The organism is Vibrio hibernica (assembly GCF_015223435.1).
Lineage (GTDB): Bacteria > Pseudomonadota > Gammaproteobacteria > Enterobacterales > Vibrionaceae > Vibrio > Vibrio hibernica.
This window is the reverse complement of the sequence record NZ_VHKO01000006.1, coordinates 1-57,671: the sequence shown is the minus strand read 5'-3', so window position 1 is coordinate 57,671 and position 57,671 is coordinate 1. Positions and strand designations below refer to the sequence as shown.

The 57,671-nt window shown below is 40.6% G+C and carries 57 protein-coding genes and 1 pseudogene (1 of these 58 running past the window's edge); 16 read left to right on the top strand and 42 right to left on the bottom strand.

Annotated features, from left to right (window positions below; translation table 11 throughout):
- The 9 genes from bamA to rpsB form a co-directional block, all read right to left on the bottom strand.
- Positions 1-640, bottom strand: the 5' portion of a protein-coding gene (bamA, locus tag FH976_RS04430) for an outer membrane protein assembly factor BamA (protein ID WP_194089766.1). 1,775 nt of this gene lie to the left of the window's left edge; only the first 640 of its 2,415 coding nucleotides appear in the window; its start codon is at positions 638-640; its stop codon lies off the left edge, out of view.
- A gap of 55 nt (positions 641-695) precedes the next feature.
- Positions 696-2,054, bottom strand: a complete 1,359-nt coding sequence (gene rseP, locus FH976_RS04425) for a sigma E protease regulator RseP (protein ID WP_194089710.1) — start codon at positions 2,052-2,054, stop codon at positions 696-698.
- On the bottom strand, positions 2,051-3,256 hold the full coding sequence (gene ispC, locus FH976_RS04420; protein ID WP_194089709.1) for a 1-deoxy-D-xylulose-5-phosphate reductoisomerase: 1,206 nt from the start codon (positions 3,254-3,256) through the stop codon (positions 2,051-2,053). Before ispC ends, rseP begins: the two co-directional genes overlap by 4 nt.
- Before the next feature lie 42 nt (positions 3,257-3,298).
- Positions 3,299-4,144: a phosphatidate cytidylyltransferase gene (locus tag FH976_RS04415; RefSeq protein ID WP_194089708.1), complete on the bottom strand. Its 846-nt coding sequence runs from the start codon at positions 4,142-4,144 to the stop codon at positions 3,299-3,301.
- A gap of 23 nt (positions 4,145-4,167) precedes the next feature.
- Positions 4,168-4,923, bottom strand: coding sequence for an isoprenyl transferase (locus FH976_RS04410; RefSeq protein ID WP_194089707.1), 756 nt, complete (start codon positions 4,921-4,923; stop codon positions 4,168-4,170).
- Between the two features lie 90 nt (positions 4,924-5,013).
- Positions 5,014-5,571, bottom strand: a complete 558-nt coding sequence (gene frr / locus FH976_RS04405) for a ribosome recycling factor (protein WP_194089706.1) — start codon at positions 5,569-5,571, stop codon at positions 5,014-5,016.
- A 66-nt stretch (positions 5,572-5,637) separates the two neighbouring features.
- Positions 5,638-6,372 carry a UMP kinase gene (gene pyrH / locus FH976_RS04400; protein WP_190330367.1) on the bottom strand — a complete coding sequence of 245 codons (735 nt, stop codon included), beginning with the start codon at positions 6,370-6,372 and terminating at the stop codon, positions 5,638-5,640.
- Between the two features lie 175 nt (positions 6,373-6,547).
- Positions 6,548-7,393, bottom strand: coding sequence for a translation elongation factor Ts (tsf, locus tag FH976_RS04395; protein WP_194089705.1), 846 nt, complete (start codon positions 7,391-7,393; stop codon positions 6,548-6,550).
- A 147-nt stretch (positions 7,394-7,540) separates the two neighbouring features.
- Positions 7,541-8,269 (bottom strand): 30S ribosomal protein S2, encoded by a 729-nt coding sequence (gene rpsB, locus FH976_RS04390; protein ID WP_194089704.1) that lies wholly within the window; start codon positions 8,267-8,269, stop codon positions 7,541-7,543.
- Between the two features lie 357 nt (positions 8,270-8,626).
- Between rpsB and map the strand changes: the two genes are divergently transcribed.
- The 3 genes from map to FH976_RS04375 all read left to right on the top strand — a co-directional run bounded on the left by map (position 8,627) and on the right by FH976_RS04375 (position 12,732).
- The gene (map, locus tag FH976_RS04385; protein WP_194089703.1) at positions 8,627-9,505 is read left to right on the top strand and encodes a type I methionyl aminopeptidase; all 879 of its coding nucleotides are present in this window, start codon (positions 8,627-8,629) and stop codon (positions 9,503-9,505) included.
- A 144-nt stretch (positions 9,506-9,649) separates the two neighbouring features.
- Positions 9,650-12,271 (top strand): bifunctional uridylyltransferase/uridylyl-removing protein GlnD, encoded by a 2,622-nt coding sequence (glnD, locus tag FH976_RS04380; protein WP_194089702.1) that lies wholly within the window; start codon positions 9,650-9,652, stop codon positions 12,269-12,271.
- Between the two features lie 77 nt (positions 12,272-12,348).
- A complete protein-coding gene (locus FH976_RS04375; protein ID WP_194089701.1) occupies positions 12,349-12,732 on the top strand; it encodes a DUF3461 family protein in 384 nt (127 codons plus the stop codon).
- A gap of 215 nt (positions 12,733-12,947) precedes the next feature.
- Here the strand turns inward: FH976_RS04375 and truC are convergent, their stop codons facing one another.
- Positions 12,948-13,802: a tRNA pseudouridine(65) synthase TruC gene (gene truC / locus FH976_RS04370; protein WP_194089700.1), complete on the bottom strand. Its 855-nt coding sequence runs from the start codon at positions 13,800-13,802 to the stop codon at positions 12,948-12,950.
- 8 nt (positions 13,803-13,810) lie between these two features.
- Positions 13,811-14,125: a YqcC family protein gene (locus tag FH976_RS04365; protein WP_194089699.1), complete on the bottom strand. Its 315-nt coding sequence runs from the start codon at positions 14,123-14,125 to the stop codon at positions 13,811-13,813.
- An 87-nt stretch (positions 14,126-14,212) separates the two neighbouring features.
- Here FH976_RS04365 and FH976_RS04360 point away from each other — a divergent pair, with 87 nt between their 5' ends.
- The 4 genes from FH976_RS04360 to FH976_RS04345 all read left to right on the top strand — a co-directional run bounded on the left by FH976_RS04360 (position 14,213) and on the right by FH976_RS04345 (position 16,460).
- Entirely contained in the window at positions 14,213-15,271 is a 1,059-nt protein-coding gene (locus FH976_RS04360; protein ID WP_194089698.1) for a DUF3549 family protein, read from the top strand.
- A gap of 64 nt (positions 15,272-15,335) precedes the next feature.
- Positions 15,336-15,644 (top strand): DUF3301 domain-containing protein, encoded by a 309-nt coding sequence (locus tag FH976_RS04355; RefSeq protein WP_194089697.1) that lies wholly within the window; start codon positions 15,336-15,338, stop codon positions 15,642-15,644.
- A gap of 44 nt (positions 15,645-15,688) precedes the next feature.
- A complete protein-coding gene (locus FH976_RS04350; RefSeq protein WP_194089696.1) occupies positions 15,689-16,012 on the top strand; it encodes a hypothetical protein in 324 nt (107 codons plus the stop codon).
- A 1-nt stretch (position 16,013) separates the two neighbouring features.
- Positions 16,014-16,460, top strand: coding sequence for a YaiI/YqxD family protein (locus FH976_RS04345; protein WP_194089695.1), 447 nt, complete (start codon positions 16,014-16,016; stop codon positions 16,458-16,460).
- Positions 16,461-16,540: 80 nt separating this feature from the next.
- Here FH976_RS04345 and FH976_RS04340 read toward each other — a convergent pair whose 3' ends face one another.
- Together FH976_RS04340 and syd are read right to left on the bottom strand one after the other, a co-directional pair.
- Positions 16,541-17,329: a Zn-ribbon-containing protein gene (locus tag FH976_RS04340; RefSeq protein WP_194089694.1), complete on the bottom strand. Its 789-nt coding sequence runs from the start codon at positions 17,327-17,329 to the stop codon at positions 16,541-16,543.
- Positions 17,330-17,338: 9 nt separating this feature from the next.
- Positions 17,339-17,887, bottom strand: a complete 549-nt coding sequence (gene syd / locus FH976_RS04335; protein ID WP_194089693.1) for a SecY-interacting protein — start codon at positions 17,885-17,887, stop codon at positions 17,339-17,341.
- Between the two features lie 87 nt (positions 17,888-17,974).
- Here syd and queF point away from each other — a divergent pair, with 87 nt between their 5' ends.
- The 4 genes from queF (at position 17,975) to xni (ending at position 23,720) form a co-directional block, all read left to right on the top strand.
- Positions 17,975-18,871 carry an NADPH-dependent 7-cyano-7-deazaguanine reductase QueF gene (queF, locus tag FH976_RS04330; RefSeq protein ID WP_194089692.1) on the top strand — a complete coding sequence of 299 codons (897 nt, stop codon included), beginning with the start codon at positions 17,975-17,977 and terminating at the stop codon, positions 18,869-18,871.
- 99 nt (positions 18,872-18,970) lie between these two features.
- Entirely contained in the window at positions 18,971-21,268 is a 2,298-nt protein-coding gene (locus FH976_RS04325) for a tetratricopeptide repeat protein (RefSeq protein ID WP_228767339.1), read from the top strand.
- Positions 21,269-21,490: 222 nt separating this feature from the next.
- The gene (gene ppnN / locus FH976_RS04320) at positions 21,491-22,846 is read left to right on the top strand and encodes a nucleotide 5'-monophosphate nucleosidase PpnN (protein WP_194089690.1); all 1,356 of its coding nucleotides are present in this window, start codon (positions 21,491-21,493) and stop codon (positions 22,844-22,846) included.
- A gap of 100 nt (positions 22,847-22,946) precedes the next feature.
- Complete coding sequence (gene xni / locus FH976_RS04315; RefSeq protein ID WP_194089689.1) at positions 22,947-23,720, top strand: flap endonuclease Xni; 774 nt, start codon at positions 22,947-22,949, stop codon at positions 23,718-23,720.
- Positions 23,721-23,821: 101 nt separating this feature from the next.
- Here xni and rlmM read toward each other — a convergent pair whose 3' ends face one another.
- From rlmM to thiI, 8 genes are all read right to left on the bottom strand, one after another.
- Entirely contained in the window at positions 23,822-24,913 is a 1,092-nt protein-coding gene (rlmM, locus tag FH976_RS04310) for a 23S rRNA (cytidine(2498)-2'-O)-methyltransferase RlmM (protein WP_194089688.1), read from the bottom strand.
- The gene (locus FH976_RS04305; protein WP_194089765.1) at positions 24,910-25,374 is read right to left on the bottom strand and encodes a DUF423 domain-containing protein; all 465 of its coding nucleotides are present in this window, start codon (positions 25,372-25,374) and stop codon (positions 24,910-24,912) included. The genes rlmM and FH976_RS04305 overlap by 4 nt, the downstream gene beginning before the upstream one ends.
- 11 nt (positions 25,375-25,385) lie before the next feature.
- Positions 25,386-26,018, bottom strand: coding sequence for an alpha/beta fold hydrolase (locus FH976_RS04300; protein WP_194089687.1), 633 nt, complete (start codon positions 26,016-26,018; stop codon positions 25,386-25,388).
- Positions 26,019-26,022: 4 nt separating this feature from the next.
- On the bottom strand, positions 26,023-26,937 hold the full coding sequence (locus FH976_RS04295; RefSeq protein ID WP_194089686.1) for a transcriptional regulator GcvA: 915 nt from the start codon (positions 26,935-26,937) through the stop codon (positions 26,023-26,025).
- A gap of 342 nt (positions 26,938-27,279) precedes the next feature.
- Positions 27,280-28,578 (bottom strand): cytochrome c, encoded by a 1,299-nt coding sequence (locus FH976_RS04290; RefSeq protein ID WP_194089685.1) that lies wholly within the window; start codon positions 28,576-28,578, stop codon positions 27,280-27,282.
- Between the two features lie 11 nt (positions 28,579-28,589).
- The gene (locus tag FH976_RS04285) at positions 28,590-30,362 is read right to left on the bottom strand and encodes a GMC family oxidoreductase (protein WP_194089684.1); all 1,773 of its coding nucleotides are present in this window, start codon (positions 30,360-30,362) and stop codon (positions 28,590-28,592) included.
- Positions 30,363-30,364: 2 nt separating this feature from the next.
- Positions 30,365-31,075 (bottom strand): gluconate 2-dehydrogenase subunit 3 family protein, encoded by a 711-nt coding sequence (locus FH976_RS04280; RefSeq protein WP_194089683.1) that lies wholly within the window; start codon positions 31,073-31,075, stop codon positions 30,365-30,367.
- Between the two features lie 180 nt (positions 31,076-31,255).
- The gene (gene thiI / locus FH976_RS04275) at positions 31,256-32,704 is read right to left on the bottom strand and encodes a tRNA uracil 4-sulfurtransferase ThiI (RefSeq protein ID WP_194089682.1); all 1,449 of its coding nucleotides are present in this window, start codon (positions 32,702-32,704) and stop codon (positions 31,256-31,258) included.
- Positions 32,705-33,231: 527 nt separating this feature from the next.
- On the opposite strand from thiI, the gene xseB reads away from it, so the two are divergent.
- From xseB to dxs, 3 genes are read left to right on the top strand one after another with little or no spacing between them, the layout of a single operon-like run.
- Positions 33,232-33,477: an exodeoxyribonuclease VII small subunit gene (gene xseB, locus FH976_RS04270; protein ID WP_190330390.1), complete on the top strand. Its 246-nt coding sequence runs from the start codon at positions 33,232-33,234 to the stop codon at positions 33,475-33,477.
- Position 33,478: 1 nt separating this feature from the next.
- The gene (gene ispA / locus FH976_RS04265) at positions 33,479-34,363 is read left to right on the top strand and encodes a (2E,6E)-farnesyl diphosphate synthase (RefSeq protein ID WP_194089681.1); all 885 of its coding nucleotides are present in this window, start codon (positions 33,479-33,481) and stop codon (positions 34,361-34,363) included.
- A gap of 36 nt (positions 34,364-34,399) precedes the next feature.
- Positions 34,400-36,292: a 1-deoxy-D-xylulose-5-phosphate synthase gene (gene dxs, locus FH976_RS04260; RefSeq protein WP_194089680.1), complete on the top strand. Its 1,893-nt coding sequence runs from the start codon at positions 34,400-34,402 to the stop codon at positions 36,290-36,292.
- Between the two features lie 82 nt (positions 36,293-36,374).
- Here the strand turns inward: dxs and FH976_RS04255 are convergent, their stop codons facing one another.
- The 9 genes from FH976_RS04255 to nrdR all read right to left on the bottom strand — a co-directional run bounded on the left by FH976_RS04255 (position 36,375) and on the right by nrdR (position 43,054).
- Complete coding sequence (locus FH976_RS04255; protein ID WP_194089679.1) at positions 36,375-36,722, bottom strand: putative quinol monooxygenase; 348 nt, start codon at positions 36,720-36,722, stop codon at positions 36,375-36,377.
- Between the two features lie 15 nt (positions 36,723-36,737).
- Positions 36,738-37,250: a phosphatidylglycerophosphatase A gene (pgpA, locus tag FH976_RS04250; RefSeq protein ID WP_194089678.1), complete on the bottom strand. Its 513-nt coding sequence runs from the start codon at positions 37,248-37,250 to the stop codon at positions 36,738-36,740.
- Between the two features lie 31 nt (positions 37,251-37,281).
- Positions 37,282-38,316, bottom strand: coding sequence for a thiamine-phosphate kinase (gene thiL, locus FH976_RS04245; RefSeq protein ID WP_194089677.1), 1,035 nt, complete (start codon positions 38,314-38,316; stop codon positions 37,282-37,284).
- Between the two features lie 121 nt (positions 38,317-38,437).
- Positions 38,438-38,905 (bottom strand): transcription antitermination factor NusB, encoded by a 468-nt coding sequence (gene nusB / locus FH976_RS04240; protein WP_190330397.1) that lies wholly within the window; start codon positions 38,903-38,905, stop codon positions 38,438-38,440.
- 21 nt (positions 38,906-38,926) lie between these two features.
- On the bottom strand, positions 38,927-39,394 hold the full coding sequence (gene ribH, locus FH976_RS04235) for a 6,7-dimethyl-8-ribityllumazine synthase (protein WP_194089676.1): 468 nt from the start codon (positions 39,392-39,394) through the stop codon (positions 38,927-38,929).
- Positions 39,395-39,527: 133 nt separating this feature from the next.
- Positions 39,528-40,640: a bifunctional 3,4-dihydroxy-2-butanone-4-phosphate synthase/GTP cyclohydrolase II gene (gene ribBA, locus FH976_RS04230; RefSeq protein WP_194089675.1), complete on the bottom strand. Its 1,113-nt coding sequence runs from the start codon at positions 40,638-40,640 to the stop codon at positions 39,528-39,530.
- A 62-nt stretch (positions 40,641-40,702) separates the two neighbouring features.
- Complete coding sequence (locus FH976_RS04225; RefSeq protein ID WP_194089674.1) at positions 40,703-41,362, bottom strand: riboflavin synthase; 660 nt, start codon at positions 41,360-41,362, stop codon at positions 40,703-40,705.
- Positions 41,363-41,374: 12 nt separating this feature from the next.
- Entirely contained in the window at positions 41,375-42,532 is a 1,158-nt protein-coding gene (ribD, locus tag FH976_RS04220; RefSeq protein ID WP_194089673.1) for a bifunctional diaminohydroxyphosphoribosylaminopyrimidine deaminase/5-amino-6-(5-phosphoribosylamino)uracil reductase RibD, read from the bottom strand.
- Positions 42,533-42,604: 72 nt separating this feature from the next.
- The gene (gene nrdR, locus FH976_RS04215; RefSeq protein ID WP_190330402.1) at positions 42,605-43,054 is read right to left on the bottom strand and encodes a transcriptional regulator NrdR; all 450 of its coding nucleotides are present in this window, start codon (positions 43,052-43,054) and stop codon (positions 42,605-42,607) included.
- Positions 43,055-43,263: 209 nt separating this feature from the next.
- Between nrdR and FH976_RS04210 the strand changes: the two genes are divergently transcribed.
- Complete coding sequence (locus FH976_RS04210; RefSeq protein WP_194089672.1) at positions 43,264-43,593, top strand: hypothetical protein; 330 nt, start codon at positions 43,264-43,266, stop codon at positions 43,591-43,593.
- Between the two features lie 147 nt (positions 43,594-43,740).
- Here the strand turns inward: FH976_RS04210 and glyA are convergent, their stop codons facing one another.
- From glyA to hflX, 8 genes and pseudogenes are all read right to left on the bottom strand, one after another.
- Positions 43,741-44,991 (bottom strand): serine hydroxymethyltransferase, encoded by a 1,251-nt coding sequence (gene glyA, locus FH976_RS04205; protein ID WP_190330404.1) that lies wholly within the window; start codon positions 44,989-44,991, stop codon positions 43,741-43,743.
- A 477-nt stretch (positions 44,992-45,468) separates the two neighbouring features.
- Positions 45,469-45,873 (bottom strand): MliC family protein, encoded by a 405-nt coding sequence (locus tag FH976_RS04200; protein ID WP_194089671.1) that lies wholly within the window; start codon positions 45,871-45,873, stop codon positions 45,469-45,471.
- 41 nt (positions 45,874-45,914) lie between these two features.
- A complete protein-coding gene (locus tag FH976_RS04195; RefSeq protein WP_194089670.1) occupies positions 45,915-46,928 on the bottom strand; it encodes an ABC transporter ATP-binding protein in 1,014 nt (337 codons plus the stop codon).
- 193 nt (positions 46,929-47,121) lie between these two features.
- Positions 47,122-48,068: pseudogene (locus tag FH976_RS04190) on the bottom strand (ABC transporter ATP-binding protein); the annotation flags it as partial.
- Positions 48,065-49,921 (bottom strand): extracellular solute-binding protein, encoded by a 1,857-nt coding sequence (locus tag FH976_RS04185; protein ID WP_194089669.1) that lies wholly within the window; start codon positions 49,919-49,921, stop codon positions 48,065-48,067. The gene FH976_RS04185 and the pseudogene FH976_RS04190, both read right to left, overlap by 4 nt.
- Positions 49,922-49,955: 34 nt before the next feature.
- Positions 49,956-51,011 (bottom strand): ABC transporter permease, encoded by a 1,056-nt coding sequence (locus tag FH976_RS04180; protein WP_194089668.1) that lies wholly within the window; start codon positions 51,009-51,011, stop codon positions 49,956-49,958.
- A 14-nt stretch (positions 51,012-51,025) separates the two neighbouring features.
- A complete protein-coding gene (locus FH976_RS04175) occupies positions 51,026-52,054 on the bottom strand; it encodes an ABC transporter permease subunit (protein WP_194089667.1) in 1,029 nt (342 codons plus the stop codon).
- A gap of 248 nt (positions 52,055-52,302) precedes the next feature.
- Positions 52,303-53,646 carry a GTPase HflX gene (hflX, locus tag FH976_RS04170; protein WP_194089666.1) on the bottom strand — a complete coding sequence of 448 codons (1,344 nt, stop codon included), beginning with the start codon at positions 53,644-53,646 and terminating at the stop codon, positions 52,303-52,305.
- A gap of 379 nt (positions 53,647-54,025) precedes the next feature.
- Between hflX and FH976_RS04165 the strand changes: the two genes are divergently transcribed.
- Positions 54,026-55,255, top strand: coding sequence for an aromatic amino acid transporter (locus FH976_RS04165; RefSeq protein WP_194089665.1), 1,230 nt, complete (start codon positions 54,026-54,028; stop codon positions 55,253-55,255).
- Positions 55,256-55,365: 110 nt separating this feature from the next.
- Here FH976_RS04165 and gmhB read toward each other — a convergent pair whose 3' ends face one another.
- The 4 genes from gmhB to FH976_RS04145 form a co-directional block, all read right to left on the bottom strand.
- Positions 55,366-55,923, bottom strand: a complete 558-nt coding sequence (gene gmhB, locus FH976_RS04160; RefSeq protein WP_194089664.1) for a D-glycero-beta-D-manno-heptose 1,7-bisphosphate 7-phosphatase — start codon at positions 55,921-55,923, stop codon at positions 55,366-55,368.
- Between the two features lie 153 nt (positions 55,924-56,076).
- Positions 56,077-56,712, bottom strand: a complete 636-nt coding sequence (locus FH976_RS04155; RefSeq protein WP_194089663.1) for a Crp/Fnr family transcriptional regulator — start codon at positions 56,710-56,712, stop codon at positions 56,077-56,079.
- Positions 56,713-56,848: 136 nt separating this feature from the next.
- Positions 56,849-57,181 carry an amidohydrolase family protein gene (locus tag FH976_RS04150; protein ID WP_194089662.1) on the bottom strand — a complete coding sequence of 111 codons (333 nt, stop codon included), beginning with the start codon at positions 57,179-57,181 and terminating at the stop codon, positions 56,849-56,851.
- Between the two features lie 4 nt (positions 57,182-57,185).
- The gene (locus FH976_RS04145; protein WP_228767338.1) at positions 57,186-57,503 is read right to left on the bottom strand and encodes a Na+ dependent nucleoside transporter N-terminal domain-containing protein; all 318 of its coding nucleotides are present in this window, start codon (positions 57,501-57,503) and stop codon (positions 57,186-57,188) included.
- Between the last annotated feature and the right edge of the window lie 168 nt (positions 57,504-57,671).

Sequence of the window (57,671 nt, the reverse complement as noted above, 5' to 3'; positions counted from 1 at the left end):
GATATTTTTCGTCTGCTAAAAAGTTCCACCACGGCACATCAGCATTAAGATCGAAACGTGATAAAAGTTGGCTATCGGTAAACACCTTATTACCAATGAAATTAATTTGCTGAATTTTGGCTGAAACCCCTTCTGTAAAGACAAACTTCAAATCGGAACGATTACGCGGTAAAGGGGTCACGACGGCCTTTACTGTCGCGTTATATTTACCCACGCTATAGTAAAAATCTTCTAAACCTTTTTCAATTGAGCTTAATTTAGTTCGATCTAACGCTTCGCCGACACGAATGCCAGATGCATCAAGATTCTGCTGTAGTTGCTCATCCTTAATGGCTTTATTACCGGAGAAAGACACTTCCGCAATCGTTGGTCTCTCTTTCACTTTAAGTAATAAGACCGAGCCATCACGATAGACTTTAACATCCTCAAAATTACCCGAAGAATAAAGCGCATTAATAATTGCAGACGCATCTTGTGCATCCACAGTGTCACCGACTCGGACTGGCATTTTTAATAGCACAGCACCAAGCGCAACGCGCTGTAAACCTTCAATTTTAATGTCAGAGACTACAAAAGAGTCCGCATGAGCCACTGATGATATTATCAGTAAGGCCATAATCCAAATGCGTTTGATCGCCATAAACTTGTTCATAAATCCTTTATATATCGATGCCTTGTTAAAACCACTACTGGCACTACAGGCGAGCAACGTCATTAAAAATCGCTATTAACATTAAAGAAAAAATAGCGGCACTACCAATGCGATAACCGATCTCTTGCACCTTTTCAGGGACAGGACGGCGAATAATAGCTTCTATTGCAAAAAATAAAAGATGTCCACCATCCAATACAGGAAGCGGCATCAAGTTGATAATACCCAAATTAACACTAATAAGGGCTAAAAAACCTAAAAAGTAAACTAAACCATAATCAGCAGTAGTTCCAGCGCCTTTAGCAATCGTAATTGGTCCGCTTAAATTATTAATGCCGACATCACCAGTAAACAACTTCTTCACCATCGTAAGAGTTAACCCAACGATTTGTCCGGTTTTATCGATGGCTTTAGGTATAGATGCAAACACACCATACTTTTGTTCAATTCGATACTCTTCTGGCCAAGCTTCCATCGAAGGCGCAATACCTGCAAACCCTATTTTAGTTCCATCTGCTAAGACCTTCATCGCAGGGACTAAAACTAAAGCTTGCTCCGCCCCTTCTCTTTCCACATGTAGAGAAAGTGACTTTTCCGGACTCGATTTCACTGCATCAACAAAGTCTTGCCACTGCACGACAGGCTTACCATCAATTGACAATAATTTGTCGCCAACTTTAAATCCTGCTTTCTCTGCTGCACTATTTTCACTGACATTAGAGATAACCATGGTCAACGCTGGTCGATAAGGCTTAAAGCCTAATGTTTGCATGACAGAATCAGTTTCAGGATCAAATGACCAATCTTGAGTGTCTAAAGTAATCTTTCTTTCAAGGCCAACATCTTCTGGCGAACTTACAGTAAGAGTTATCTGCTTATCACCAATATGAGAAATCAATGCCATATGCGCAGATTCCCAATCAGAGGTTTGGATATCAGATACTGATTTTAGTTCCATACCTGACGTCATTCCTGCGTTTGCAGCAATAGAACTTGGCGCTACATCACCAATCACAGGCTTTACAGCTGGAACTCCAATCATAAAAACTAGCCAATAGGCAAAGATCGCAAAAAGAAAATTAAAAGCAGGGCCTGCGGCAACAATGGCACTACGTCGCCATAAACTCTTATAATTAAAAGCCATGTGCTTCTGATCTTCAGGGACATTATCAACTCGAGAATCGAGCATTTTGACAAAACCGCCTAACGGGATCATTGAGATGGAATACTCGACTCCATCTTTCGCTTTACGACTCCAAAGAGACTTACCGAATCCAATCGAAAACTTTTGAACCTTGACACCACACCGGCGAGCAACCCAAAAATGACCAAATTCATGTACTGCTACTAAAATACTAAGTGCAACGATAAACGATGCTAAATTCCATATTATGCCAGTCATAATGATCGCTCTGTTAATAATTCATTGGCGTATTGGCGAGCCATATTATCGAGCTCCAGTAAGTTCTCCAAACTCTGCGCACCAAGAGTTGATAAACCACACACTTTCGACATCACAGCCTCATTAATGATGGCAATATCGGTAAATTTAAGCTGATGCTTTAAAAAAGCATCAACTGAAATTTCATTGGCTGCGTTAATCGCAGTCGTCGCATTTTGCCCAGTATAACAAGCATCAATAGCAAGCTGTAAACATGGGTATCTTGACATATCAGGCTCAAGAAAAGTCAGTTCATTCAATTGCGTAAAATTAATAGGGCTAACACCGGAGGGAATTCGCTCAGGGTATGACATTGATAATGCAATCGGGGTTCTCATATCAGGCTCCCCCATTTGGGCAATAACAGATCCATCATTATATTGCACCATAGAATGAATAACGGACTGAGGATGAATCAAGACCTTAAGCTGCTCTTGCTTGGCATTGAATAACCATTTGGCTTCGATAAACTCCAAGCCTTTATTCATCATAGTGGCAGAATCAACTGAGATTTTCGGGCCCATAGACCAATTAGGATGAGCTATCGCCATCTCAGGTGTGACTTGGCTTAACGATGAAACGTCACTATAGCGAAACGGGCCGCCTGAGCCTGTTAACAAGATAGAATGAACGCCTCCAGCATCAAGATCACAATGTCCTAAGTTAGTTTGGATAGTTTGAGAAAGACATTGAAAGATAGCGTTATGCTCACTATCTACGGGCAAGATTTGTGCTCCATACTGTTTCGCCGCATCAATAAAAAATTGCCCCGACATAACGAGAGCTTCTTTGTTAGCCAGTAAAATTCGCTTACCTGCTTTTACCGCTGCCATAGTTGGTAATAGCCCAGAAGCCCCAACAATGGCCGCCATCACCATATCAACAGACCCAGCAGAGGCGACTTCACACAGCCCCTCTAATCCCGACAAAACCTTGGTCGAAACATGTGAGCCTTTTAGTTGCTTTTCTAATAACAATGCTGCTGAGTCATCAGACATAACCGCATACTCAGGTTGCCATTGCAGACACAGCTGATGCATTTTTTCAACGTTGGAACATGCAGTTAATGCAAACACAGAGAAATCAGTTGAGTTATGCTCAATGACAGATAGAGTACTCGCCCCGATAGAACCCGTTGCACCTAAAATCGTTATCTTTTGCATAAAATAAAACCATTAAAAGAGAAAGATGATGTAACACCGATATTATTGGCAAAGAAAATATAGTAGAGCAAAAACAGGGAATGCAGCCATTAGGCTATCAATCCTATCAAGAACCCCGCCATGCCCAGGAATAATATTGCTGCTATCTTTAATATCTGACACACGCTTAAACATGCTTTCGACAAGATCGCCTAATACTGAGATCACGACTGTAACGAAGGTAATAACGAACATAGTTATTAGATTAGCAAACTGGATATCAAATAATTTTGTCACCACCCAACCAACCAACATAGCGAATACCAATCCGCCAAATAAACCTTCTAATGTTTTATTTGGACTCACTTTTGGTGCCATTTTATGTTTACCAAATGCTTTTCCAGTAAAATAGGCTCCGGTATCTGCTGCCCACACTAATAAGCATACATACATGACTAACTTAGCGCCATGCAGTGGATGCTCTGCATATCCTTCCGAGCGGAGTATAAACACACTCCATAGGAATGGCAGAATCGATAAAATACCAAACAAATGACGTAGAGAAAGGCTCTTACTCCATATCCAAGCACTTTTGGGATAAGTCAACGCCAACAAGCTAGCAAATACCCACCATAAACTACCAACACTCAAAATCGCGAGATGTATGTTTGAAACTTGGGATAAGCTATCAACATCAACTGGAATAAATACAAGACTGGCAAGCAAAACAATAACTGCAGGAAATAAATTTTTCACTCGAGAGGTAAGACTAATAAACTGAGTCCATTCCCAAAATCCAATACATGCGACGGCAGTTAAAGCGGCAATAAACAAAGGAATCGGTAATTGAAAAATCCCCCACACCACCAAAGGAGCTAAAATCAATGCCGTAATAATTCGTTGTTTCAAACTTCCATCCTTATGCTTTATCTCTATTTATGATTCATTAATGATTGCAGCTGTTCACTCGTGCAACCAAATCGTCTCTCACGATTAATAAACCAAGAAATTGCTTCTAGTAACGCTTGTTCATTAAATTCTGGCCAGTAAAGATCAGTAAAGTACAATTCAGCATAAGCCATCTGCCATAACATAAAGTTACTGATTCGGCATTCACCACTCGTCCGGATCATAAGATCAACATCAGGTAAATCAGACATGCATAAATATTGAGAAATTGATTCTTCCGTTATCTCTTCAGAGGTAAACTGCTTTTTTTCAATAGATATCGCTAATTGCTTAACAGCTTGAGTAATATCCCACTTACCTCCATAATTTGCAGCCACATTGACCACTAACCCTGTATTACTTTGAGTGAGATATTCCGCTTCTGCTATTTTTTTTTGTAGGGAGGTACTAAAACGAGATTTATCCCCAACAATTTTAAGTTTCAAATTATTTTTATGCAGTTTTTTGATTTCTCTAGTCAGCACCATCATGAACAAGTCCATCAATAAACCGACTTCTTCTTCGGGTCGCTTCCAATTCTCACTACTAAAGGCAAATAAAGTAACGGCTTTAATTCCCAAACGAGAAGCCGCACTTATCGTCTCCCGCACAGCTTTTACCGCAACACGATGCCCATACAAGCGAGGCTTACCTTGTTGTTTTGCCCAACGGCCATTACCATCCATGATAATCGCAATATGTTGAGGTAAAAGTTCCGATGAGAGTTGAATGTCTGACATTATTTACAGTCTTTTTATTAGGCCAAAATAAAAAACGCCATACTGATAGACTAATTAAATCAGCACAGCGTTTCCCAGTTTGAGCGGAAATTAAACTTCCATTAACTCTTTTTCTTTCACAGCTAAGAGATCATCAATATTTTTGATCGCTACATCGGTGATTTTTTGAATCTCATCTTGTGCCTTGTGATCTTCATCTTCTGAAATTTCTTTATCTTTCAGTAATGATTTAAAGTCGCCATTAGCGTCACGACGAATATTACGTATGGCTACACGACCACCTTCCGCTTCAGCACGAACGATTTTCACTAAATCTTTACGACGCTCTTCCGTTAATGCAGGAAGTGGTACACGAATAACCGTACCAGCAGACATTGGATTTAAGCCAAGATCTGATTTCATGATTGCCTTTTCTACCGCTTGAGTCAGTTCTCGATCAAAAACAGTAATTGCCAATGTACGAGCATCTTCTGCAATGATATTTGCTACTTGATTAAGCGGAGTTGGTGCTCCGTAATACTCTACTGAAATATTTTGTAAAATACTTGGATGCGCTCGACCAGTACGGATCTTTGATAGATTACTTTTAAGAGCTTCAACACTCTTATGCATGCGCTCTTGAGCGTCTTTTTGAATTTCGTTAATCACGGTATCACCTTAATTATTGATATTTTAACAGGGCAAGAAAGCCATTCTACTTGCCCTTTCTGTGCTTTATTCCGATAGATCGCTGATCAATGTCCCTTCTTGTTCACCCATTACGACGCGGCGTAGCGCACCAGGTTTATTCATATTGAACACACGAATTGGCATTTTATGATCACGAGCCAAAGTAAAGGCAGCTAAATCCATTACTTTTAATTCTTTTTCTAATACGCTGTTGTAACTGAGTTTATCACATAAAATCGCATCTGGGTTAGCGACAGGATCGGCAGTATAAACACCATCCACTTTGGTTGCTTTTAAAACAACATCCGCTTCAATTTCAATCCCACGCAAGCATGCTGCTGAGTCAGTAGTAAAAAATGGATTTCCCGTACCCGCAGAGAAAATCACAACGCGACCTTGACGCAATTGGCTAATTGCATCAGCCCAATTGTAATCATCACACACACCTTTAAGAGGAATCGCCGACATAACACGAGCGTTCACATAAGCGCGATGAAGTGCATCACGCATTGCTAAGCCATTCATTACAGTGGCAAGCATACCCATGTGATCACCAACCACACGATTCATCCCAGCTTCTGCAAGGCCCGCTCCACGGAATAAGTTACCACCACCGATAACGACACCAACTTGAACACCGAGTTCAACTAATTCTTTCACTTCTTGAGCCATACGATCTAAAACCGTAGGATCAATACCAAAACCCTCTGCTCCCTGTAAGGCTTCACCACTCAGTTTTAACAAAATACGTTGATATGCAGGCTTAGGATTCGTTGTCATGGAGTTTACCTTTCAAAAGTGTTATTTGATTAACTGTTATGAATAAATATGGCGTAAATTAACCTCCCCAAAAGGCTATCATAATATTTATTCATAACAATTAACGAATTATCTTTATTCACAAAAAGACCGTAGCATGGCCACGGTCTCTTAGATTAACTATACAAAACAGGAATTAGCCTTTTTGTACCGCTGCAACTTCATCAGCAAAGCTCATTTCAGCCACTTTCTCGATACCTTCACCAACTTCTAAACGTACGAAGTTAGTTACTGTTGCGCCTTTTTCTTTTAAGAATTCACCAACAGTTTTCTTAGGTTCCATGATGAATGCTTGACCAGTAAGAGAAACCTCACCAGTAAACTTCTTCATACGACCAATAACCATCTTCTCAGCGATTTCTTGTGGTTTGCCTTCGTTCATTGCGATTTCAATTTGAACCGCTTTCTCTTTAGCTACCACATCTGCAGGTACATCTTCAGGATGAACATATTCAGGCTTAGAAGCTGCAACGTGCATTGCAACATGCTTGATAGTTTCTTCATCAGCATCACCCGCAACAACTACGCCAATGCGCTCGCCGTGACGGTATGAACCTACTTTAGCGCCTTCAATGTAAACAACACGACGAATGCCGATGTTCTCACCGATTTTAGCAACTAGAGCAATACGAGTTTCTTCAAATTTAGCTTGAAGTGCTTCAACATCTGAACGCTCAGTAAGTGCAGCATCAAGAACAGCATTAGCAAAACCTAGGAAGTTTGCATCTTTTGCTACGAAGTCAGTTTGGCAGTTTACTTCTAGAAGTACTGCAAAGCCTTCACCTTCTTTAACTAAGATGGTTCCTTCAGCAGCGATATTACCCGCTTTTTTAGCCGCTTTTGCAGCTCCGCTTTTACGCATATTTTCAATTGCTAATTCGATATCAGCATTTGCTTCAACAAGCGCTTTTTTACAATCCATCATGCCTGCGCCAGTACGCTCACGCAATTCTTTAACTAGAGCAGCTGTTACTGTTGCCATGGTATAATCCTCGGTTGGTTCCAAAAATGGTAAAAAACAGGGGCCAGCTTAATTTTACATTAAAAGCATGGCCCCTATTACTAACTATAACTTAACCTTAACTACCAAATAATGACAATCAACGCTAAGTGACAAGGAGCAGTGATATTAAGCTTCTTCTACGAAACTATCTTTATCAGAAACTGCAGCTATGTCTTTGTTACGACCTTCAGTTACTGTTTGAGCAGCAGCGTTTAGGTAAAGTTGTACAGCACGGATTGCGTCATCATTACCAGGAATGATGAAATCAATGCCATCTGGATCAGAGTTAGTATCGACTACTGCAAATACTGGGATACCTAGGTGGTTTGCTTCTTTAACTGCAATGTGCTCGTGATCAGCATCGATTACGAATAATGCGTCAGGTAAACCACCCATGTTTTTAATACCACCAAGAGATTTTTCAAGTTTCTCCATTGTGCGCGTACGCATTAGAGCTTCTTTCTTAGTAATTTTTTCAAACGTACCATCTAGAGATTGCGCTTCAAATTCTTTAAGACGTTTGATTGATTGACGAACTGTTTTAAAGTTAGTCAACATACCGCCTAACCAGCGGTTATTTACATAGTACTGGTTGCTTGCAATTGCCGCTTCTTTGATTGCTTCAGAAGCCGCACGCTTAGTACCAACGAAAAGTACTTTACCTTTGCGCTCACCGATTTTGCTAAGCTCTGCTAGCGCTTCGTTGAACATAGGAACTGTTTTTTCTAGATTGATGATATGAACTTTGTTACGAGCGCCAAAGATGAAAGGCTTCATTTTTGGGTTCCAGTAACGAGTTTGGTGACCAAAGTGAACACCAGCTTTAAGCATATCGCGCATTGATACAGTTGCCATTATATAATCCTCTTTAATGGGGTTAGGCCTCCACATCCCCCATGACTCCGACCCAAGTTCAATATTGACTTGAGCACCCCGGATCACGTGTCGGAATGTGTGTGATTTAAGAAATAAGTATGTGAAACTCACATTGCTACGCCAAATACAGGAGTGAACAGATGCCAATTTCGGTGCGCTTTATACCATAAAACCTGCTTATTAATCCAGAAAAACTCATTAACTTGCTATCATTTTTTATTCATTTAACCTGACATGTGAGTTTTTAGCCTAATTATGCTGATGATAACGGATTTCAATTGCGATTAGCGCCGTCACTGAATACACTATTCACAATAGTTAAAAAGGCCAATAAACATGACGATTAAAATTAAAACTGCCGAAGAAATTGAAAAAATGCGCATTGCTTGCAAATTAGCAGCCGATACACTTGAAATGATCGAACCGCATGTCAAAGCCGGCGTAACCACCGAAGAGCTCAACCAGATTTGCCATGATTACGGCATTAAACACGGCGCGTATTCAGCACCACTTGATTATCATGGCTATCCAAAATCAATTTGTACTTCCATTAACCATATCGTTTGCCACGGTATTCCTGCCTCGCAAGACGAAATTGGCAGCAATGGACAACTCAAGCCAGCGGTATTAAAAAATGGCGATATTTTAAATATCGATATTACGGTTATCGTACCTAATGATCCTAATGCTGATCTGAGCGTTCGCCCTGATGGTTATTATGGTGATACATCAAAAATGTTTTTAATTGGTGATGTCGCACCAGCCGATAAACGCCTGTGTATGGTTACCCAAGAAGCGCTGTATGTTGGCCTTCGTAAAGTCAAACCAGGTTTACAACTTGGTGAAATTGGCACTGCCATTGAGAAATACATCAAGGATAGCAACAAGAAAAATCCTCGTAATAAATTTTCTATCGTGAGAGATTTTTGTGGGCATGGTATTGGCGATGAATTCCATGAAGAGCCACAAGTAGTGCATTATAAAAATACCGACCGTCGCGTTTTAAAAGAAGGCATGATATTTACTATTGAGCCAATGATTAACGCAGGGAAATTCGGCGTAACCGTTGATGCCGCCGATGACTGGACGGTTTATACTGGCGATGCGAAAAACTCAGCTCAATACGAACACACCATCGTTGTGACCAAAACAGGCTGTGAAGTAATGACATTACGCTCAGAAGAGAATATTCCTCGCATTATGCATAACAGCTAAGTCGAGAAATATCTTAAGCCAAACGCTTCAATTTCATTGCCCTCTCGGATTTATCTGTGAGGGCTTTTTGTTGTCTGCTCATTGGTTTTCTAAGCTTGAAACGGTATTATCAAAACAGATTCCATTTGTTGCAGGGAAAGCATAATGCCTTATCAACCACCGACTAGCTTAAAAGACGACCAAATTTGTCCTGCTGAGCTCAGATCCCAACTTGAGCAGTTTTCACTTCATCAAAAAGAAGCTTTCCTCGCTCATCAGCCAGTTGAAGATCTCGTACTTGCTCGCTCCGATTATATGGATTCTATTTTAGATCGTTTATGGCAATATTTCGGTTTTGATGAGTATCCCTCTCTCAGCCTCATCGCGGTAGGTGGTTATGGCCGTGCTGAATTACACCCTTTATCTGACATCGATATTTTAGTGTTATCGAAAGAAAGCATTACTGAAGACATTAGTATAAAGGTTAGCCAATTCATCACATTATTGTGGGATTTGCGCTTAGAGGTTGGTCATAGCGTACGAACTCTTGATGAATGCATTCAAGTCGGTTTGGATGATCTAACCGTAGCAACTAACTTACAAGAAGCGCGATTTCTATGCGGCTGCAGTAGCACTTATGCTTCATTAATTGAACGAATCAGTGCCCCCACCTTTTGGCCGATCGAAGTATTTTATAAAGCAAAATTACAAGAACAACGCGAGCGGCATTCACGCTATCACGACACCACTTACAATTTAGAACCCGATATAAAATCTAGCCCTGGCGGTTTACGTGACATTCACACATTGAGCTGGGTTGCTCGCCGTCACTTTGGTGCGACATCCTTACGTGAAATGAGTTATGCCGGCTTTCTAACTGATGCTGAATATCGTGAATTACTCGAGTGTCAGAACTTCCTGTGGCGAGTGCGCTTTGCCCTACATATCGAAGTAAGACGTTACGACAATCGATTAACCTTTGGCCATCAAGCTAGCGTTGCTGAAAGCTTAGGCTTTATCGCAGAAGGCAATCGTGGCATCGAAATGATGATGAAAGAGTTTTATCGCACGCTGCGTCGTGTCGCTGAACTCAATACCATGTTATTAAAACTCTTTGAGCAAGCCATTACTAACAAAGGAAAGCAACAAGAAATCAAGGTTCTATCTGATGATTTTCAACGTCGCGACACTTTGATTGAAGCAAGAAAACCCGCCTTATTCCAAGCTCGGCCTGAAACCATTCTCGATATGTTTCTACATATTGCCAATGACTCCACCATCGAAGGTGTTAGCCCAGCTACTTTGAGACAATTACGCACAGCACGCCGACGGTTAAATCGATTTCTTCACACTATCCCGGCGGCCCGTGAAAAATTCATGGAGCTGGTCAATCACCCAAATTCTTTACATAAATCATTTGGTCTAATGCACCGTTTAGGTGTACTCGCAGCTTACCTTCCGCAATGGAGTCAAATTGTTGGACAAATGCAATTCGATTTATTTCATGTTTATACTGTCGATGAACACAGTATGCGGGTATTAAAAGAAATTCACGCCTTCAATGATTCTGATAATCATGCAGAACACCCTATTTGCTGTGATGTTTATCCGAGGATTCAAAAGAAAAACTTATTAATCATCGCGGCTATGTTTCACGACATTGGTAAAGGTCGAGGTGGTGATCATTCAGAAATAGGCGCCGTTGAAGCCTATGACTTTTGTATAGAACATGGCTTATCAAAACCAGAAGCTAAGATGGTATCTTGGCTCGTTCAAAATCATCTATTAATGTCAGTTACCGCACAACGCCGCGATATCTATGATCCTGACGTAATTACCGAATTTGCTAAAAAAGTTCGTGATGAAGAATACTTAGAAAATTTAGTTTGCCTCACCGTAGCCGATATTTGCGCGACTAACCCTGAATTATGGAATAGCTGGAAACGAACGTTATTAGCCGAATTATTTTATTCCACTCAGCGAGCTTTACGTCGAGGACTAGAAAACCCTGTCGATGTCCGCGATCGCATTCGCCATAATCAACATATGGCCGCGGCAATGTTACGCAAAGAAAACTTCTCACCAAGAGAAATTGAAGTGTTATGGCAACGCTTTAAGGCTGATTATTTCCTACGTCATACTGCGAACCAAATAGCGTGGCATGGTGAACATTTATTAAAGCATAACCACCAATCCCCTTTGGTTTTGATCAGTAAAAATGCATCACGAGGCGGCACTGAAGTCTTTATTTATGCTAAAGATAAAGCAAGTTTGTTTGCCACCATGGCCGCTGAATTAGATCGCCGTAATCTCAGCATCCACGATGCTCAAATCATGACGAGCAAAGACGGCTATGCACTCGATACATTCATGGTACTTGACCACAATGGAGACCCAGTTGAAGACAATAGACACCAAATACTGCAAGAACAATTGACGACTATTCTCCAATCAACAGAGCTAAAACTGGCTACACCAAGACGTACTCCACGCCAGTTATTGCATTTCAATGTAAAGACTCAAATTAATTTCATTCCAACCAAAACAGGTAAGCGCAGCCTGATGGAATTAGTGGCTTTAGACACTCCTGGGCTATTAGCTAGGGTCGGATCGGCTTTTGCTGAACTTGGTATTCATTTACATGGTGCTAAAATCACAACCATTGGAGAACGAGCAGAAGATTTATTTATTCTTACCTCACCAGTAAGTGGAAGATTAGATGACGACGAAGAACAAGCGATTAAAGCGCTCTTGATGAAAAAAATAAAAGAATTGTCACCACATTAAAGGTAAATTGAAGCTAGAATAACCCATAGATTCGATGTTTAATTTAACGTGAAAATAAACGATTGAGGTAAATCTATATGTACCCAAATTTACAAATGCTCGGCATCAGCGACCCTAAATTAATTGCCCGCTATAGTTTGCGTCAAGAAGCTCAAGTCGATGTACTAAAAGTCTATTTTCACAAACAAAAAGGTGAGCTTTTTGCTAAAAGTGTCAAATTTAAATACCCACGCCAACGTAAAAGTATTCGTGTAGAAAACAGCCAAGGTCACTATAAAGAGACTACCGAAGTAAGCCCTAGTCTCACTCAAGTAATGACGGAATTAAATAAAATCACCAAGCCTAAACCGATGGATAACCAAGATATTAAACATAAAATCTTAACGGATTTACGTCATTTAGAAAAAGTGGTGGCAGGTAAAATTGCTGATATTGAAGCGGATTTAGCTAAGCTGAAATAAGGGAATCGAGAGTAACATCTCCGTTCGCATCACGTCATTCCGTACATGGCCTAAGCGAAGAAGATACGGAATCTCCTACAACGCATTGAAACTCCAATCGCTGTCGGAGATCCTGAACTGCACTCCTACGTCGTTTTTCAGGATGACGATTTTCAGTTTCTATCATTGCTATCACCGTGCCTCACTCCGAGGCTCGAAACTTATTTCCCTAATAACTAGAGGCTACTATTCCAACCAAACTTCTCAATAAGGTTCATCCACACCTCATCAAATTTTGCTTCAATGATAACGGCTTGCTTGGTTATCGGATGAATAAAGCTTAAACGTGTTGCATGAAGCATCAATCTATGTGCATTAAGGTGATCACGAAACAATCGATTTTGCTTACCATCACCATGCGAAGTATCGCCAATAATTGGATGACGTAGGTGAGCCATATGTCGACGCAATTGATGCTTACGCCCTGTTAGCGGTTTCATTTCAACCAAGCCAAAACGGCTAGTCGGGAAGCGTCCGGTTGATAATGGGACTTCAACTTTAGCAAGAGGTCGATAGTCGGTAATGGCGGATTGTGCTTCTTGATCTTGTTTCGCGAATTTATCTGCAACCTTATCCAACTCTTTCTTGAGCGGATAATCTAATCGATCCCCTTCTTCGATCCAACCGCGGACAATCGCATGATAGGTTTTCTCAAATTGATGTTCAGCAAACATTGGCGCGGCTTGTGATGCGACATCGCTGGATAAAGCAAATAGCAACACACCCGAAGTCGGACGATCCAGACGATGCAGCGGGAACACATGCTGACCAATTTGATCGCGTAATGTTTGCATGGCAAATCGAGTTTCGTGACGATCCAACCAAGAACGATGCACCAACATTCCCGCCGGTTTATTGACCGCAATAAGAGACTCATCTTGATAAATAATTTCTAGCTCAACCTGTGGTAATTCGCTCTCTGTCTGGTCATCTTCAACTGTTAATTGCTCAACGGTATTAGCTTGCTCGATACTATCTTGATCAATGTTAGCTTGAGCAATATTAGTTTGATCGGTTTTTTCTTGATTCATAATGTCGCTCATTTAACAATTTCATCTATTTGTTTTAACACTACCAATAACTGGTGCTGCGCTTCATCATTGACCATCGATTGCTCAAAATAAGGGCTAATTTCAAATCCTGTTGGTATCGCTTGCTCTGAGCGAATCAAGGCATCCATTTTAGGAATAAAGACCCATTGTAACCACTGTGTTGGCGTTAACGTATCCAGCGAAAAAGGCTGAGAACTGGTAAGCATATCAGCATTAGGCGAATGCTCTTCCCATAAACTTAACCGCTGTAAAGTCGATTTTAATGTGTCCAATTTTTGACAAAGTGAATCTGCTTGAATCATTTTACTCTATGCGCCCTTGATAATGGTCAAATTGGGTACCATTTAGTAGAGATTATACCCTTTTGAATTGAGATCGGATAACCCTCTATGAATGCTATTCACAATCTAAGTCAGCTACTCGAAAAAAGTCAGTGCCAATATAAAATATTTGATTTAGGTCGCCGCATTCAATCCATTGACCATAAAACCTTTCTACAAGTCGAAATGGCACAAAAGCCCTACCCTTATCCTCTACAGCGACATGCACACCTTGGCATTGCTTATTGGACAGAGCAAAACCAACCTTGGATTTGGTTCTTAAAATTCCCATTAGATGAGCGAGGTTTACTCAATCAAACCGATGTTGGTAATTTCTTAAGATATGTCACCGAGGCAATGGGAGCGCAATTAAATCAAAGCTTAACAGAAGAACAGCAGCAACATCTCGCAAGTAACCCATACACCTTTAAGCCTAAAGATGACAAAATGGCGGCTTTTCATAGCTTAATTCGAGCACATTTAGATTTACCCACCAGCCAATATTACGAACATGCTCAGCATTATTTTACGGGTGATCTTGGGTGGAATAATTGGCAAACGGTTGGCTTGCAAGGCATTACCGATATATGTGCACGATTATCAAATAATCAAAATACCGTGGCAATTCGTAAAGCACTTCCATCGCTCACAAAAAATGTTCAATGCCACCCAGCGTTGTATGTTTTGTTAGGCGCATTGGAGCATGTCAATCTAGACGACAAATTAAGCCTACGTATTGCTGAACTCGCACTGGAAGAGTCCAATAAAGACCAACCTGACTTATTTTTGCTGTCTGCTTTTGTACGTGCGCTATCTGGCGGTAATATCAATCAACTTCAAACCGTCATTGAAGCCCTTTTAGCCAAACCAGAATTGAGTCATTCCGAGATATTAATTGCCATCGCTGGGCGTTGTTGGTCACAACTTGCCACCGAAGCGCGAGCGATAAAATTCTTATTACGATTAGCTCAAACCGATAATCAAAATCTATTTAATCAATTATTTGCAGACTTAGTGATGCTACCTGAATTAAGGGTGACATTTCTTCCGTTACTGCATAATACGCCAAGCCCGGAACTGGCTAACGCGCTGATCACCTTGCAGCAACAAACTAAATCGAGTCAATAGTATTTGATTTTATTAAAAGCACTATTCACCGATTTATAAAATAAATACCTCAAAGGAAGCGTAAATGATCACGGATTTATTAATGATTTTAATCGTCATGTTTATTGCCTTTTTATTTTGGCAGCAACGTCGTCAATCTGAATTAGCACATAAAGCGATTTTACGTCATTGTGAACAGTTGGATCTGCAAGTGCTATCAACCTCTTTATTGCGCTACCAGATAAGGTTACCAGATGGTCGCTGGCGCTTTCACTCACTGTATCAATTTGAATTCTCATCTCGTGGTGATGATTGTTACCAAGCAAAAATGATTATGCTAGGTTTTAAAGCCACGCACTTTCGTCTACCACCTTATAGAATGGTCGATTATTAATAAGCTCAATTACTATTCAATTTTTGTGTTAAAGAGAATCTAAAATGAATACTCAAAATGTCACGGCAGAATTACATAAAGTCTTATCCGAACTCAATGCCGAAGGCAAAGAACCCAGTGTGGCATTAGTGAAAGCTCGCTTATCTGTCTCAGTACCAATTCCAGCTATCATCAGCACAATCAAATCGTGGAAAGCATCCAATAGAGCGCCCAAAATTGAAATAGCCGCTCAAAAAAATGCGTCTAATAATGATCCACGAGTTCAGAGTCTTGAAACTCAAATGCAGACTTTTATTCAACGTATTGAGCAATTAGAACTACGCATCAATCAGTTAGAGCAGAAATTAACAACAGAGCAAGGGAAGTAGTATGAAAATTTGGGTTGATGCCGATGCCTGTCCAAAAACCATTCGTGAAACGATTTGTCGAGCTGCAGAAAGAACCGGTATAACCACCACCTTTGTGGCAAACCATCAAGTTCCCGTCCCCAATCGTACCAACATTCACTCGATCCAAGTCGAAAGTGGCTTTGATATTGCCGATAACGAAATTGTACGTCGAGTAGAAATTGGGGATTTGGTGATTACTTCCGATATTCCACTGGCTGATGAAGTCATCACAAAGGGTGGACAAGCATTGAGTTCACGCGGTGAGCTGTATACTAAAGACACCATTAAGGCTCGTCTCAATATTCGTGACTTTATGGATACTTTACGTTCAAGTGGTATTCAAAGCGGTGGCCCCGCGCCACTTTCACAAACTGATAAGCGTGAATTTGCCAATCATCTGGATAAGATCTTAGCAAAGGCTAAATAAAGCGTTCATCCTGAATAACGACGATAAAATGTTATTCAGGATTTCAATCGTGCAGCTCTTATATTGCCACACCAATAAAACTAACCTTTCAACTGATCCCACGAAATATTCGACACAATCCGACAATCATCGCATTTGAAATAAAAAATATCGTGTAATGGTTTTTCAAGTTTCCAATCACCACCACAACGTGGACAGCGGCGTTGTTTTTCCGCTTCAAGGCTTTCCCCGCCAATGCGATATAAATAATAGTATGTTGGGATTTTGGTGAGATATTCTAAGCGCCCACGCAGATCCCAGCCTCGTCGAAATAAATAGCTCCCAACATCTGAGATTTCTTTTAATGTTGCATGCTCTGCTTGGGTCGCACCTGCCATTTGAATTTCATCGCACGCTTGCCATTCCGTTTGCCATTTAATGATCGCTTTGTGATCGCCATTTAAGGTTGGCGGATTGTGATATAACGGAATAGGTCTAAACGTATCGCCACAGCGTAACGGTGAGCATGAGTGCACAAATGTGGTATACAACACTTGCCAACTTGATTGCCCCGCATCTTCATGGGCGACAGTTTGTTCTGAATTAAGATCTTGCCCGAGCACTTTCACCTTCGGCGCTAAAACCTTCGCATCAGTAAGCCGTTGCAAGCATACTTTGACATAAGCAGAATGATACCTTGGATGCATACTGTCTGATTCTGGGCAAATTAAGCGTACACGAAATTCCCCATCACCAATGATGATAGGAAATTCCCGACCTAATATCTGCCCATTAAAACGTAAGGCATCGAGTAAACCATTGATCGATTTTTCAACCGCATCCATGGTGGTATTATCAAAACATTCAAACTGCAACTCTACAACGTACACTTATCTTCCTTACACTTGCACTTGGCACTGAATTAAAAACTGTTCGATGTTTGAGCTCAACACATCCCGATTAGACGTCCCTAAACGCTCTAAAATCACTTCACCACTAATATTACAAATAGAAATCACATCTAACTCGGCATCGGTGGTACCAATAAATACCGTTGGCTTTAACTTTAATCGACGTTGAGTGACCAAATGACCCAAAATATTTTCTTGAAGATGAACAAAATCATCATCACTCCACACTTGCAGCAAAGTGAACGGTTTGCCTTTCCAAGATAAGGTTAAATCGGCACTATATTGTGACCCATAAAAAGCTTTAATATCAGAGTGAATCGTAAGCTCAATACCGCGTTCCAAATTGCTGAAGTCGGCCAGTTCATCACGTTCTTGTGGTAGCCACTCAACATGCTCACTATCTGCTTGAGTTTGTAGACATGGTGAAGCTAACCCTTTCATTTCATCGGCAATAGGATTGCTTTTATAGGCTTGTTGCCATTGCTCAATAAAATCAGAAGTAAGCACAGCCAACGCATGGGCAATATTGTGGTTCATTCAAGGCTCCATATTCAAAATTATACATAGATACCGATTGGAATTGGTATTACTATTCTGGTCACTGTAATAAATCTAGATTTTACTATGACTCATACTTCAAAAGACAAGCATTCATCAACTCAACCTTGCAGCACAAAATATGCTAATGCCAAAGAATTGCAAGGCTTAACATTAGGTCAGCATACACAATATCGTCATGATTATGATCCGAGTTTGCTACAACCTGTGCCGCGTAGCTTAAATCGCCAAGATCTCGGATTAAACGAGATCAATACTCTGCCTTTTATTGGTTGTGATATTTGGACCTTGTATGAAATATCCTGGCTTAATAGTAAGGGATTACCTCAAGTGGCCATTGGTGATGTGTTCTTGCCCGTCACTAGCCCAAACCTTATTGAGTCAAAATCGTTTAAGTTGTATCTAAATAGTTTAAACCAAACTCGCTTTGATGATTGGCAACAGGTGGAAAGCGCCTTAAAAGCTGATCTTTCAGCTTGTGCTGGTGAAACAGTAGAGGTTTGCTTACACAATGTTGAGCATTACACCCTACAACCGATTGTGACGATGCAAGGCAATTGTATTGATCATCAAGATATCGAAATCACCGATTATCAATTTAATGAACAATACCTACAAGGCTCAACCAGCGAGCAAGCCGTCACTGAAATTTTACATAGCCATCTATTGAAATCAAATTGCTTAATCACCAATCAACCAGATTGGGGTAGCGTTGAAATTCAATATACCGGTCATAAAATCTCACAAGAGGCTTTATTGCGCTATCTTATTTCTTTTCGTGAACATAACGAATTTCACGAACAGTGTGTAGAGCGGATATTCTGTGACATCATCAAATATTGCCAACCTCAACAACTCAGCGTTTATGCTCGCTATACTCGTAGAGGAGGATTGGATATTAATCCTTACCGCTCTACTTTGCATGAAAAGCCAAATAGCATGAAGCGTATGGCACGCCAATAAGGCAATATCAGAAGTAATTGACGTTACAGTAAGGCGATGTTAGATCGCCTATCCACCATCATAGTTAACAAACTATTTGTTTTGAATATCCCTAGGAGAATGCAGAGACCAATGAATAAAGTGGCTCAGATTATTATTACCCTTTTATTTAGCAGTCTTTTATTATCTAAACAGGCTCAAGCTAAAACATATCTGACCCCTTACCTTCAAGAGGCGGCAAGAGTGTTAAGCATTAATCCTCAGCAATCCATTACTACCACTAAACAATTTCTCTCTGCCCGTAGGCTCGTCGTCACGAATAGCCAAGACTACACATTATCAAGAGATGGCAGCGAAGAAAGCATTCGGACACCATCAACCAGTATTGAAGCTCTACAAATCATGGCTCAGGCTTATCATAATCAAGGCTTATATCAATTGGCTTTGCAGTCTATCCAAGAAGCAGAAACACTTGCCACTCAATACAAATTACCTCAGCTTTATATCAATGCTCGCCTTTCTCATGCCCAATTATTATGGGATCAAACTCATAGTATCAATGATATAAATCGTTACCTTAGCGAGATTGATCAAAAGCTAGAACAAGAGCAACAAACCACAAACTGGAAACAACAGCTGAATTATCACCTTAATATGTTTAAAGCTCGTGTTTACGCTTATCAAAATAACCGCATCAAAGCGGAAGCTGCCTTCAAGCAAGCTGAAAGTTATGTTGTTGTCTTAAACTCGGTATTACTCACTATCGATTATCATCTCAATTTGGGTGAGTATTATCTCAAGCAAGATGAATATGATGACTCATTAACTCAGCTTCTTATTACTTATTGGATGGCCGTAAAAGAAGGCGATAGCATTGAGCTGGCTAAAACCAATTTATTACTCGCAAAGCTCTTTTATTCGCGCCATGTTTTCGATAAAGCCATTGAGCACACTACAGAAGCGGCAGATTTTTATGATAATTATCCTCATTCAACACCATTATCTGAAACATTGAAATTAATGGCCGATACTTATTATCAACAAGGTAAATTTAACCTAGCTTTAGTCAGTTATTTAAATGTGTTGGACAATGAGGAAACATTAAAGACCTTAGGTCAAATAATAGAATTACGCATCAACATCGCTAACACCTACTTAAAACTATTCGACTTTTCCCATGCTGAAATTTATTTAAATCAAGCGCAAAGAATGGTGGAACAGACTAATTCGGTGCTGCAAAAATCAGAAGTTAATTTACTGCAAGCCGCCTTAGCACTATCACACGGAAACACCGAAACCGCATTAGCTTATAGCCAACTAGCCCTCACTGCTGCCACTCAATTAAATAATAATCACTTAAAAATGAGTGCATACAGAATCAGCTCTGCCGTCTATCAGCAGCAAGGGAATTACAAGCAAGCTCTCGAAGCCCAACATAATTATCAAAGTTTATGGCAGAACCAACAAGAACAGTTTAATGCCATTAATGAAGAAGTTTTTCGACAACAAAAAGATATTATTGAACAGTCCTTACATTATGCAGGACTGGAAGATAACCTTTCTCGTAGCCAAGAAAAATATCATGATTATCAACAATCTACTTTAGTATTAATGGTTGTCAGCCTATTACTATTCATGGTCATTATTTATCGCGGCTACCTAAATAAGAAAATCAAAAAAGAGCTAGAAATTCAAACGATCGATCTCTATACCCATACACGTTCTGGCTTACAAAACTTAAAACTTCTTAATGCAAAACTACCAAAATCACTCGAACGCAGTAATGCGATCTTTGAACAATGGCGACTGGGTGAGTTGATCAATGAACCCTTAAGTGATCGACTTCATTTTGTTATGTTTGATGTGCCTTTTTTACGCAATGTATACCTTAAAAGAGGCTATCACGCGGGTTTAGATATAGAAAAAGCATTTGGTCAGCACTTACAAAGTTTTGTCAATTCACCGGCACGCCTATACCATTTTTCCGATGGATTATTTCTTTATATAGAACCCAAAGCCACCCATCAAGGCAACACCGAAACCATGTTTGAGAAAATCAATTCGTGGGTTGAAACCTTCCAAACAGATGAAACCATAGACCGACATATAAAAATGGGTATAGCAGAATATCCATTTTTACCAAAAGCCGTCACTGCAATTAATGATAAAGAACTGATAGATATACTACTAATGGCTATTTATATCTGTCGAAAGATCAGTACATATGAAGGCGAAACCGATAGCCAATGGGTCCACCTTTCCGCCATAAAGAATGCCCCAGCAGCTAGTTTTGCATTGCCTAATATTCGTTTAGCTTGCCAACAAGCAGTGAATCAAGGCTTAATCAAAATCCAAACTTTAAATGGTAACGATGAATTAGCTAAGTCAATCATTCGTAATGAAAAGCCTAATCTCTAACTCCGAGGTATTGCGGGTAGCCTAGGCCATAAAACGGGTGTAAGGTTTATATTCTTCGTGCTAAGTTATTTTAAACTACGTTATTTAGTACTAAACCATAAAAGCCTTTGGATCAAACCTGCTCTATCCAAAGGTTACCTCATCCTCAGGTTATTCACGCTTATTACACCCCTCCTGAATTATGTTCAGGTATTTTCGAAATCAAGTTGAAAGGAATCGCCTATGATCACTCAAATAAGTCCTATCGGTAGTTTAGATTTACTGTCTCAATTAGAAGTTAACAAATTAAAAAAAGCCGCTTCAAGTGATCTTTATCAGTTATACCGCAGTTGCTCTTTAGCCGTCTTAAATTCAGGAAGCCACACTGATAACTCAGAACAATTATTAAGCCAGAATCTCTCTTTTGAAGTCGAAGTCATGCGTCGTGAACGAGGCATAAAACTAGAGTTAATCGATCCGCCAGAACATGCTTTTGTAGATGGCACGATTATAAAAGGCATTCAGTCACATCTATTTTCAGTACTACGCGATATCGTCTTCTTACATGTGCAACTAGCAGACAGCCAACGGTTACATCTCGTTGATTCAGCACAAATTACCAATTTAGTATTTGGTATATTACGTAATGCAAAAGCGCTGCATACTGGCATAGATCCAAACCTCGTAGTCTGTTGGGGAGGACACTCTATTAATGAGATTGAATACCAATATACTCGCTCGGTCGGACATGAGTTAGGTTTACGAGAAATGAACATCTGTACCGGTTGTGGACCCGGCGCTATGGAAGGCCCAATGAAAGGCGCAGCCGTTGGCCATGCTAAACAACGCTATACTTCCCAACGTTATGTTGGCTTAACTGAGCCCTCTATTATTGCGGCTGAGCCACCAAATCCAATCGTGAATGAGCTCATCATCATGCCGGATATAGAAAAGCGCCTAGAAGGTTTTATTCGGATGGGGCACGGGATTATTATTTTCCCTGGTGGCCCAGGCACCGCCGAAGAGTTACTTTATATTCTCGGAATTCTAATGCATCCAGAAAATGCGGATCAGCCTTTACCACTAGTACTGACTGGGCCAAAAGAAAGTGAAGCGTATTTTAGATCCATCGATCAATTCATTCACGACACGCTAGGGCCTGAAGCACAAAAACACTATCAAATTGTTATTGGCGATCCTGCGCAAGCCGCTCGAATTATTAAAGACGCCATGCCAAAAGTGAAAGAGCATCGTCGGGCTCATGGAGATGCTTATAGCTTTAACTGGTCATTGACGGTTGCTCCAGAATTCCAAGCTCCATTTATACCCACACATCAATCAATGGCAGCGTTAGATTTACACTTAGAGCAGCCAGCAGAAAAGCTCGCCTCTAATTTGCGCAAAGCATTTTCAGGCATTGTCGCGGGCAACGTAAAATCAGAAGGCATCCGGGAAATCAAACAGAACGGTCCATTCATTATTGATGGTGATCGCAATTTAATGGCGAAAATGGATACTCTATTGAATGATTTTGTTGCACAGCATCGCATGAAGTTACCGGGTTCTGAATACATTCCCTGTTATCGAATCGCAAAATAAAACCTTAATATGTTAAGCTAACAAGCTTCTGGTGCATGATGTACCCGAAGCTTTTTTATTTTATCTCGCGTTACTTTATTTACCGTCAGCAAGGAAAATTATGTCGATTCATCTGGTGATCATTGATGCACTCAACTTAATCCGTCGTGTTCATTCTGCCCAACCTGATCCGACGGATATCGCTCGCACAATTGAAACCACCAGCCGGACCTTGCATAAGATTATTAATGAATCTCAACCCACTCATATCATTGCGGTATTTGATCATCACTTACAAGATAGAGGGTGGCGAGCCAAAGTGCTGCCAAGCTATAAAGAAGACCGTAAACCCATGCCACTACCATTACTCAACGGTTTAGAGTCGATTCAATCTGCATGGTGGGAACTTGGTGTTGATTCATTACTTTCAGATGGTGATGAAGCTGATGATCTGATTGCAACATTAGCGCGCAAAGTTGCCTCCGCTGGAGAGAAGACCACTATTATTTCAACCGATAAAGGTTACTGTCAGCTGTTAAGCCCTAACATTCAAATTCGAGATTACTTTCAACATCGCTGGTTAGACGCCCCATTTATTGAAAAAGAGTTTGGCGTAAAACCAAATCAGCTGGCGGATTATTGGGGATTAGTCGGCATTAGCTCAAGCAAAGTTTCTGGCGTTCCGGGGGTTGGCCCTAAAGCTGCAAAAGAGATTTTGCAACAATATGGTGATATAGAAACCGCTTATGCAGCAGAAGATCTGATTACTAAATACCGAAAAAAGCTCGATGAACATATTGAATTAGCTAGAACCTGCAAACGTATTGCCGCCTTGCAAACAGAAATGGAATTAGGGTTTAATCTACAAGATATAAGGTTTAAAAAAGAAGCGTAAAAAAGCTAGAGCCGAGGCGCTTCAGTCGGAGGAAAAAGAAAAAATAATGCTCTCATCTAATATCGAAAAACTAAGCGCCCCAAAATGAAGCGCTCGTTTCTTTAATACGGTGAGATGTTTTTCAATACTTGCACATGGACTGTGATTTCTTCACGGTCATGGTACAAATGTTTTGCTTGCAGCTTGAATGGTACTTCGTTTTCTTTAAAGAAGATTTTCAAGTTTTCAATGTCTTCAAGCACTTCGTCGTAACGACCTTTCATTGGCAATTTCAGATTAAAAATAGCTTCTTTCGCCAAGCCACGGATTAACCACTCACCCATTAACTGAGCGACGCGTGACGGCTTTTCAATCATGTCACACACAATCCAAGTCACATTTTTCTTTGGTGGAATAAACTTAAAGCCATCTTCCGCGTGGTACTTAACTTGACCGGTATCCATTAAGCTTTGCGCCATTGCGCCATTATCCACCGCATGTACAAACATTGAACGCTTAACCAATTGATACGTCCAACCACCAGGACAAGCACCAAGATCAACCGCCCACATGCCTGGCGCTAAGCGCGTTTCCCACTCTTCTTTTGGAATAAAGACATGGAACGCTTCTTCAAGTTTTAAAGTCGAGCGACTTGGCGCATCCGATGGAAATTTTAAGCGGGGAATCCCCATAAAAAACTGTGAGTTATTTTGCGATAATGAATAGCCAACAAAACACTGGCCTGGTGCGGTAAAACAAATATGCAACACTGGTTTCTTCGCATTATCTTTAGCAAATAGAAAACCTTTACCACGCAGTGCAGAACGCATTGGTACCGTAAACTTACGGCAAAATTTCAACAGTTCTTTCGCTTCATTCGTATCTGGCGTTTCAACTCGAATATCGCCACAAGTCGGAAAATTTTCTTGAGATTCAATCGCGGCTAGAATAGGAGAAATACGATCTTCACTTGGAAGATCAGAGATCTCAGCGCTGACGGCCATCATTTGACGAGCAAAAATTAACGTTTTAAAGTCAATTTGTTTAATGATCTTATCAGCATCACCCTCTTGGTAACATTCAAAAACAACATAGCCCGTTTGTTTCTTTACGCGTGGAAAACCAAACAGTTCTAAGTCATTAGCTTTGTCTTGAATTTCACCTGCGCACTCTTTTTCAAAGCCAGAGCGGCAGTAAATTAAAACGTGTTTCACGATGTCACCTTATTAAGTCTTAATACAGAAATAGTAAAAATGATCCAACCCAACATAAAAAACAAACCACCAAGTGGGGTAATTGGGCCAAACCATTTAATGCCAGTGAGTGCTAGCGCATAAAGGCTACCACTAAAGCAAAGGATGCCGATGATAAAGCAACCACCAGCATAAGCTAGCCCTTTTCGTGCTTTTTCATTATAGCGTGGGCGTTGATGTTCTGATGCTGCTTGAGACTCGTGCGCACTCAGTTGCAATAAAATGCCACACGCCAATAAAGCAAAAGTATGCCACGCTTGGTACTGCACACCGGTTTTAAATACCGCTAATAAATGTTCAGGTAATATTGTTGCTAGGCCATGCGCGGCAAATGCCCCTAATGCCACAACGATAAAACCTGAAAACCCAGCAATAGCTAGAAAACGCTGTCCTTTACACGGAAAAGTTTGAGAAGAGTCCATCATTATCGCTCCTACTTAATTTTAAGAGTCAGTGTTATAAAGTCGCGCATCTTAGTAACAATAAGATGGCGATTATGTATTTCAGTAAAACCTGAACGCACACGCGGTTTGAAACCATGATCGCCATCAGGAATAAATTCAATAGTCGTGGATTGAGATAATGAAAAATTAGAACATTCTTCTTTTGAACCAAACGTGTCACGCTCACCTTGTAAGATGAGCATAGGTTTAGTCACACCCACTAAATGCTCACCACGGTAATTATCTGGTTTCTTGGGCGGATGAAAGGGAAAACCTAAACACATCACACCACAAACGCTATCGAGTTCAGATAAATGACTTGCCATTCTCCCTCCCATCGATTTACCCGCTAAAAACAAATGAGTCTTTGGGTTTGCGTATTCATCAATAAATGATTCAAAAGCAGCTAATAACTTAGGCGCTCGATCCGGTGGACTTTTCTTTCCTGTCGTCGCTCGATTGGCCATATATGGAAAATTAAACCGCACGACTCTGATTTGATCCGATCCAAGTTGCTCGGCGATATCTTGCATGAATTCATGATCCATACCCGCACCAGCCCCATGGGCAAATAAAATCGTTACTGGAGCCGATTCGCCACCATTAATTAACACCGAACTCATCAAACTATTCATTATCCTCTAACAAAACATCTTGTTCACTTGCGGCTTTCTCTATCATCCAATCGCGAAAAGTCGCCACTCGACCACTGTCAGCTTGCTTGCTATCACACACCACATAAAAAGCATTTTTACTCATGAGCACTTCATCAAATGGCTGCACTAAACGACCCGCATTGAGCTCGGGTTGAACCAAGACGTTATTAACCAACGCAATACCTTGTCCATGAGTCGCCGCTTGGATCACCATCATAGAATGACTAAAAATAGGACCATGATTCACACTCACACCATCAACTTGATGCTCTTTCATAAAGTTTTGCCAATGCTTACGCGAACTATCATGCAATAAGGTGTGATATTTTAGATCTTCTAATCCTTCTAATGGTTTAGTCCCGAGTAACAATTGCGGTGAACATACAGGGATCAAACATTCAAGGTAGAGTTTATCCGCACGAACTCCAGGCCAGTTTCCTCGTCCATAATAAATAGCCACATCAACATCATCCGATAATGATCCATCGTCCATATCCACCGCTTTGATACGCACATCAATATCCGGTTCTTGGGCGTTAAAATCGGCTAAACGAGGAACCAACCATTGAATTGCAAAACTTGGGGTTAAACTGATGGTTAATGCACCTTTTTCACTTCGTTCTAATACTTTATCTGTGGCATCAGAAATTGAAGTAAAAATATCTTTAATATCAAGGAAGTAACTTTGACCTTCTTCTGTTAATAATAAAGAACGGTTGCGACGACGAAACAGTTTCATACCTAAAAATTCTTCTAATGCTTTTACTTGATGACTCACTGCAGCTTGAGTCACAAAAAGCTCTTCTGCTGCGCGAGTAAAACTCAAATAACGTGCAGCAGCTTCAAATACGCGTAACGAATTCAATGGTGGTAAACGTCTTGCCATAACTCAACCTTATTCATTATTTTTTCTTATGCGAATCATTATAAATTGTCCATTGTCGAACTACCATTAAAACTCTATATTTCATCCACATTAATGAATTACCCGATGTTTTCGTATGAACTCCCCTGTAATTGACTAATGCTAATGTTGTGTTTGTATTAACTCTTATGAGTTTTCTAGTAATAGAGAGAGTCCCTCATCTCTTTACTTTTAAGATATTTGATGGATTATCAAATTTTCTGCGCAGTCTAACTTCTCAAGTTGGCTGTGCTTTTTTTTGTTCCCAATTAAAAAAACCCAATTAAATTTAATTGGGTTTTAACTAACCATTGAGTTTAAAAACTATGGCGCGCTTTTATTTAATATATCAACTGCGATAGTACTTCTGATCTTTTTAACCTCGTCAGCATTAACCGATTTGGCTTTATTTCCCCACGAATCACGAATAAAGGTGGCTAGTTTAGCAACCTCTTCATCATCTAATCGCCACCCAAAACCAGGCATTTCAATCGCTTCAGGTGCATCTGCTGTTGATGGTAATCGCGAACCGGCCAAAATCACATGAATTAATCCTTGTGGGTTATCTGCATTCACTAAAGAATTACCCACTAACTGAGGAAAAACATGCGACGCACCAGCACCGTCCGTAAAGTGACATGCACCACAATTATCAATATATAAACGAGCCCCAGAATCAATATCAACTTTAGCTAAATTAAGTACATTCGTTGTCTGCTCAGAAGCTTTAGAGCTGGCTAACTTTGATGGCTTATTACCTGCTTGGCCTTTTAAATAAACAGCCATCGCACGTAAATCATCTTTACTCAAATGACTTAAGCTGTACTGAATTACATCTGTCATTTCACCCGTTACTCCAGAATGCTTATTACGTCCAGTTGCAAAGTAATCAACAAAGTCTTGTTCAGACCAAGATTCTAAGCTTCCATTTTTTCCGGCACGTAAATCTGGGGCATACCAAATACCGACATCAGCACCAGACAAAAAGTCATCGCCTGAATGATCATAGGCTTTTTCTTGATATAGCATTCCTCTTGGCGTATGACAGCTTCCACAATGGCCAAGTCCTTGAATTAAATAAGCACCTCTATTATATTCTTTAGACTTTTTAGTATCTTCAACAAACACACCATCGTCGGTCGCGGCCCAATTCCAGAACCTAATTCCCCAGCGTTGATTGAAAGGAAATCCAAGTGCGGTCTTAGTATTCGCCTTTTCTACTGGTTGAATACCTTTCATGAAGTAAGCATATAAAGCCTTAGTGTCTTCATCTGTCAGTTTTTGATAATCGGGATAAGGCATCGCAGGGTATAAAAACTCACCGTCAGCACGAATACCATGCCGTAACGCTTGTTCAAACTCTTTATAGCTATAACTGCCAATGCCATATTCTACGCTAGGGGTAATATTGGTAGAATAAATAGCACCAAATGGACTAGCAACCGCTTTTCCCCCAGCATATTTATCACCGCCATCTTTCGTATGGCAAGCAATACAATCACCGGCTTTTGATAGATATTCCCCTTGTTCAATTAAAGAGGCTTCTGTACTTTGAGCAACTGATACATTGGTGTAACTCATCATGCACGCAAAGCTTAATAACGACAGTAATGGTAATTTCATATTCACTGCTCCTATGCGTGCACTAATGGGCCAGGGTTGGGTAGGTATTTTTCTCTAATAGCTTTCGCTGACCAATACGTTAATGCCCCAACTAATCCAGTGGGGTTATACTGAATGTTTTGCGGAAAAGCGCTAGCCCCCATCACAAAGACATTATGAACATCCCAACTTTGCAAGTACTTATTCAAAGCACTCGTTTTAGGATCTATACCCATAATTGCACCACCCACATTATGTGTGGTCTGATATGGACGTACATCATACTCAGCACCATAATTTTTAAAGTGGTAATCCACATGGTCAGGTTTCATCACATCAACGACGCTTTCAATCTGCTTTTTCATGAACTGAGTCATGCGTATATCGTTTTCCTTCCAGTTAAACGTCATACATAGCAGAGGTAAACCATGTTTATCTTTATAGGTTGGATCAAGGCTTAAGTAGCAGTCACGATAAGACATATTTGAACCATGTGAACCTATGGTCATCGCATGTCCATAATTATCTTTCACGGCTTTCTTCCAAGAACTGCCCCAGCTTGGAGTACCAGAAGGTAGAGGCATATTTCGAATTGGCTGACCGTTTGTCATGGCGGCTGAAATATAAGACCCGCCGATAAATCCTTCTTTTTTAAAGTCTATTTGATTAATAGCAAAATCATCAATGACAGTTGCATTACCACCGGCGCCAATAAACGGATTGAAGTTTTTATCTTTAAAAAATAGAGTAGCACCACCTGTCATTTGGTAAGCATAATTACGCCCAATGACTCCTGTATTGCTAATAGGATCATATGGTTTTCCTATTTCAGACAACAGCAATAAGCGAACATTGTGATAAGCAAAACTACCCACAATGACCAAGCTTGCTGGTTGAAAAACCTCCTCGCCTTTTGAATCAATATAAGTTACGCCCGTCGCTTTTTTACCCGAGCTATCTTTATTAATTTTAATGACTTCACATCCTGTGCGATATGAAAAATTCTTACGCTGTTTTAATGCCCCTAAAATACAGGTTTGAGGTGAAGCTTTAGAATAGTTAATACACCCATAACGCTCACAAAAGCCACAATAATTACAAGGACCTAATTGCATTCCATAAGGGTTTGTATATGCTTCAGATGCATTTGCAGCAGGCAAAGGAAAGGGATGAAAACCTTTTTTCTTTGCTGCTACTTCAAACATCGTATCATTTAGCGTTCTTTTCAATGGAGGAAGAGGATAAGCGGATTTCCTTGGCGCTTCAAATGGATTACCTCCAGCTTGAATTTCACCATTAATATTGCCCGCCGTCCCAGAAAGGCCGAGAATTTTTTCAAAAAAATCGAAATGAGGCTCTAATTCTTCATAACTCACACCAAAGTCCTGAATAGTCATGTCTTCAGGAATAATATCGCGACCAAATGTCTCTTCCACGTAGCTGCGTAAGCGTAACTCTTCTGGCATTGGTCTCCAAGTATGTCCATTCCAGTGAGTTCCAGCACCCCCGACGCCATTCCCAGGTAAGAAGGATCCTAAGTGTCGATATGGAACAGCCGTATCATCAGTCGAATGTCGAACGGTGACCGTATTATCGGCAGGTGCCGACATCATTTTATAGCGCACACCATAAGTTAATTCATCGGCCATCTTTGGATAAGCAAAGTCAGGTACTGTATCTTGATCTTTACCTCGCTCTAATGCTAGAACGCTCAAGCCTTCTTCTGTCATTTCCATACCCATGATTGAACTTGTCCAACCGAGTCCAACCATAACGACATCTACTGGTTTATTCTCTCTAGTCATTTTTAGCCCCTTTCACCATCAATACTTACTGGTCCTAATGGATATTTAACATTTGGATAATTTACCCATTCCTTAAAGGATGCTCTTGCACCAGGGAAGCCAATCATTTTCCAGCTCGCTAAATTTTTATTACCACCATGGATAGGATCAGAAAAATAGCCTTCTTTCGTATTTTGTAATAAAAAATCAAAAAATTGGGATGCACTAACATCAGTAAATACAATATCACCAGATTGCAGGTGGCTAAGTACCGTATCTTTTTCATTTTCTGTTAATTTAAAAAAAGGTGAGTGGTACTTGTCTTGGCAATAAGTATCTGTCGCTTTGATGCCTTTACGATAAACTTGAGCGGGAGTAAGAGGAGACTGATAACCCATTTCAGGTTTCGAGGGGATAAAGGGGGGACGCATGTACCAATCGCTGGCTTTACCGAATGAATCTTGCATTTGCATATCAATGAATACTGGTACGTTGGTTTCAATTGCTCCCGGACCATTCTCATCTGGGGGAATTAACCTATCGGTCGCAGCAAGAATGAAATTCCACTCTTCAGCCGTAAAATATATAGGTTTGTATTTCGTTAAATTAATGTTTAAAGGTTGGGAAAATGCTGGGTAAATTAAGCCTGGACCAACTGCAGTGGCTGAGATAGCAATCGCAGCCCCCTTTAAAAACTTTCTTCTCGAATCATTTTGCGACAAATCTTTTTTCATTATGACTCCTTAGTGCATAAAAAATCTCACACTTATCCATACGATAAATAAGGACTATTACATTCTAATACATAATAAACATTTTGTTAATAATATTTACATTTTGATTTGTTTTTAGCTTAGATATAGACATAAAAAAACGCCAACCTAAGGTTGACGCTTTTATTTGAAGCCCATTATTTATGGACGATATACTTTTACATTACCAAAGCCCAAATCTTGTAAATACAACGCTTGTAAACGACTCATGACACCACGGTCACAATACAATAAGTATTCTTTAGCTTGGTCTAAATCACCAAACTGAGTCGCCAACTTATAAAATGGTAAATGCTTCACTTCAACATCAACAATTTTAAGCGGATTAGTTTCTTCTTCATCTGGGCTACGAATATCAAGTACGATAGCATTTTTTGCGATTTCAGCGACTTGCTCAACCTCAGGTGCTTGTTCTTGGCTTTCTGCTTCAATAGCACGAATATCCATCACTCGCGCATTCATCACGACTTGTTCTAGAATATCAAAATTAAAATTCAACTCTTCTTTTTCAAGTTTCGCTTTTACGGCTTTCACGGTTGGTTTTTTCGAGATTACACCACAATATTCTGGCATTACTTTGGCAAAATCTTCCGTGCCAATATCACGAGCAACGCTGATGATATCCTCTTTGTCCCAGTTAATTAGGGGACGAAGGATCAGTATATCAGTCACATTATCGATAAGGCGCAAGTTAGTCAGCGTTTGACTTGATACTTGACCAAGTGCCTCCCCTGTCACCAATGCTTCAATACCAAATTTCTCAGCGATCATACCGCCTGCACGCATGAACATACGCTTAAGCACGACGCCCATTTGGCCATCATCCACTTTTTCAAGGATCTCAGCCACAACAGGTTCAAAATCCACCGCGATGAATTTCACTTTGGCCGACGACCCATATTTGTTCCAAATAAAGTGGGATACTTGCTTCACACCGATCTCGTGAGCAGGTCCACCTAAGTTAAAGAAACAAAAATGTGTTTTCGATCCGCGTTTTATATGTAAATAGCTTGATACACCAGAGTCAAAACCACCAGAAATCAAACTTAATACATCTTCTTGGGTGCCAAGAGGGAAGCCACCTAAGCCTTTATGACGGGCCACCACTTGATTTAACTTATCGCCATCGATCTCAATATTTACCGTAACATCAGGTTTGGTTAATTTTACTTTTGCCGATTCAACCGCTTGGTTTAAACCACCACCAACGTAGCGTTCGACATCAATTGAGGTAAAATCATGATGGCCACGACGCTTAACGCGGACAACAAAAGTTTTCCCTTCAATTAGATCGCGACTTTGAATTAATGCTTGCTCATAGATATTGTGCATATCGGTGAAATCGGACTGCACAACCTCTAACGAGTGATGAATGCCCGGCGTATGAGTAAGGATTTCAAGTACTTCTGAGAAGTATTGATCACTATTTGCCGCCACTTCAATATGATCACGACGGTTAAACACTGCAACAGATTCTGTTCTACGCTGTATAATAGTACGAATATTGCGCTCCAGAGCTCGGGTGAAACGCTTACGCACCGAGTCACTTTTAATAAAGATTTCCGGATGGGGTTTAACAATAAACTTCATATTATGATTCGCTTTTAATCGGGTTATGAAACGGCATACCTTACTTATATAATCATTTCTTACCATTACAGATATACCCGTCTTACTTGAAGCTGCAGCTTTGTTGGCTACACTCGTTCACCCCACTCACTTAGTGAGCTAAGCTCACGGGGCTTCACTGGCTTGCCGCCTCACTGCAACTTCAATTACTTTGGGCATAGATAAAATAAGTAAGGTATCGCCAAATCTGAGGCGCAAAATTATACACCACATTACGCATCGACAACATTGATTTCCGGGTTTCGCTGACTAAAGTTAAAAATATCTTTAAATGAATGTGACAAACATGAGATTAGCCCTTGTTTCAGCGCCTAGGGGTTAATACAATTGGCCCACAGAATATTCCCTTTATACTTGGAATACGATTGCATTCCCGGCATCGAGTTTTAATCGTATTGTACTATTAAAAAAATACTGCCGCGTTTCATCATAGCGACCAGACTTACTCCTCAGTAATTTTGATTACACTCTCAAGCAAGCAGAAGAATATGGCCAATAAAAAACCTGAAAACATGAGCTTTGAAGAATCTTTAGCTGAGCTAGATACCTTAGTGAATCAACTAGAAAATGGTGACCTAGATCTTGAAGATGCCCTAAAAAAATTCGAACGTGGCATCTCGCTTGCACGTGTCAGCCAAGGAAAGTTAAGCGAAGCTGAACAACGTGTTGAAATTTTATTAAACGACAGCGATGACGCAGAATTAATCCCTTTTGATCCTGAAAGTGACATTTAACATGAAAACGGCTCTAGCAGAATTTCAAGATCGTAATAACCAACAACTCAATGCATGGTTAGATCGTATTCCTTATCAGCAACAAACACTCACACAAGCGATGCGTTACGGTTTGTTACTTGGTGGCAAACGTGCTCGTCCATTTTTAGTCTATATTACTGGGCAAATGCTTGGTCTGAGCATCGAAGACTTAGATACGCCAGCTTCTGCGATTGAGTGTATCCATGCTTATTCATTAATCCATGATGACTTACCCGCGATGGATGATGATGAACTGCGCCGCGGTAAAGCAACCTGCCATATTGAATTTGATGAAGCGACGGCCATTTTAACTGGCGATGCACTGCAAACTATGGCCTTTACTATTCTTTCAGAAGGCGATTTAAATGACGTGAGTGAACCTCAACGCATTCGCTTAATTCAAGAACTGGCTCGCGCTTCTGGTGCTCTCGGTATGTGCATGGGGCAATCCCTCGATTTAGAAGCCGAAAACCGTGGCGTGACTTTAGAAGAGCTTGAAAATATCCATCGTAATAAAACCGGTGCCCTAATTAAATGTGCGATTCGTATGGGCGCACTATCCGCGGGTGAAAAAGGAATACATGTTTTACCGCAACTAGATAAATATGCCGATGCCGTGGGTTTAGCCTTTCAAGTGCATGATGATATTTTAGATGTCATCAGCGACACCAAAACCTTAGGCAAACCGCAAGGTTCCGATCAAAATTTAAATAAAAGTACTTATCCAGCACTGCTAGGCTTAGAAGGTGCGCAGCAAAAAGCGCAAAACTTGCTACAAGAAGCCCTACTCGCGCTACAGGCGATCCCGTACAATACGCGATTACTCGAAGATTTCGCCCGATACGCCGTCGAGCGCAGCCATTAATATGATAAGCACGATTACAATAAGCGCTAATACCTTATGACTATTGATATCTCTAAATACCCAACGCTCGCACTGGCTAATACACCAGATGAGTTGCGCTCGTTACCAAAAGAAAGCTTATCGCCGTTATGTGATGAGCTGCGTACCTATTTACTTAATTCAGTCAGCCAATCTAGTGGCCATTTAGCTTCTGGCCTTGGCACGGTTGAACTGACTGTCGCTCTACACTATGTCTATCACACGCCTTTTGACCAACTGGTTTGGGATGTTGGCCATCAGGCTTATCCACATAAAATCTTAACGGGTCGTCGCGATCGCCTTTCAACCATTCGTCAAAAAGATGGATTACACCCTTTCCCATGGCGTGAAGAAAGCGAATATGACACGTTATCAGTTGGCCATTCTTCAACATCCATTAGCGCTGCATTAGGCATGGCAATTGGTGCGGCTAAAGAAGGAAAAAATCGTAAAGTCGTCAGTGTTATTGGTGATGGTGCTATCACGGCTGGCATGGCATTTGAAGCAATGAACCACGCAGGTGATGTCCACTCGGATATGCTAGTGATCCTCAATGATAATGAAATGTCGATCTCTGAAAATGTCGGTGCGCTGAATAATCACTTAGCACAATTACTCACTGGTAACTTCTATACCTCTATCCGTGAAGGCGGAAAAAAAGTGTTATCTAACGTTCCACCAATCAAAGAATTGGTGCGTCGTACTGAAGAGCATTTAAAAGGCATGGTTGTACCGGGCACTATGTTTGAAGAGCTTGGTTTTAATTACATTGGTCCTATTGATGGACACGATGTCAATGAACTGGTCAAAACGCTGAAAAATATGCGCAACCTGAAAGGTCCGCAGTTTTTACATGTAATGACCAAAAAAGGTAAAGGTTATGAACCTGCGGAGAAAGATCCGATTGGTTATCATGGCGTTCCTAAATTTGACCCACAAGAAAACTCACTGCCAAAAAGCAGCGGCGGTAAGCCTACCTTCTCAAATATCTTTGGTGACTTCCTATGTGATATGGCGGCTATTGACCCTAAATTAATGGCGATCACTCCCGCCATGCGTGAAGGCTCTGGCATGGTGCGTTTTTCTAAAGAATTCCCGGAGCAATATTTTGATGTCGCCATTGCTGAGCAACATGCGGTGACACTAGCATCGGGCATGGCAATTTCTGGTCATCATCCTATTGTGGCGATTTATTCAACATTTTTGCAACGTGGATATGATCAAATGATCCACGATGTGGCAATCATGAACTTGCCGGTTATGTTTGCAATCGACCGTGCTGGTTTGGTTGGCGCCGATGGTCAAACGCACCAAGGGGCATTTGATTTAAGCTTTATGCGTTGTATTCCGAATATGGTGATCATGGCGCCAAGTGATGAAAATGAATGCCGTCAAATGCTCTACACCGGGCACATGCATCAAGGACCAAGTGCGGTTCGTTATCCTAGAGGTAATGGCTGTGGAATGGAAATTGAACAAAATATGACAGCATTAGAAATTGGTAAAGGTCGTATTGTTCGCCAGCGTGATCCCGCGCAAGACAAACCAGAAACGAATCCTAAAGTGGCTATTCTTTGCTTTGGTACTTTCCTACCCGAAGCAATAAAAGCGGCTGAAACCTTTGATGCTACGGTCGCTGACATGCGTTTTGTCAAACCACTTGATGAAGAGCTGATCCGTACGCTAGTCAATAGCCATGATGTATTGGTAACTTTAGAAGAGAACGTCATTGCTGGCGGTGCAGGTTCAGGTGTGATTGAGTTCATGATGCAAAACAAATTACTCAAACCAGTGCTACAACTAGGTTTGCCTGATGAGTTTGTCTCACAAGGGACACAGGCAGAATTATATGTAGATCTAGGTTTAGATTCTGTAGGAATTGAAAAACAAATTAAGGCTTATTTAGTTTAATAAGTCTCTATTTGTAGAATAAAAAAAACGAATCTCAATTCTGAGACTCGTTTTTTTTATGTTTCTATTTTTATTATATGACTTAAATATTAGGCGCATCAAAGTTATTAGGCTCATCGCTATAAATAGCCACATTCGATTTTTCAACTAAGCCTGTCTCTGCCACGCATTGCTGCTGAAAGAAATCTGAAATTTGCTGACGCTGGCAATGGGCTTCAAATACGTCATTATTAGCCCAGATTTCATGAAAAGCGATCGGGTAACTTTCTCCACCTGCAAATGGGCTACTGCGATGACGAGTCACAACGTATTGAATACATCCATCTTCACGTAATGTATTTGGCTCTAATGCTTGTAGAATCGCAAACAATTCATCTTCTTTACCCGCTTTAGGTTGAAACTGTGCCACGCAATAAACTTTCTTAGACATGTATTTTTCCTTTATTCAAAAATAGACCACAATCAGCCACAAACTAAATCCAGCCATAATACCAGCCAATACATCATCAACCATAATGCCAAAGCCACCATGCACTCGGCGGTCGAGCACAATAATCGGCCACGGTTTAATCATGTCAAAAGCCCGAAATAAGACAAAACCTATTAATACTGTGTGCCAATCATAAATGGGTAAACCAAGCATGGGTACAATACTCATGGTGATCCAAAACCCGACAAATTCATCCCATACAATCGCACCGTGGTCATGTACTTTCATATCATCAGAGGTTTTTTGACAAATCGTAATCCCCACTAAAGCGGCCAATAATACGACTAAAAAATATCCCATCAACGGCAATTGAACGATAAGAAAATAAAATGGGATTGCCGCTAAGGTTCCCGTTGTTCCAGGGACAATAGGCGATAAACCACTCCCAAATCCGACGGCTAATAAATGCCATGGATTAGAAAGCTTAATACGAGATTTCGGGTTTATTTCATCTTCTGATTGTGACATGTCATTACCTTATTCATTTTTATTATTATTGTTATTTAAAGTGATCAAAACCGCGTAGTTGCCATGCATTATCTTGTTTTGATAGCAATTGACCATGTTGAAAAAGTTGAATTTTATTTGTATCAGCATTGGTACTTTCAATTATCTGGCCAATACAATAAACGCTGCCAACATTGTCCTGATTTTGACTTATTAATGTTTCCAGTTGCTGTTTATGTTGTGGTGATACGGTAAAACACAATTCGTACTCTTCCCCGCTACTTAGCGCAACCTGTTGTGCTTGCCCTATATCACCATAAAATGCAGTAGCCTGCTGTGATACTGGCAAAGCATCTATATTGACGTTAGCATTCACATTTGAAGATTTAAGAACATGCTTAAGATCGGAAATAAGACCATCGGAAATATCAATGCAACTGGATGCTAGACCTAACAAAGATTGAGCGAGAGCAATACGTGAATCTGCACGAAAATGTTGTTTTACTAAATACTGTGCGTATGGTCGTATCGATTTAGAATGATCCAGAATGACATCTAAGCCTGCTTGGCTGTCTCCTAAATTACCACTCACATATAACCAATCCCCTACTTTCGCACCACTTCGAGTTAAGGCTTTCCCCTGCGGGACAAATCCCTGAATAGTGAACGTTATCGTCAATGGACCGTTAGTGGTATCGCCTCCAATCAGTTGCAAGTTATGTTCATTCGCTAAGGTAAACATACTGTCACAAAATTTGGCAAGCCAAGACTCATTAAACCATAAGTTATCTTCTGCTTTTTGATGAAACTTGGGCATACTAATTGCCATAGATAACCAAGCTGGTATTGCTCCCATGGCCGCTAAGTCACTAATATTCGACATCAAAGCTTTATAAGCAACATCAGCGGGATCAGCATCCGCTAAAAAGTGAGTACCCAGCACAACCGTATCGGTACTGACTGCCAATTGATATCCAGAAGGCACACTTAATAAAGCACAATCATCGCCAAGCGCAAGCTGCACATCCGGTCGATTTCCCTGGCGATGCGCAAAATACTTATCGATTAAATTAAATTCACCAGACATACAAACTCTAATTAATATAAAACGTTAAATTGATTATACAAAAAAGGTCAGCACATGGCTGACCTTTCGTTTATTTAATTCAACATCGATACTTAAAAATAATTAAAGTACGGTGAATATGTTATTTTTTACGAACATGCGGCGCGGCTTTATCAAGCACACCGTTAATGAATTTATGGCTATCTTCAGCAGCAAACACTTTTGCCAATTCGATCGCTTCATTAATCACAACTTTATACGGGACATCATCACGTTTAGTCATTTCATACATTGCAAGGCGAAGTAGTGCCAATTCCATCATATCCAAGTCTTGCATTGGACGAGATAAATATGGACGTAACTTGCTGTCTAATTCCATGTTGGAATTCACCACACCTGACAACAAATCTTGGAAATAAGCCACATCCGTTTCTGGTGCTTTTAGACTCGGTTCTTTAGCATGATGCTCTTCTTCATCGTACTTATCACCGGTTAGAAACTGATGTTCAATTGTTGCCACATTTTCTTTTGTGACTTGCCAAGAATATATCGCTTGTAGTGCGAATTGACGTGCATTACGACGTGCGGCTGGTTTCACGCGAGCCCCCATTAGGAATTAGATTGCAAAAAATTAGTGAATTTCATTTAAAACGTTGATCATTTCTAGTGCGCTAAGAGCCGCTTCTTGCCCTTTATTACCAGCCTTGGTGCCAGCGCGTTCGATCGCTTGATCGATGGTGTCAACAGTTAATACACCAAATGCCACTGGAAGACTATATTCCAAAGACACTTGAGCTAAACCTTTATTACACTCACTGCATACGTAATCAAAGTGCGGTGTGCCACCACGGATCACGGTACCAAGAGCAACAATCGCATCGTATTTACCCGTTTTTGCAACATATTGTGCAGTTAATGGGAGTTCTACGGCGCCAGGACAACGAACAATGGTAATATTATCATCAGCAACTTGGCCATGACGCTTTAGCGTATCAATCGCTCCAGAAAGTAAACTTTCGTTGATGAAGCTGTTAAAACGAGAAATTACGATCGCAATTTTTGCGTTCGGCGCTGAGAAATCACCTTCAATTACTTTCATACGTTATCCTTAAACTGTTTTTCTGTAGGGTGAGAATCGGCGGATTCTATCACAAATCTGTGACCGATATCTATGAGTAATTATTGCTGGTTTTTTGGCTTTATAAGCTAAAACGACTTTGCTTGTCTTTGCTCTATTCCGTTACATAATCCACAACATTCAATCCAAAGCCAGAAAGCGCATGGTAACGCTTTGAGCTAGAAGATAATAAACGCATATCGGTGACGCCTAAATTAGCAAGAATTTGAGAACCAACTCCAACCCTGCGTGACGTACCTTGCTTTTTCGCCATCACTGGAGCCGCTGCACTATCTTGTTGTTCGAATGCTTTTACTTTATTGATAATAGATTCCGAAGACTCTTCATTACCGAGCACCACCAATACACCGCCATCCGTTCCAATGCGTTTCATGGCACAATCTAAACTCCAACTGCGATCAGCGGCTCGGTTAGAATGTAATAAATCGGTAAAGGTATCTTGCAAGTGAACCCTCACTAACGGTACTTGACCTTTAATTGCTAAATCTTTTCGCAAAGCATAATGAATTTGATTATCAATGGTGTCGCGGTAAGTGATTAATTCAAAATCACCAAACTCGGTCGGCAATTGGCATGTTGCAACACGCTCTATCGTGGTTTCGGTATTGTTGCGATATTCAATGAGATCGGCAATCGTACCCAATTTAATACCATGTTTTTCGGCAAATATTTCAAGATCAGGGCGACGCGCCATGCTGCCATCTTCATTTAAAATCTCAACAATCACCGATGCTGGCTCTAACCCAGCTAAACGCGCTAAATCGCAACCAGCTTCAGTATGACCAGCACGAGTTAATACCCCACCTTCCTGAGCCGCAAGTGGGAAAATATGCCCAGGCTGAACCAAGTCTGCCGCTTTTGCATTTTTTGCCACAGCAGCTTGTACCGTAACGGCGCGATCCGCTGCTGAAATTCCGGTCGTAACGCCTTCAGCCGCTTCAATAGAAACCGTAAAGTTAGTCGTATATTGCGCGTTATTATCTTGCACCATTGGTGGCAAAACTAGATTAGAACAACGCTCTTTCGTCAATGTTAAACAAATCAAACCACGTCCATGAGTCGCCATAAAGTTTACGGCTTCAGGTGTGATATGCTCGGCAGCCATGATTAAGTCGCCTTCATTCTCACGATCTTCATCGTCCATCAAAATAACCATTTTGCCTAAACGAATATCTTCAATAATGTCTTTTGAGCTGCTAATTGCCATAGTGAAATCCTTTAACTTTGAAATTAACGTTACCGCGAGCTGAAAAATTACGACTGGTCAGCTTATGCGAAACCATTTTTCTGGAGTAAATCCATAGTGATCAATGATTCTGGTGTCGATTCATCTTGAGCTTTACCTGAGATTAAACGCTCCAAATAACGAGCAATAATATCCACCTCTAAATTGACTTTATGCCCAACTACAAAGCTATCAACGGTTGTTTCAGCCGAAGTGTGTGGCACGATGGTGATTTTAAAGCTGTCTTTACGCACATCATTGACGGTTAGACTAATACCATCAATGGTAATAGAACCTTTTTCAGCGATATAACGAGATAAGTGACTCGGCACCTGAACCCAATACTCCACGGCACGCCCAACAGGTTGACGCTCAATAATAGTACCGACTTCATCAACATGCCCTGAAACGATATGCCCACCAAAACGCGTTGATGGCAACATGGCTTTTTCAAGATTAACGCTATCACCCACTTGATACTGAGTGAACCCAGTGCGTTTTAAGGTTTCTAACGATAGATCAGCGCTGTAACTGTGTTTGGCAAACTTTACTACCGTTAAACACACGCCATTAGTTGCAATACTATCGCCTAATTGCACATCAGACATATCGAGCTTGCCCGTATCTACTGTGATAGTGACGTCTTCACCTTTTGGGATAATGGCCCTAATGGTGCCAATTGCTTCAACAATACCTGTAAACATAAGATCTCTTTTCTATTTTGATGTTGAATTGAGTGTCGCGATCAAGCGAATATCATCACCGACCATACGACAATCTTTAACCGTTAAATTAATCGTATCTTGCATCGATTCTAAACCCGTAATTTGAGTCAAGCCTCGTCCGTCAGTGCCCATTAATTTAGGAGCCAAATACACAATAAGTTCATCAACCAAGCCTTGTTCGATAAAACTGGTCGCCAACGTTGCGCCCGCTTCAACCCAGACGTGGTTAATATTATGATCATTCGCAAGCTGCTTTAATAATAGGGGTAAATCAAATTGATGATGTAAATTTAATGGTGCTTGGATAGATTCAATCTTACTCTTCGGTGATGAGCAGACCTTGGTATCACTTTTTTGTCCTACAACCAATAAGAGATCACCTTCGGACTTCAGTAAATTTAACGCATTTACATCGACTTTATTAATATCACTATTTCTATCTAAAATAATCCGAATTGGTTGGCGCGCAGTAGGTTCAGCATAAGATAGAGCAACCGATTCTGGTAAATCATCCAAACGAACATTCAAACTGGCATTGTCATCAAGCACGGTTTTACTGCTGGATAATATCGCGCCAGCTTTAGCGCGAAATAGTTGCACATCTTGGCGAGCTTTCGAGCCTGTAATCCATTTACTTTCACCATTCTTTAACGCTGTTTTACCATCTAAACTCGCGGCCAATTTTAGCTGAACAAACGGCATTCCAGTCTTCATTCGTTTAATAAAACCTGGATTTAATGCGATGGCATCCGCTTCTAATAAACCAACGTCCACTTTAATTCCTGCATCACGCAGCATTTGAATTCCGCGACCCGCGACTTGAGGATTAGGGTCTTGCATTGCACAAACAACACGGCTTACTTGTGCTTTAATAAGCGCTTCGGCGCACGGTGGCGTACGACCAAAATGAGAACAAGGCTCCAACGTCACATAAGCTGTCGCGCCTTTTGTATTATCCGCGGCTTGTCTAAGCGCGTGAACTTCGGCATGTGGATCACCAGCTTTTAAATGCGCACCTTCACCAACAACAATCTCACCTAGCGTGACCACACAACCTACATTTGGGTTTGGCGCAGTGGTGTATATTCCTTTTTTCGCCAGCTGCAATGCACGTGACATCATTTGATGATCAAAATTTGAAAAAGACATACTACCCTTTAATTTAATGGTTACTGGTCATCGATTTTAATACGGTATTGGGCTGGCTTTATGATTCAAAGATTAGTCTTCTAAACGCGCGATCTCTTCACCAAACTCACGGATATCTTCAAAACTACGGTATACCGAGGCAAAACGGATATAAGCCACTTTATCTAACGTTTTAAGCTCATTCATCACCAAGTTACCCACCATTTCACTGGGTACTTCACGCTCACCCGTTGCGCGTAATTGTGATTTTATATGACTGATCGCAAGCTCAACAGCATCAGCGCTGACTGGACGTTTTTCTAATGAACGTTGCAATCCGCCAATCATTTTATCTTCATTAAATGGTTCACGATTACCATTGGTTTTAATTACTTTTGGCATCACAAGTTCAGCGCTTTCAAACGTCGTAAAGCGTTCGCTACAGGCCAAACACTGACGACGACGACGCACTTGATGGCCATCGGCAACCAAACGAGAATCAATCACTTTAGTATCATTTTCAGAACAAAATGGACAATGCATATCCCTTCCCTTAATCCTCATTTGTTATGCATTCTAGTTTATCCGAAATGTGTACGCTTAGCGACAATGTGTACAGCATTAATGTTGAGCTAAGCACGTTATACGGTTACACTTAATACACATTTTGCAAGATGACTACCTCGTCATCATCCACATTTTAATCAAAGTTAGGTTTTCGGATCTCAACAGATGCATATAGGAATTATAAAATGAAATATTTAGCATTAGCTGGATTGCTAGTATTAGCAGTTTCAGGTTGTTCATCTACCACTCAAGAAGATAACTACTTAGATGCGTCTTTCCAACTTTGTAATACCGAAGTAAAAGTTTTCTCTACTAGTGATGACGGTAAAGTACGTATCGTTTGTGCGGATGGTTCTAAGTTTGCAATGGATAACGCAAAAACATTAGACACAATGCAAGACTTAAACGCATCTTACTGTTCTGGTGGTGGTCTTGGTCAGTTTAACGAAAGCAGTCGTTACTACATGTTCAAATGTAAATCTGGCTCGATGATCAGCATCAACAAGAAAAATTAATAGTAGATCTGAAAAACTCAGATGATATGAACAAGAAACGCAAATCTTTATTTAGGTTTGCGTTTTTTTATACTCAAAAGAAAACCCAACATCCGAAGATATTGGGTTTATATTTATTAAGAAATTATTACTTTTTATAAAGCAATATTATGCGTAAACAGGTTTGCGCTTACAAATCTCTAATACTTTTGCTTTAGTTGCTGCAATCACAGACTCATCACCTAAGTTGTCAAGAATGTCACACATCCAGCCAGCTAGGTTTTTCGCATCTTCTTCTGTGAAGCCGCGACGAGTAATAGAAGGAGAACCAACACGAATGCCTGAGGTTACAAACGGGCTACGTGGATCGTTTGGTACTGAGTTCTTGTTAACTGTGATGTTAGCTGAACCGAGCGCAGCATCGGCTTCTTTACCTGTGATGTCTTTATCGATTAAATCAACTAGGAACAGGTGGTTTTCAGTAGAACCTGAAACGATGTTGTAACCACGAGCAATAAACTCAGCAACCATTGCTTTAGCGTTAAGTACAACGCGAGCTTGGTATGCTTTAAATTCTGGTTCTAATGCTTCTTTGAACGCGACCGCTTTTGCTGCGATAACATGCATTAATGGGCCACCTTGACCACCGGGGAATACTGCTGAGTTTAATTTCTTATACAGATCTTCACCTGCGTTAGAAAGAATTAAACCACCACGAGGGCCCGCTAGTGTTTTATGCGTCGTTGTCGTTACAACATGCGCATGTGGCACTGGATTTGGATATTCGCCTGCTGCAATTAAGCCAGCAACGTGAGCCATATCAACGAAGAAGTAAGCGCCTACTTTGTCTGCAATTTCACGCATACGCGCCCAATCACAAATTTGAGAATAAGCAGAAAAACCACCGATGATCATTTTTGGTTTATGTTCAATGGCAAGTGCTTCCATTTCTTCATAATTGATTTGACCAGCTTCATCGATGCCGTAAGGAATAATATTGTAAAGCTTACCTGAGAAGTTTACTGGAGAACCATGAGTTAAATGGCCGCCGTGAGCAAGACTCATACCAAGAACCGTATCACCTGCATTCAATAGCGCCATGTAAACAGCATTGTTTGCTTGCGAACCAGAGTGAGGCTGTACGTTTGCGTATTCTGCACCAAATAATTGACAAGCACGCTCAATAGCAAGTGTTTCTACTTTATCAACGAATTCACAACCACCGTAGTAACGCTTACCTGGGTAACCTTCGGCATATTTATTAGTTAGTTGAGAACCTTGAGCTTCCATTACTCGTGGGCTGGTGTAGTTTTCTGAAGCGATAAGTTCAATATGCTCTTCTTGACGAAGTGTTTCTTCCTGAATCGCAGTAAATAGATCTGCATCGTAATCCGCAATGTTCATGTCACGTTTAAGCATTTGTATCTCCTAACTCAGATAATCTGAAAGTTCCCAAAAAACATAAGTCTCTTAACTTCAAAGTTAACAATCTTACGCTAATAAAAATGGTTTATGGTTATATCGCCTGACTCTGGGTATAAACTATCAACCACTTACGCAAACGTTTACGTCATCGTGTTAATATGGTCGCTATTCTACCTAATTTGTTCAAAATCAGAAAGTAGCAATGTTTAATTTCTTCACACGAAAATTTCATACTTCGCATAAGAAATACTCATATCGAAGAAAAAAGTACGATGAATCAAATAGCAGTGCCCACCAACACGATCAAACCCACAACAAATACAAAACATCAATTAACCAGTCATTAACAACAAAACCAGACGAAGCTGAGTAAAACTAAGCACTAAACTTGGTATTAATGGATGAAATAGCCAAGTTAATGTTTAATTTGCCTAAAAAACGCACATAGAAAACGCTCTTGATTAGCGATGTCTAATTGTTATCGTTTTTGATGACACATTGTGTATAGCGAATATTATTCACTTTGATCATAGCGCTATCACCTTTGCTCCAAAACTCTTCTGCGCCTGCTACCGATGCATATTTTTCCCCAGAAGCAGATTCAATGCGAATTAATGGATACGAGGCTTCTCGCGTCACTAACATCACTTTGTCTTGGCTAAAATACTCAACTAAAAAGTGGCTTTCAAATGTCCCTTGGGACTCGCTATCTGTGAGTTTTGTTGAGCATTCATAAACAATACTCGTTACTTCAACCCCATTAACCGAAGTGGATGTTTTAAGCGTCGCGACTGGTTCAACTACCGTTGTACAGCCAGCCAGTAATAAACCCGCAGGTAATAGCAAAGGTAAGCTCAATAATGATAAAAACTTCATTTAATGCCCTCTCTAAAAGATCGTGATTACGTTCATTACATTTATTGATGTAAAAGACAGGCCACTTTTCTACTAGAGCCAGAAGGTTGGCTTGCTTTCTCTGCCATCAATTCTGGCTCTATTTGCAAACATTGCGGCATAACTTGCTGGCAGCGTGAAGCAAAACGGCAGCCTTTCGGGATATCAATTGGCGATGGGATATCACCTTTCAATAAGATTCGTTTTCCAATACCAAGTTCTTGTTCTCTCAGTTTCGCGTCTCGATATTTTGGGTGCGTAATAGGAATAGCCGATAATAATGATTGAGTATAAGGATGCTTAGGATCTCGATATACTTGTTCTGCTGGGCCATATTCAACAATTTTACCTAGATACATTACGGCGATATTATCTGAAATATGACGCACCACTGATAAATCATGGGCAATAAATATCAGCGTTAATTGCATCTCTTTTTGTAATTCAAGTAACAAATTTAAAATCTGAGCTTGTACCGAAACATCTAGCGCCGACACCGACTCATCACACACCACCAGCTTTGGCTTTAAGGCAATGGCGCGCGCAATACCAATACGTTGCTTCTGACCACCCGAAAATTCATGTGGATAGCGCTGCGCTGCGCTTTCAGGCAAACCTACTTTAATCAGCAAATCTGCAACCCATTTCTTACGCTCTTGAGCTGAGCCAATATCATGGATAACAAAAGGTTCTTGTAAAATTTTACCAACCGTATGACGAGAATTTAATGATTCACTTGGATCTTGAAACACCATTTGCATCTCTTGTCGCAAACTGCGCATCGCTTTATTACCCAGCCGACAAATATCTTGTCCTTCAAAATAAACTTTCCCAGAGGTTGGTTGGTATAAACGCAATAAACTGCGACCTAAGGTAGTTTTACCACAACCCGACTCTCCGACAATACCGAGCGTTTCGCCTTTATTCACTTGAAAACTAACACCATCAACCGCATGCACGGTATAACTCTTTTTAAACAAACTTTTGCCTGAAAAAAAATGTTGAGTGAGGTTTTCAATTCGCATTAACTCAGTCATGTGTTTTTTCCATTATTGCTCCATCTTTTTTGGGTATAAGTTGTTCCCAATAATGACAACTGACTAAATGAATATCTGGTACTTTCTTGGAGGTTTGTTCTGACACGGCGGCTTGGTTTAAATCTGGAGGCTGTTTTGATATGACAGACTGCTTTGATATAACAGATTGATTTAAGATAACTAACTGTAAATCAGGTTGTTTTTGATGGCATAAATCTTGTGCATATTGGCACCGCGTCACAAAGCGACAACCACAAGGCATTTGATTTAAAGCTGGTACTGAACCGTCAATGGTGGGTAATAAAGACTTTGGCGCACCAATCATACTTGGCATAGAAGCCAATAACCCTTGAGTATAAGGGTGGCTTGGATGATCAAATAATTCAAAGATATCCGCCTGTTCCACCACTTTTCCTGCATACATCACGACCACTTGATCGCACATTTCAGCCACTACACCCAAATCATGCGTAATAAAAATAATCGACATTCCGGTTTCAGCTTGCAACTCTCGCATTAAATCTAAAATCTGCGCTTGTACCGTCACATCTAATGCCGTGCTCGGCTCATCACAAATCAAAATATCAGGTCGACACGCTAATGCCATCGCGATCATTACCCGTTGACGCATACCACCCGAGAGTAAATGAGGAAACTCCAACATTCGTTGTTTCGGCGAAGGAATACCAACTTTTTCAAGCATCTCTAATGCAGCGCTATAACGTTGTTTTTTTTCAATTCAGGTCGATGCAGTTCCAATACTTCCATTAACTGCTTACCAATGGTATGCACAGGATTTAGCGCTGTCATCGGATCTTGAAATATCATCGAGATCCGATTGCCACGCATGCGGTACATTTTCTCTGCTGGCAATTGCAACAAATCGAGTTCACTTTGGGAATCGTCTTTTTGATCAGAGTAAATAATGCTCCCAGCGACCACTTGGCCAAATGGTTTTGGTAACAATCCCATGATCGACATAGCGGTGACACTTTTCCCACAGCCAGATTCGCCCACAATACCCAAAGTTTTACCTCTAGGAACATGAAAGCTCACCCCATCAAGCACCCGCATGACACCATCGTCAGTGGTAAATTCAGTGCAAAGGTCTCGAATCGTGAGAACAGAGTGATCGATCATTTGTACTTCTCATCAACAAGCGTAACAGGCTCAAATGCTTTACCCGCTTTCATTGCCTCTTTGGTTTCTTGTTTGGCTTTTTCATCAATCCAAAATGTACTCATGGTGCCCATAAACCCGTTGGCATTAAATAAAAATTCGGTTTGTTTGGTCGCAATGTCTTTCGGCAGTTTCATCCAACGCCAATAACCTTCACGCGCGTATGGCACCATATAACCAGGGACGATAACATTCGCTTCATTAATTAACGTTTGGATCTGGCGAGATAATTGATGCTTTTTGGTTAAATCAAATTCAACTCTATAAGCATCAATCAGGTTATCCAGCTCAGGGGATGAGTAGTTAGTGAAGTTATTAGTTTGAGGTTTATTGGCATTTTCCGAGGAGAAGTACTGCCAGTAGACAGGGATTTTAGAGTTACTCATATCATGAAAGGACAACTGATGTTTTTTCTCAAGCACATATTTAAACATGCTAGAGCCATCAATCAGGTTAAGAGTTAAATCTAGCCCTGCTAATTTGGCTTGCTCGCGTAAGTAAGCAATCCGAGAGGTGTGAGCTGGTGTCGCATACGTTACAGCAAAGCTTAATCGTTGGCCTTTGCCATTTTGGCGAATACCATCCGGTCCAATTTGAGTAAAACCGGCTTTTTCAAAAAAAGAAACTGCTAACTTGGGATCAAAATCAGGGGCTTTTATATCTGGATCATCATAATCACCATGCCCTATTCCCATTGGATTTGGCTTACGAACATAATCATTTCGAAGCAGTTTCTCAATCATGCCATCATAATCGATCGCATGTTCTAGGCCTCGGCGAATATTAATATCACCTAACAATGGCATCGCAGTATTTATCCAGATCCCACCCGCTCCAACTGGTGCTTGGTTAAAAGCCCACGCTTTATGGATGTAACCTTTGTCGTACAACTCTCCCGTTGCTTTTTCATGCCATAACGCAGGGCGCAACAAGGCAAATGAATCCAGCTGACCTTTTTCAAAATACTTAAAAGCAATGTCTTGATCACGAATCACTTTAATATTGATTTTCTCAACATTAAAACGATGTTGGTAATATTTGTTGTCATAACCCCACCAATCTTTCACATGACGAAAAGTGACTGCTTTGCCTTTATCAATATCATCGATGTAATAAGGTCCGGCGGTAGGCTCGGCTTTAAAGTTATAACGACGAACAAAATCATCGGCGATGCCATCATCATTAGCATCTTTTTTAGGGTTCTCATAAAAATGGGCAGGTCGAGGCTGAAGGTTGACATAATCCATCAGTTCATCCGGATTTCTCTGTTTTCCCGAAACCACTGCAATGGTGTGATCATCATAAACAATAATCTCACTCACCTCTTTGGTATAAAAATCATTACTCCATGGATCGACAATGTCTTTCGAACGCATCATCTTCATCATGAAAGTAAAATCCTTCGCGGTGATAGGCACGCCGTCACTCCATTTCGCATTAGGATCAATCTTAAAGTAAACGGTTTTATGATCATCGCCTAGCGCCCAAGAAGATGCAATCGATGGAAGCCATTTGTCCGTATTTGGGTGTCGATCTAGTAAACCAAGCGATGAACGAGTCCAAGCGGCAAAACCGCCATTAGAATCAGGGCCTACGGTGCGAAATGTTTGCGGAAAACTGTCGATAAACGTATGGTAAGTTCCACCAAAGGTTGCATCAGAAGAAGCGAAAATAGGCTCATTTGGATTACTTTGCCAAGTTAACCCTTCTGGTAATTGAGCCGCTTGAATTGAATTAGCTGACAATAATACGGCCAAAGAGAAGCCCAAAGATAGCAAAGGTGCCCATCGGCTGATTTTAACTAGTGATTTCATGGTTCATCCTTAAAACTCTGAACATGCTTAAATACTAAATATATTTGGTATAACGTTTTGGATCGAATGCCTCGCGGATCGCCTCACCGATAAAAGTCACCATCACCAATACGCCCACAATGGCAGAGACCACAGACAATGCAATCCACGGTGCATCTAAATTCGACTTACCTTGTTGCAATAACTCCCCCCAACTTGGCGTCGGTGGCATTAACCCTAACCCTAAGTAGTCTAATGCCGTAAGAGCTGTAATATTTCCGACAATAGTAAACGGCGCAAGAGTCACAATCATCACCATAGTATTGGGTAAAATATGGTGAAATAAAATACGCCAATTAGACGCCCCTAATGCTTGAGCTGCCATAACATATTCACGCGCTTTTTCTTTGTAAGTCATGGTGCGCATGTACCACGTCATTCCCATCCAGCCAAATAACACATTAATAAAGGTAAACAACATAAAGCTGGGCTGCATGATCGAAACCAAGATCATAATGACGTACAAAAAAGGCACCATCGACCAGATTTCAATAAAGCGCTGGAAGAATAAATCAAACTTCCCACCCCAAAATCCCATCGCGCAACCCACACTGACTCCAATCGCATATGAAATAATCATGGTCAAAAAGGCAAAGCCCATCGCAATTCGAAAGCCATACAAAAGTCGAGCTAGGATATCGCGACCAATGGTATCGGTTCCTAAATAATGCTTCGCTTCGGCATTGGGCGCCGCCGGTGGGAAGTCACCATCAAAGTCTTGTTCATACGGATTCCAAGGCACGATTGGCATGATGACTTTATTGTCATGCTCAGCAGTTTTATCTTCTTGTTCAAAGCGCTGTTGTAATAGGCGATAATTGGTTTCTGATTGATAGTCTTGACCAAAAGTGGTGCCAGAGAGTACATCGCCATAAGTAGGAAAATACCATTCACCATTATACTTCACCGCTAACGCTCGACTATTAACTAACAGTTCAGCACCAACGGCAATAATCACTAATAACGTCAAGATAATCAGCGACCAATAACCTCGCTTAATCGCTTTAAAACGTTGAATTTTTTTACTCGTTATTGGATCGAATTTCTTCATACTAATATTCAACTTTAGGCTCCAAACCGAATGCGAGGATCCACCAGCGCGACGCAAATATCCGATAAAATATTACCAATTAATAGCATCAAGGCATTAATAGCAAACAGCCCCATGACGACCGGATAATCACGTTCCATAATCGACTCATAGCCAAGTAAGCCAATACCATTAATATTAAAAATCACTTCAATAAGAAAAGAGCCGGTCATAAAGAACATTAACGAATTACCAAACGAACTGGCGACAGGGATCAAGCTATTACGCAAAGCATGGCGGCGAACCGCTTTTTTAAAAGGTAAACCTTTGGCAATAGCAGTACGAACATAATCAGCGGCAAGGTTTTCCATTAAATTGTTTTTCATGGTCATAGTGAGCAAAGCAAAGTCGCCAATCAAATAACAAAATAATGGTAAAACGGCATGCCACATAACATCTTTAATCTGCATCCACGCCGAGAAATCATCAAAATCATCACTAACAAATCCGCCCATTGGAAACCATTCTAGTTGGAAGCCAAATAAACTAATCAGTAATACTCCAATAACATAACCGGGTAACGCATAGCCAACAAAGATAAAAATCGAACTCGAGGCATCAAGCACACTGCCATGTCGCATTGCTTTAAAATAACCCAGAGGAATTGAGACAAGGTAACTAATTAGAAAGGTCATACCGCCATAAAATAGCGACACAGGTAGGCGCTCTGCAATCATATCGGTCACAGGTTCGTAGTAGCGAGTCGATTCCCCCAAATCCAGTTGTACTAGCTTGGTCAACCACGCCCAATACGCTTGTGGAATTGGTTTATCTAAACCATAGAATTCATTGAGTTCTGCAATTTGATCATCAGAAAGTGCATTACTGGATCCTGTCGTGACTTGCGAAGTTAATGCTTTATCACCTTGCTGCATCTGCAAACTCAACAACATACGCTCAACTGGCCCACCCGGCACAAAGCGAGTTAGCGTAAAGATCAACAATGTAATACCAATAAAGGTAGGAACGACCAATAACAGTCGTCTTAAAATATACGCTAGCATCCAGTCCAGCCTGTCACCATGACTCAACACTCCCTATTGAGATAGACAATCATATCTTGCTGTTTAGATTATAGTTATTGATTGTAACGGGGAAGCGATAAATTCACTAGAAATGATCATGAGGGTTGTGAACGATTATCAGTTTCTACACTGAATGAGTCTTTTTATTGATGTTAAAACCTCTCAGAGTAGGTAGGTATGTAGTTACCTAAATTGAGAGGTTTTTATCATATGTGAGTTATGAGTGCTTATAAATTTTGCATGCGTTTTTTTAGCCTTGCTAAATCAATCGCGCTTGATCGCACTGTGAGCTTAATATGACTATATTCATATTCTTCTTTCGTCACACTCATGCTCGACCGAATTTCACCTATAATACCGTTTGCGGTATAAGGAACAATAATGTCCTCTTCAATCATCTCGTTCTGGGCCGTATCAACAATATATTGATGTAATTTTGCCACATCAAACGGATCACGAGTTGAAGTCATCATGGCATCAGGAAATTCTTCCATTAATGCTTGTTGTTGATCCAAGCTCAATTGATCGGACTTATTCAATACCAATAATTTATTGATATCGTCCACACCCACTTCCGCCAATACCTCGTGCACCACATCAAGCTGAAGTCGGAAAGTAGCATCCGAGGCATCAACCACATAGAGCAACAATGACGCATCGTGCGCTTCGGCTAAAGTCGAGTGAAATGATGCAACAAGATCATGCGGCAATTTTTTAATAAAACCAACCGTATCCGACACTAATATGCGTGGTTGCGTCTCTGGAGACAAAGCTCTCACGGTGGTATCCAAGGTAGCAAAAAGTTTATTTTCGACCAACACTTCACTGCCAGTTAGTGCCCGCATCATCGATGATTTACCAGCATTGGTATAGCCGACTAACGCAACACAAAACAGATCTGAACGCTGGCGACGACGCCCTTTCAATTCTGCTTGAACGCTAACTAATTCACGCCTAAGTTCAGCTAATTGATCGCGGACTTTACGACGATCGAGCTCGAGTGTTGTTTCGCCTGCACCTTTACCCATTTGGCGCTCTTTATTACCAATGGTCGATTCTCGTAGGCGTGGTGCAACATAATTAAGACGTGCAATTTCAACTTGTAGGCGAGCGGTTCGAGTTCGAGCATGGCGGCTAAATATTTCAATAATGATGCCAGTACGGTCAAATACTTCTACGCCCAATTGATTCTCAACATTACGCAGTTGTGATGGACTTAAATCACAATCAAATACCACCACATCGGCACAAGAAAATGGCAGATCTTCTGAGGTAATATCATCAAATGAGGATTCATCCAATAATACTTCATCAAAGTCATCTCCCTCTTCCATCTCGCCTTTATTTCCAGTGAGATGTGCGATTTCAGCCAATTTCCCCGCACCCAATACATTTTGTCTTTGGTTTGAGCGTTGCATTTGCGACTGAGTGCCAACCACTTTAAATCCTAGGGTTGTCACTAAGCGAGCAAGTTCCGCTAGCGATTCAGCGGCTTCATCGCCTTTAAATTGCGGTGTGCAGATAGAAATAAGTAAAGCGTGATTATGTAATGGTTTTGTCGTTAATTTCATATATTAGAGCACCTGAATGCGAACCAAATTTTGATCTAAAGTAGTTTGATCCTACGCTTTTATAGATAAGCTTTATAGAGGAGATCAGACTAATCAAGATATTATTTAAATTGAGGCTGAATTACCAAGTTTTAAAAGATGAGTTAGATGTACAAAATAAGATTCCCCTCAAATAAAACACCGTAATTTCCCGCTCATCTCCACCTTGTACTATCTAGCTAGTTTACTGATTTGAAAATTACCGCTATGATGTGTCTTCTTTAGTATTGAAGTCGGTTGTTTTCTCTTTGAATTCAATTTTATTACAAGCGTCCTTCCAAGCTAAATGCTGTTGAGTAGTATATTCCACTACTTTATATTTTTCTGAAAGAGACTGATTATGACGAAGAAACCTTCATTGATTGGCGGCGCTTGTATTATTGCGAGTGTCTGTGTGGGCGCAGGTATGCTTGGATTACCAAGTGCTGGTGCGGGGAGTTGGACTATATGGTCTATTCTTGCCATCACATTAACCATGGCGGTAATGACGGTTTCTGGCTGGCTACTACTTGAAGCGTTTAAACATTACGATTTATCAGTTTCGTTTAACACCGTCACACTCGACATGCTCGGCAGTAAAGTGAATATATTTAATAACTTAACCGTGTATTTTGTGGGTGGAATATTACTTTATGCTTACACCACTTCATTCGGCCTGATTCTACAAGGCTCACTTGGCATCGATAGCAAACTGGCGTCGGTCTTATTTGTCTTTATAGCTTCAAGCCTTGTATGGCATTCCACACGCGCCGTTGATCGTATATCCATTATGCTCATTGCGACCATGATCCTAACCTTTGTCTTTGGGGTATTTGGCTTAACTGTGCATATTGATACAGCTAGCTTATTCGATACCATTAATCAGCAAGGGCAATATGCCAAATACTCGATGGCCTTGCTACCAATCGCGCTGACCTCATTTGGCTACCATCACTCAGTGGCGTCAATGCGGGCTTATTATAAAGAAGAACGTAAAGCAAAATACGCTATTTTAGGTGGCACATTAATCGCCTTAACTTTATATATTATTTGGGTATTAAGTATTTTTGGTAATCTACCGCGTGGTTCATTCGGCCCCATCATCGCGCAAGATGGTAATGTGGATGTACTGCTCAAAGCATTGGGTGATGTAGTCGAATCACAAAAGATCGCCCAAGCTATTAATGCTTTTTCAATGGCGGCCATTGTGTCTTCCTTTATTGGTGTCGGTTTAGGGGTATTCGATTATCTAGCCGATTTATTTAAGTTTGATCAAAGTAAAGCGGGGCGCACCAAAACCTGGGCCGTTACCTTTATGCCACCACTGGTATTATCGCTTTTTTTTCCATTCGGATTTATTTTAGCTATTGGTTATGCGGGCGCAGCGGCAACCGTATGGACGTGTATTATTCCTGCATTGCTAGTGTTGAAATCTCGTCAGAAAAACATTCATTTACCTAACAAGAGCGGCCAAAATTTTGTCGTCGGTGGTGGTAAGTTCGTACCTTACTTTATTTTGCTCTTTGGTGTCGCCACCGCCTTATTCCATATCTTAACGATGTTAGATATGCTGCCCGTTTTTAAAGGTTAGGTTAACGCCATTAACAAAATAGCCCTTCATCAGTAGCAACATGATGAAGGGCTATTTTTTCTAACTATTATTAAACTCAGCGCTACCAAATGTTCACTTGCGAAGAGTTGTTATTTATTCTCTGCTAAATATTTTGGCACATCTTTAATACTATCAAGTACCACTGTCGCGAGTTTCTCCGCGGCTTCCGTCACAGCTTTACCACTGCGAACTAAAATACGAGTATTTACGCCAGCACTGATCGCTGCTTGCATATCCGCTTCTTTATCACCCACCATGACTGAATTTGACATATCAATGTCTAACTCGTCTTGAGCGGATAAAAACATTCCTGGTTGCGGTTTACGGCAATCACATTCTTGCGTGTATTTTTCAATGCTGCCTTCTAAGTGATGTGGGCAATAATACAAGCCATCAAACTCAACACCGTGATCAACAAAATTCCAATCCATCCATTCCGTTAATCTTAGGAATTCTTTTTCAGTATAATAGCCGCGAGCAATACCGGATTGATTCGTGACAAGCACCAATTGATAACCCAATTCCTTGATAGCTTTCGTGGCATCAAAAACGCCATCAATAAATTCAAAGTCATCCACTTTGCTGACATAGCCATGGTCAACGTTAATGACACCATCGCGATCGATAAAAACGGCAGGTTTAGACAAAATAGCACTCTCTCTATGGTTTATTGTACCTATACCAAAGTCGAGTTTCGATTTAGGCAAAGTATATTAGGCCTAATTATCGCACGCTTTATTTATGACTTCATTAGCTTATTTTTCTAATGGACATATTTTAATACCGTGTTGATGACCTATTTATTTATGTAGGCAAAAATCTGTTTTAGTCGGCTTAAAGCTAGGATCCAATACTTGGTAACTCGTACCAATTTTAGCGATCTTCTGTTCATCAATAAGCTCATGCACGATGCGCCGATATGAGCGAGACGTAATACCAATTTTTTTGGCTCCAAGCGTCATGGGTAATTTAAACGGTTTTCCATTCGCAAGATTCTTAGCCTCTAATATTTGATTAATGACACTGGTTTTAGTTGGTTGGGTAAGGTTTGCAATTAGGGTCTGCATATTTCGGTTATAGCGTCTGCTCATCGATGCCATTAGGGCCAAAAATATATCGTGGTTCTTGCTCAACATCTTTAAAAAATGATGTTGAGGAATAGCGTATTTAATGCCGGGTTTGTTAGCTTTCACACTGAATAATGAATGGTTATCACCTTGAAAAAATTCCATTTCCCTAAGAAACCCTGTGTAATCCTCATCGACTTTTAAGATGAATTCGTTGCCATTTGAGTTGATATAAGAAATGGTTAAGCTGGCATTTTGGCAATAATACATTACAGGCACGGGATCAGATTGCCTTAATAAATAGGTATTTTTATCGTATTTAATTTCAGGTATGCCAATTGATTTTATAATGGCAATAATATCCGTCATGCAACCGTGCCTAATAAAAGAGATATAGTGTAATGATAACATACGAGATAAGCCCCGCAGATAGTATCAACGGGGCTTATCTCTTTTTATTGAACACAATGAGATGGCATTAATCTAACATTGTAAATTTGAGCCTTTAATTTCTACTCTGAACTAATTTTCCATTGACCCATGTTTTGATGATGTTGTGAGAAGATGCATACGCAATTAATTTTTCAAAGACATCTCGTGGCGAGTCAAACTCGTGATAAATGGTAATATCACTATTGGCTTGAGAAGTTGAGATACACAGTGCGTCAAAATAATAACCTGGCTTGAATTGTCCCGCTGGAATATCGAGCACTTGTGCTCCTCCCACCGTTCCCATCCAATAAGATTCAAGCAAGGTGATCCTTGAACCAGCAACCCCTCTAGCCTCTTTACTCAACTGCGTATCGGTACCATCTTCACGCGTTCTTGAATGAGCCATTCCATCAAAACAAGAACGAAATAAAGATCACAACGCACAAGACATTAATGACAAATACAAACCCGACCTTATAATTAGCCAGATCGCCAAAGACAAACGTTAATCCCGCATTTGAAAATTCGATAACGTGATTCACACCGCTACTCATACCTTCAATTATGGTGACACCAATGGGAACAAACATGACGAATGCACCCAATGAAATTTGTAGGATCAAAGCAAAAGTAATAGTTTTAACGTTAATATTTCGTTTATTTTCTGAAAATAGGTAACCGATTAAGATCAGCGCTGCAATTCCAATGCAACTCATTAATGTAGACATAGTTCTATCCGTATTGTTTTTGTTATGCGGCTATCATTTGGTATTTACGGATAAAAAAACGGACATTTTTCCTACTTATTCATAATAAATAGCGTTATTTGAAGAAGATCACATCGGAGTGACTACACTGTAATATACCCAATCAACTTGAAGTTGCAGGTTTCAACT

Bases quoted from the DNA above. Each gene is read 5' to 3' on its own strand.
- ispC (WP_194089709.1), bottom strand. From the start codon at position 3,256: ATGCAAAAGATAACGATTTTAGGTGCAACGGGTTCTATCGGGGCGAGT.
- FH976_RS04350 (WP_194089696.1), top strand. From the start codon at position 15,689: ATGAATACTCAAAATGTCACGGCAGAATTACATAAAGTCTTATCCGAA.
- FH976_RS04155 (WP_194089663.1), bottom strand. From the start codon at position 56,712: ATGACGGATATTATTGCCATTATAAAATCAATTGGCATACCTGAAATT.
- FH976_RS04375 (WP_194089701.1), top strand. From the start codon at position 12,349: ATGTACCCAAATTTACAAATGCTCGGCATCAGCGACCCTAAATTAATT.
- dxs (WP_194089680.1), top strand. From the start codon at position 34,400: ATGACTATTGATATCTCTAAATACCCAACGCTCGCACTGGCTAATACA.
- FH976_RS04305 (WP_194089765.1), bottom strand. From the start codon at position 25,374: ATGGACTCTTCTCAAACTTTTCCGTGTAAAGGACAGCGTTTTCTAGCT.
- glnD (WP_194089702.1), top strand. From the start codon at position 9,650: ATGCCTTATCAACCACCGACTAGCTTAAAAGACGACCAAATTTGTCCT.
- FH976_RS04185 (WP_194089669.1), bottom strand. From the start codon at position 49,921: ATGAAATCACTAGTTAAAATCAGCCGATGGGCACCTTTGCTATCTTTG.
- syd (WP_194089693.1), bottom strand. From the start codon at position 17,887: ATGAACCACAATATTGCCCATGCGTTGGCTGTGCTTACTTCTGATTTT.
- nusB (WP_190330397.1), bottom strand. From the start codon at position 38,905: ATGGGGGCTCGCGTGAAACCAGCCGCACGTCGTAATGCACGTCAATTC.
- FH976_RS04290 (WP_194089685.1), bottom strand. From the start codon at position 28,578: ATGAAATTACCATTACTGTCGTTATTAAGCTTTGCGTGCATGATGAGT.
- FH976_RS04345 (WP_194089695.1), top strand. From the start codon at position 16,014: ATGAAAATTTGGGTTGATGCCGATGCCTGTCCAAAAACCATTCGTGAA.
- FH976_RS04295 (WP_194089686.1), bottom strand. From the start codon at position 26,937: ATGGCAAGACGTTTACCACCATTGAATTCGTTACGCGTATTTGAAGCT.
- xni (WP_194089689.1), top strand. From the start codon at position 22,947: ATGTCGATTCATCTGGTGATCATTGATGCACTCAACTTAATCCGTCGT.
- rpsB (WP_194089704.1), bottom strand. From the start codon at position 8,269: ATGGCAACTGTATCAATGCGCGATATGCTTAAAGCTGGTGTTCACTTT.
- FH976_RS04325 (WP_228767339.1), top strand. From the start codon at position 18,971: ATGCAGAGACCAATGAATAAAGTGGCTCAGATTATTATTACCCTTTTA.
- pgpA (WP_194089678.1), bottom strand. From the start codon at position 37,250: ATGTCACAATCAGAAGATGAAATAAACCCGAAATCTCGTATTAAGCTT.
- FH976_RS04225 (WP_194089674.1), bottom strand. From the start codon at position 41,362: ATGTTTACAGGTATTGTTGAAGCAATTGGCACCATTAGGGCCATTATC.
- ppnN (WP_194089690.1), top strand. From the start codon at position 21,491: ATGATCACTCAAATAAGTCCTATCGGTAGTTTAGATTTACTGTCTCAA.
- FH976_RS04280 (WP_194089683.1), bottom strand. From the start codon at position 31,075: ATGAAAAAAGATTTGTCGCAAAATGATTCGAGAAGAAAGTTTTTAAAG.
- ribD (WP_194089673.1), bottom strand. From the start codon at position 42,532: ATGTCTTTTTCAAATTTTGATCATCAAATGATGTCACGTGCATTGCAG.
- FH976_RS04285 (WP_194089684.1), bottom strand. From the start codon at position 30,362: ATGACTAGAGAGAATAAACCAGTAGATGTCGTTATGGTTGGACTCGGT.
- FH976_RS04410 (WP_194089707.1), bottom strand. From the start codon at position 4,923: ATGTCAGACATTCAACTCTCATCGGAACTTTTACCTCAACATATTGCG.
- nrdR (WP_190330402.1), bottom strand. From the start codon at position 43,054: ATGCATTGTCCATTTTGTTCTGAAAATGATACTAAAGTGATTGATTCT.
- rseP (WP_194089710.1), bottom strand. From the start codon at position 2,054: ATGACTGGCATAATATGGAATTTAGCATCGTTTATCGTTGCACTTAGT.
- FH976_RS04200 (WP_194089671.1), bottom strand. From the start codon at position 45,873: ATGAAGTTTTTATCATTATTGAGCTTACCTTTGCTATTACCTGCGGGT.
- ispA (WP_194089681.1), top strand. From the start codon at position 33,479: ATGAAAACGGCTCTAGCAGAATTTCAAGATCGTAATAACCAACAACTC.
- glyA (WP_190330404.1), bottom strand. From the start codon at position 44,991: ATGCTTAAACGTGACATGAACATTGCGGATTACGATGCAGATCTATTT.
- FH976_RS04180 (WP_194089668.1), bottom strand. From the start codon at position 51,011: ATGAAGAAATTCGATCCAATAACGAGTAAAAAAATTCAACGTTTTAAA.
- FH976_RS04210 (WP_194089672.1), top strand. From the start codon at position 43,264: ATGAAATATTTAGCATTAGCTGGATTGCTAGTATTAGCAGTTTCAGGT.
- thiL (WP_194089677.1), bottom strand. From the start codon at position 38,316: ATGTCTGGTGAATTTAATTTAATCGATAAGTATTTTGCGCATCGCCAG.
- ribH (WP_194089676.1), bottom strand. From the start codon at position 39,394: ATGAAAGTAATTGAAGGTGATTTCTCAGCGCCGAACGCAAAAATTGCG.
- FH976_RS04165 (WP_194089665.1), top strand. From the start codon at position 54,026: ATGACGAAGAAACCTTCATTGATTGGCGGCGCTTGTATTATTGCGAGT.
- xseB (WP_190330390.1), top strand. From the start codon at position 33,232: ATGGCCAATAAAAAACCTGAAAACATGAGCTTTGAAGAATCTTTAGCT.
- FH976_RS04175 (WP_194089667.1), bottom strand. From the start codon at position 52,054: ATGCTAGCGTATATTTTAAGACGACTGTTATTGGTCGTTCCTACCTTT.
- truC (WP_194089700.1), bottom strand. From the start codon at position 13,802: ATGAATCAAGAAAAAACCGATCAAACTAATATTGCTCAAGCTAACATT.
- queF (WP_194089692.1), top strand. From the start codon at position 17,975: ATGACTCATACTTCAAAAGACAAGCATTCATCAACTCAACCTTGCAGC.
- FH976_RS04365 (WP_194089699.1), bottom strand. From the start codon at position 14,125: ATGATTCAAGCAGATTCACTTTGTCAAAAATTGGACACATTAAAATCG.
- FH976_RS04150 (WP_194089662.1), bottom strand. From the start codon at position 57,181: ATGGCTCATTCAAGAACGCGTGAAGATGGTACCGATACGCAGTTGAGT.
- FH976_RS04145 (WP_228767338.1), bottom strand. From the start codon at position 57,503: ATGTCTACATTAATGAGTTGCATTGGAATTGCAGCGCTGATCTTAATC.
- pyrH (WP_190330367.1), bottom strand. From the start codon at position 6,372: ATGACAACGAATCCTAAGCCTGCATATCAACGTATTTTGTTAAAACTG.
- FH976_RS04255 (WP_194089679.1), bottom strand. From the start codon at position 36,722: ATGTCTAAGAAAGTTTATTGCGTGGCACAGTTTCAACCTAAAGCGGGT.
- FH976_RS04195 (WP_194089670.1), bottom strand. From the start codon at position 46,928: ATGACTGAGTTAATGCGAATTGAAAACCTCACTCAACATTTTTTTTCA.
- FH976_RS04355 (WP_194089697.1), top strand. From the start codon at position 15,336: ATGATCACGGATTTATTAATGATTTTAATCGTCATGTTTATTGCCTTT.
- thiI (WP_194089682.1), bottom strand. From the start codon at position 32,704: ATGAAGTTTATTGTTAAACCCCATCCGGAAATCTTTATTAAAAGTGAC.
- ribBA (WP_194089675.1), bottom strand. From the start codon at position 40,640: ATGGCAATTAGCAGCTCAAAAGACATTATTGAAGATATTCGTTTAGGC.
- FH976_RS04360 (WP_194089698.1), top strand. From the start codon at position 14,213: ATGAATGCTATTCACAATCTAAGTCAGCTACTCGAAAAAAGTCAGTGC.
- FH976_RS04300 (WP_194089687.1), bottom strand. From the start codon at position 26,018: ATGAGTTCGGTGTTAATTAATGGTGGCGAATCGGCTCCAGTAACGATT.
- hflX (WP_194089666.1), bottom strand. From the start codon at position 53,646: ATGAAATTAACGACAAAACCATTACATAATCACGCTTTACTTATTTCT.
- tsf (WP_194089705.1), bottom strand. From the start codon at position 7,393: ATGGCAACAGTAACAGCTGCTCTAGTTAAAGAATTGCGTGAGCGTACT.
- map (WP_194089703.1), top strand. From the start codon at position 8,627: ATGACGATTAAAATTAAAACTGCCGAAGAAATTGAAAAAATGCGCATT.